Annotated in this window: 58 protein-coding genes and 1 pseudogene (2 of these 59 only partly in view); 22 read left to right on the forward strand and 37 right to left on the reverse strand. The window is 62.2% G+C overall.

The window, feature by feature from the left end:
• The 11 genes from RN01_RS34860 to RN01_RS02235 form a co-directional block, all read right to left on the reverse strand.
• Positions 1-73, reverse strand: the 5' portion of a protein-coding gene (locus RN01_RS34860) for a hypothetical protein (RefSeq protein ID WP_017510612.1). 50 nt of this gene lie to the left of the window's left edge; 73 of the gene's 123 nt are visible here — the first part of the coding sequence; its start codon is at positions 71-73; its stop codon lies off the left edge, out of view.
• Positions 73-666, reverse strand: a complete 594-nt coding sequence (locus tag RN01_RS34485; RefSeq protein ID WP_017510613.1) for a hypothetical protein — start codon at positions 664-666, stop codon at positions 73-75. The genes RN01_RS34860 and RN01_RS34485 overlap by 1 nt, the downstream gene beginning before the upstream one ends.
• An 85-nt stretch (positions 667-751) precedes the next feature.
• Positions 752-1,966 carry a zonular occludens toxin domain-containing protein gene (locus RN01_RS32420; protein WP_052261163.1) on the reverse strand — a complete coding sequence of 405 codons (1,215 nt, stop codon included), beginning with the start codon at positions 1,964-1,966 and terminating at the stop codon, positions 752-754.
• On the reverse strand, positions 1,959-2,192 hold the full coding sequence (locus RN01_RS02205; protein WP_017510615.1) for a hypothetical protein: 234 nt from the start codon (positions 2,190-2,192) through the stop codon (positions 1,959-1,961). Before RN01_RS02205 ends, RN01_RS32420 begins: the two co-directional genes overlap by 8 nt.
• Positions 2,185-2,454: a hypothetical protein gene (locus tag RN01_RS02210; protein WP_017510616.1), complete on the reverse strand. Its 270-nt coding sequence runs from the start codon at positions 2,452-2,454 to the stop codon at positions 2,185-2,187. The genes RN01_RS02205 and RN01_RS02210 overlap by 8 nt, the downstream gene beginning before the upstream one ends.
• A 2-nt stretch (positions 2,455-2,456) precedes the next feature.
• Positions 2,457-2,801, reverse strand: coding sequence for a DUF2523 family protein (locus RN01_RS02215; protein WP_017510617.1), 345 nt, complete (start codon positions 2,799-2,801; stop codon positions 2,457-2,459).
• A 9-nt stretch (positions 2,802-2,810) separates the two neighbouring features.
• A complete protein-coding gene (locus tag RN01_RS32425) occupies positions 2,811-4,259 on the reverse strand; it encodes a hypothetical protein (RefSeq protein WP_017510618.1) in 1,449 nt (482 codons plus the stop codon).
• A 108-nt stretch (positions 4,260-4,367) separates the two neighbouring features.
• A complete protein-coding gene (locus RN01_RS34865) occupies positions 4,368-4,502 on the reverse strand; it encodes a membrane protein (RefSeq protein ID WP_017510620.1) in 135 nt (44 codons plus the stop codon).
• Between the two features lie 54 nt (positions 4,503-4,556).
• Complete coding sequence (locus tag RN01_RS33715) at positions 4,557-4,715, reverse strand: hypothetical protein (protein ID WP_017510621.1); 159 nt, start codon at positions 4,713-4,715, stop codon at positions 4,557-4,559.
• A gap of 4 nt (positions 4,716-4,719) precedes the next feature.
• Positions 4,720-5,010, reverse strand: coding sequence for a hypothetical protein (locus RN01_RS02230; protein WP_128646503.1), 291 nt, complete (start codon positions 5,008-5,010; stop codon positions 4,720-4,722).
• Positions 5,007-6,119, reverse strand: a complete 1,113-nt coding sequence (locus tag RN01_RS02235; RefSeq protein ID WP_017510623.1) for a replication initiation factor domain-containing protein — start codon at positions 6,117-6,119, stop codon at positions 5,007-5,009. Before RN01_RS02235 ends, RN01_RS02230 begins: the two co-directional genes overlap by 4 nt.
• 263 nt (positions 6,120-6,382) lie before the next feature.
• Here RN01_RS02235 and RN01_RS02240 point away from each other — a divergent pair, with 263 nt between their 5' ends.
• Positions 6,383-6,679 carry a helix-turn-helix transcriptional regulator gene (locus RN01_RS02240; RefSeq protein WP_017510624.1) on the forward strand — a complete coding sequence of 99 codons (297 nt, stop codon included), beginning with the start codon at positions 6,383-6,385 and terminating at the stop codon, positions 6,677-6,679.
• Between the two features lie 209 nt (positions 6,680-6,888).
• Positions 6,889-7,152: pseudogene (locus RN01_RS34490) on the forward strand (ISNCY family transposase); the annotation flags it as partial.
• 841 nt (positions 7,153-7,993) lie between these two features.
• Here the strand turns inward: RN01_RS34490 and RN01_RS02250 are convergent.
• On the reverse strand, positions 7,994-8,464 hold the full coding sequence (locus RN01_RS02250) for a hypothetical protein (RefSeq protein ID WP_017510626.1): 471 nt from the start codon (positions 8,462-8,464) through the stop codon (positions 7,994-7,996).
• A 646-nt stretch (positions 8,465-9,110) separates the two neighbouring features.
• Between RN01_RS02250 and RN01_RS32430 the strand changes: the two genes are divergently transcribed.
• On the forward strand, positions 9,111-10,343 hold the full coding sequence (locus RN01_RS32430; protein WP_017510627.1) for a lysozyme inhibitor LprI family protein: 1,233 nt from the start codon (positions 9,111-9,113) through the stop codon (positions 10,341-10,343).
• Between the two features lie 456 nt (positions 10,344-10,799).
• Here the strand turns inward: RN01_RS32430 and RN01_RS02275 are convergent, their stop codons facing one another.
• The 3 genes from RN01_RS02275 to RN01_RS34235 all read right to left on the reverse strand — a co-directional run bounded on the left by RN01_RS02275 (position 10,800) and on the right by RN01_RS34235 (position 14,648).
• Positions 10,800-11,600, reverse strand: coding sequence for a YecA family protein (locus tag RN01_RS02275; protein ID WP_017510629.1), 801 nt, complete (start codon positions 11,598-11,600; stop codon positions 10,800-10,802).
• 519 nt (positions 11,601-12,119) lie between these two features.
• Entirely contained in the window at positions 12,120-13,502 is a 1,383-nt protein-coding gene (locus RN01_RS02280; protein WP_029700414.1) for an MATE family efflux transporter, read from the reverse strand.
• Positions 13,503-14,372: 870 nt separating this feature from the next.
• Positions 14,373-14,648 carry an autotransporter outer membrane beta-barrel domain-containing protein gene (locus RN01_RS34235; protein WP_160171261.1) on the reverse strand — a complete coding sequence of 92 codons (276 nt, stop codon included), beginning with the start codon at positions 14,646-14,648 and terminating at the stop codon, positions 14,373-14,375.
• 301 nt (positions 14,649-14,949) lie between these two features.
• Between RN01_RS34235 and RN01_RS02290 the strand changes: the two genes are divergently transcribed.
• The 6 genes from RN01_RS02290 (at position 14,950) to RN01_RS33725 (ending at position 18,573) form a co-directional block, all read left to right on the forward strand.
• The gene (locus RN01_RS02290) at positions 14,950-15,873 is read left to right on the forward strand and encodes a LysR family transcriptional regulator (protein WP_017510632.1); all 924 of its coding nucleotides are present in this window, start codon (positions 14,950-14,952) and stop codon (positions 15,871-15,873) included.
• 138 nt (positions 15,874-16,011) lie between these two features.
• Positions 16,012-16,752, forward strand: coding sequence for an SDR family NAD(P)-dependent oxidoreductase (locus RN01_RS02295; RefSeq protein WP_017510633.1), 741 nt, complete (start codon positions 16,012-16,014; stop codon positions 16,750-16,752).
• 181 nt (positions 16,753-16,933) lie between these two features.
• A complete protein-coding gene (locus tag RN01_RS02300; RefSeq protein ID WP_008649245.1) occupies positions 16,934-17,347 on the forward strand; it encodes a VOC family protein in 414 nt (137 codons plus the stop codon).
• Complete coding sequence (locus RN01_RS02305; protein ID WP_017510635.1) at positions 17,348-17,560, forward strand: hypothetical protein; 213 nt, start codon at positions 17,348-17,350, stop codon at positions 17,558-17,560.
• A 178-nt stretch (positions 17,561-17,738) separates the two neighbouring features.
• Positions 17,739-18,209, forward strand: a complete 471-nt coding sequence (locus RN01_RS02310; protein ID WP_017510636.1) for an NUDIX hydrolase — start codon at positions 17,739-17,741, stop codon at positions 18,207-18,209.
• 190 nt (positions 18,210-18,399) lie between these two features.
• Positions 18,400-18,573: a hypothetical protein gene (locus RN01_RS33725; RefSeq protein ID WP_156149773.1), complete on the forward strand. Its 174-nt coding sequence runs from the start codon at positions 18,400-18,402 to the stop codon at positions 18,571-18,573.
• Here the strand turns inward: RN01_RS33725 and RN01_RS02315 are convergent.
• The 3 genes from RN01_RS02315 to RN01_RS02320 all read right to left on the reverse strand — a co-directional run bounded on the left by RN01_RS02315 (position 18,515) and on the right by RN01_RS02320 (position 20,053).
• Positions 18,515-19,054 carry a DUF2867 domain-containing protein gene (locus RN01_RS02315; RefSeq protein ID WP_017510637.1) on the reverse strand — a complete coding sequence of 180 codons (540 nt, stop codon included), beginning with the start codon at positions 19,052-19,054 and terminating at the stop codon, positions 18,515-18,517. The genes RN01_RS33725 and RN01_RS02315 overlap by 59 nt on opposite strands.
• Before the next feature lie 41 nt (positions 19,055-19,095).
• The gene (locus RN01_RS35035) at positions 19,096-19,299 is read right to left on the reverse strand and encodes a lipocalin-like domain-containing protein (protein WP_080672872.1); all 204 of its coding nucleotides are present in this window, start codon (positions 19,297-19,299) and stop codon (positions 19,096-19,098) included.
• Between the two features lie 94 nt (positions 19,300-19,393).
• Positions 19,394-20,053: a DJ-1/PfpI family protein gene (locus RN01_RS02320; protein WP_017510638.1), complete on the reverse strand. Its 660-nt coding sequence runs from the start codon at positions 20,051-20,053 to the stop codon at positions 19,394-19,396.
• A 109-nt stretch (positions 20,054-20,162) separates the two neighbouring features.
• Between RN01_RS02320 and RN01_RS02325 the strand changes: the two genes are divergently transcribed.
• Both RN01_RS02325 and RN01_RS02330 read left to right on the forward strand, forming a co-directional pair.
• The gene (locus RN01_RS02325) at positions 20,163-20,714 is read left to right on the forward strand and encodes a TetR/AcrR family transcriptional regulator (protein ID WP_017510639.1); all 552 of its coding nucleotides are present in this window, start codon (positions 20,163-20,165) and stop codon (positions 20,712-20,714) included.
• An 852-nt stretch (positions 20,715-21,566) separates the two neighbouring features.
• Positions 21,567-22,430 (forward strand): hypothetical protein, encoded by an 864-nt coding sequence (locus RN01_RS02330; protein ID WP_017510641.1) that lies wholly within the window; start codon positions 21,567-21,569, stop codon positions 22,428-22,430.
• A 39-nt stretch (positions 22,431-22,469) separates the two neighbouring features.
• Here RN01_RS02330 and RN01_RS02335 read toward each other — a convergent pair whose 3' ends face one another.
• A complete protein-coding gene (locus RN01_RS02335) occupies positions 22,470-23,114 on the reverse strand; it encodes a dihydrofolate reductase family protein (protein ID WP_017510642.1) in 645 nt (214 codons plus the stop codon).
• Between the two features lie 104 nt (positions 23,115-23,218).
• Positions 23,219-23,644: a PaaI family thioesterase gene (locus RN01_RS02340; protein WP_017510643.1), complete on the reverse strand. Its 426-nt coding sequence runs from the start codon at positions 23,642-23,644 to the stop codon at positions 23,219-23,221.
• 75 nt (positions 23,645-23,719) lie between these two features.
• Between RN01_RS02340 and RN01_RS02345 the strand changes: the two genes are divergently transcribed.
• Positions 23,720-24,313, forward strand: coding sequence for a TetR/AcrR family transcriptional regulator (locus RN01_RS02345; protein ID WP_017510644.1), 594 nt, complete (start codon positions 23,720-23,722; stop codon positions 24,311-24,313).
• Between the two features lie 39 nt (positions 24,314-24,352).
• Here RN01_RS02345 and RN01_RS02350 read toward each other — a convergent pair whose 3' ends face one another.
• From RN01_RS02350 to RN01_RS02380, 7 genes are all read right to left on the reverse strand, one after another.
• Positions 24,353-25,846: a M81 family metallopeptidase gene (locus tag RN01_RS02350; protein WP_017510645.1), complete on the reverse strand. Its 1,494-nt coding sequence runs from the start codon at positions 25,844-25,846 to the stop codon at positions 24,353-24,355.
• Positions 25,847-25,879: 33 nt separating this feature from the next.
• A complete protein-coding gene (locus RN01_RS02355; protein ID WP_024570419.1) occupies positions 25,880-27,142 on the reverse strand; it encodes a Zn-dependent hydrolase in 1,263 nt (420 codons plus the stop codon).
• Positions 27,143-27,165: 23 nt separating this feature from the next.
• Positions 27,166-27,870 carry an ABC transporter ATP-binding protein gene (locus tag RN01_RS02360; RefSeq protein WP_017510646.1) on the reverse strand — a complete coding sequence of 235 codons (705 nt, stop codon included), beginning with the start codon at positions 27,868-27,870 and terminating at the stop codon, positions 27,166-27,168.
• Complete coding sequence (locus RN01_RS02365; protein WP_017510647.1) at positions 27,867-28,634, reverse strand: ABC transporter ATP-binding protein; 768 nt, start codon at positions 28,632-28,634, stop codon at positions 27,867-27,869. The genes RN01_RS02360 and RN01_RS02365 overlap by 4 nt, the downstream gene beginning before the upstream one ends.
• A complete protein-coding gene (locus tag RN01_RS02370; RefSeq protein WP_024570418.1) occupies positions 28,631-29,629 on the reverse strand; it encodes a branched-chain amino acid ABC transporter permease in 999 nt (332 codons plus the stop codon). The genes RN01_RS02365 and RN01_RS02370 overlap by 4 nt, the downstream gene beginning before the upstream one ends.
• Positions 29,629-30,486, reverse strand: a complete 858-nt coding sequence (locus RN01_RS02375) for a branched-chain amino acid ABC transporter permease (protein ID WP_017515595.1) — start codon at positions 30,484-30,486, stop codon at positions 29,629-29,631. Before RN01_RS02375 ends, RN01_RS02370 begins: the two co-directional genes overlap by 1 nt.
• 104 nt (positions 30,487-30,590) lie before the next feature.
• Positions 30,591-31,793 (reverse strand): ABC transporter substrate-binding protein, encoded by a 1,203-nt coding sequence (locus RN01_RS02380; protein ID WP_024570417.1) that lies wholly within the window; start codon positions 31,791-31,793, stop codon positions 30,591-30,593.
• 370 nt (positions 31,794-32,163) lie between these two features.
• On the opposite strand from RN01_RS02380, the gene RN01_RS02385 reads away from it, so the two are divergent.
• Complete coding sequence (locus tag RN01_RS02385) at positions 32,164-33,000, forward strand: FadR/GntR family transcriptional regulator (RefSeq protein WP_024570416.1); 837 nt, start codon at positions 32,164-32,166, stop codon at positions 32,998-33,000.
• Positions 33,001-33,035: 35 nt separating this feature from the next.
• Here RN01_RS02385 and RN01_RS33730 read toward each other — a convergent pair whose 3' ends face one another.
• The 3 genes from RN01_RS33730 to RN01_RS02400 form a co-directional block, all read right to left on the reverse strand.
• Complete coding sequence (locus RN01_RS33730) at positions 33,036-33,191, reverse strand: hypothetical protein (protein ID WP_156149774.1); 156 nt, start codon at positions 33,189-33,191, stop codon at positions 33,036-33,038.
• A gap of 705 nt (positions 33,192-33,896) precedes the next feature.
• A complete protein-coding gene (locus tag RN01_RS02395; RefSeq protein ID WP_017514623.1) occupies positions 33,897-34,385 on the reverse strand; it encodes an SgcJ/EcaC family oxidoreductase in 489 nt (162 codons plus the stop codon).
• Positions 34,386-34,408: 23 nt separating this feature from the next.
• The gene (locus RN01_RS02400; RefSeq protein WP_017514624.1) at positions 34,409-35,395 is read right to left on the reverse strand and encodes a zinc-binding dehydrogenase; all 987 of its coding nucleotides are present in this window, start codon (positions 35,393-35,395) and stop codon (positions 34,409-34,411) included.
• A 224-nt stretch (positions 35,396-35,619) separates the two neighbouring features.
• Between RN01_RS02400 and RN01_RS02405 the strand changes: the two genes are divergently transcribed.
• Entirely contained in the window at positions 35,620-36,510 is an 891-nt protein-coding gene (locus RN01_RS02405; protein WP_017514625.1) for a LysR family transcriptional regulator, read from the forward strand.
• A gap of 22 nt (positions 36,511-36,532) precedes the next feature.
• Here the strand turns inward: RN01_RS02405 and RN01_RS02410 are convergent, their stop codons facing one another.
• Positions 36,533-40,540 carry a transporter substrate-binding domain-containing protein gene (locus tag RN01_RS02410; RefSeq protein WP_024570413.1) on the reverse strand — a complete coding sequence of 1,336 codons (4,008 nt, stop codon included), beginning with the start codon at positions 40,538-40,540 and terminating at the stop codon, positions 36,533-36,535.
• Positions 40,541-40,951: 411 nt separating this feature from the next.
• Here RN01_RS02410 and RN01_RS02415 point away from each other — a divergent pair, with 411 nt between their 5' ends.
• Positions 40,952-42,247 (forward strand): O-acetylhomoserine aminocarboxypropyltransferase/cysteine synthase family protein, encoded by a 1,296-nt coding sequence (locus RN01_RS02415; RefSeq protein ID WP_024570412.1) that lies wholly within the window; start codon positions 40,952-40,954, stop codon positions 42,245-42,247.
• 78 nt (positions 42,248-42,325) lie between these two features.
• On the opposite strand, the gene RN01_RS02420 is transcribed toward RN01_RS02415, so the two are convergent.
• Together RN01_RS02420 and RN01_RS02425 are read right to left on the reverse strand one after the other, a co-directional pair.
• The gene (locus tag RN01_RS02420) at positions 42,326-44,461 is read right to left on the reverse strand and encodes a TonB-dependent copper receptor (RefSeq protein WP_017513437.1); all 2,136 of its coding nucleotides are present in this window, start codon (positions 44,459-44,461) and stop codon (positions 42,326-42,328) included.
• An 85-nt stretch (positions 44,462-44,546) separates the two neighbouring features.
• The gene (locus RN01_RS02425; protein ID WP_017513436.1) at positions 44,547-44,915 is read right to left on the reverse strand and encodes a DUF2946 domain-containing protein; all 369 of its coding nucleotides are present in this window, start codon (positions 44,913-44,915) and stop codon (positions 44,547-44,549) included.
• A gap of 234 nt (positions 44,916-45,149) precedes the next feature.
• On the opposite strand from RN01_RS02425, the gene RN01_RS34870 reads away from it, so the two are divergent.
• The 4 genes from RN01_RS34870 (at position 45,150) to RN01_RS02440 (ending at position 48,142) form a co-directional block, all read left to right on the forward strand.
• Complete coding sequence (locus RN01_RS34870) at positions 45,150-45,272, forward strand: hypothetical protein (protein ID WP_017513435.1); 123 nt, start codon at positions 45,150-45,152, stop codon at positions 45,270-45,272.
• Positions 45,273-45,374: 102 nt separating this feature from the next.
• Positions 45,375-46,361, forward strand: coding sequence for a tripartite tricarboxylate transporter substrate binding protein (locus tag RN01_RS02430; protein ID WP_017513434.1), 987 nt, complete (start codon positions 45,375-45,377; stop codon positions 46,359-46,361).
• Positions 46,362-46,406: 45 nt separating this feature from the next.
• On the forward strand, positions 46,407-47,762 hold the full coding sequence (locus RN01_RS02435; protein ID WP_024570411.1) for an acyclic terpene utilization AtuA family protein: 1,356 nt from the start codon (positions 46,407-46,409) through the stop codon (positions 47,760-47,762).
• Positions 47,763-47,791: 29 nt separating this feature from the next.
• A complete protein-coding gene (locus RN01_RS02440; protein ID WP_017515253.1) occupies positions 47,792-48,142 on the forward strand; it encodes a hypothetical protein in 351 nt (116 codons plus the stop codon).
• Here the strand turns inward: RN01_RS02440 and RN01_RS02445 are convergent.
• Genes RN01_RS02445 through RN01_RS02455 form a run of 3 tightly spaced genes read right to left on the reverse strand, consistent with a single transcriptional unit; the run spans position 48,052 to position 50,913 of the window.
• Positions 48,052-48,909 carry an IclR family transcriptional regulator gene (locus RN01_RS02445; protein WP_017515254.1) on the reverse strand — a complete coding sequence of 286 codons (858 nt, stop codon included), beginning with the start codon at positions 48,907-48,909 and terminating at the stop codon, positions 48,052-48,054. The genes RN01_RS02440 and RN01_RS02445 overlap by 91 nt on opposite strands.
• A gap of 43 nt (positions 48,910-48,952) precedes the next feature.
• Positions 48,953-50,146 (reverse strand): acyl-CoA dehydrogenase family protein, encoded by a 1,194-nt coding sequence (locus RN01_RS02450; RefSeq protein ID WP_024570410.1) that lies wholly within the window; start codon positions 50,144-50,146, stop codon positions 48,953-48,955.
• Between the two features lie 14 nt (positions 50,147-50,160).
• Positions 50,161-50,913 carry an SDR family NAD(P)-dependent oxidoreductase gene (locus tag RN01_RS02455; RefSeq protein ID WP_024570409.1) on the reverse strand — a complete coding sequence of 251 codons (753 nt, stop codon included), beginning with the start codon at positions 50,911-50,913 and terminating at the stop codon, positions 50,161-50,163.
• Positions 50,914-51,063: 150 nt separating this feature from the next.
• Here RN01_RS02455 and RN01_RS02460 point away from each other — a divergent pair, with 150 nt between their 5' ends.
• From RN01_RS02460 to RN01_RS02470, 3 genes are all read left to right on the forward strand, one after another.
• A complete protein-coding gene (locus RN01_RS02460; protein ID WP_017515890.1) occupies positions 51,064-51,720 on the forward strand; it encodes a GntR family transcriptional regulator in 657 nt (218 codons plus the stop codon).
• A gap of 224 nt (positions 51,721-51,944) precedes the next feature.
• Positions 51,945-52,757: a DUF3626 domain-containing protein gene (locus RN01_RS02465; protein WP_326998551.1), complete on the forward strand. Its 813-nt coding sequence runs from the start codon at positions 51,945-51,947 to the stop codon at positions 52,755-52,757.
• 326 nt (positions 52,758-53,083) lie between these two features.
• The gene (locus tag RN01_RS02470; protein ID WP_024570407.1) at positions 53,084-55,309 is read left to right on the forward strand and encodes a TonB-dependent siderophore receptor; all 2,226 of its coding nucleotides are present in this window, start codon (positions 53,084-53,086) and stop codon (positions 55,307-55,309) included.
• Between the two features lie 53 nt (positions 55,310-55,362).
• Here RN01_RS02470 and RN01_RS02475 read toward each other — a convergent pair whose 3' ends face one another.
• A protein-coding gene (locus RN01_RS02475; RefSeq protein ID WP_017512532.1) for a hypothetical protein crosses the window boundary here: on the reverse strand, positions 55,363-55,558 show its final stretch. The gene runs 200 nt beyond the window's last position; the window shows 196 of its 396 coding nt (coding positions 201-396); its start codon lies off the right edge, out of view; it ends in the stop codon at positions 55,363-55,365.

A 55,558-nucleotide genomic window follows, 5' to 3' on the forward strand; every position in this document is an offset into this window, starting at 1 on the left:
AGATCACGCCGAAGGTCACGCCGACAGTGACCAGCACATCCCACCAAGTCAAGTCCAGCCATCCCTCAGTCATCACTGAGCCCCCTTTTTCGTTACTACCTTACCCGTAACGGGATCAAGATCAGGGCCGAAGACGCAGTCGGAGAATCGTTCATACAACTCACGCTTCAGCACGAGATCAAAGGCACGCTTCCAGGCGGTGGACTTATAAAGTGCATTCCGCCCCGCAATCGTCTTGCGCTTGCAGGCAATTTCAAGAAGTTGAAGCGAAAGCTCCACAACATCGGCATCGCTTCCATTGATCGCCAGAGACTTCCCGGCACCCTTCTTTGCAGCGGCCAATGCCTCATCGCGCTCACGCTCAGCACGCAGCATTGCTTTGTGCTTGTTCTCGATTCCGATCGACAGTCCCATGATCTTTTCGCGAGCCTCGGCCAGTTCAGAACGCAGCGTCTCCACCTCGATTCGGCATTCGTCGTAGGCGTCCACGTCCTGGACAGGTGCGATCACCTTTTTCGTTACGGTAACGGCATTGTCTCGACGGCGAGCGCGGAAAGCTGCCTGACGCTGCGCATTGGTCAACGCGCCCTCTTTGCGAGGACGACCACGACCGCGCTTGACTTCCACATCCAGCTCGCCAGTCACGTTATCCGTTACGTCACGCATATTCGCCTCCCGATTCGATGATTCTATTTTATGTTACGAGTAACGGATATTCAATTACTGTTACACTTTTCTGAGTAACGAAAAATCAAACACTATCGGAAGGACCGGTGCGCTTGCCCTTATCGGTCAACACACCCTCCCCAGTCGTGATGCCAACAACCGGTGCATCGCACACAGCGACCAGCTCAATGTCCTTGAACTTGAGGCCCATGGCGCAATTGCTAATCCGCTTGACCTGGTAGCCCGCTTCCACGAGCTCCTCCGAGGTCGTCCAGAAGATCGCCTGTCCGTTCTGAGACATGGTGACGGCGTAGACCGGAGCCTTACCCGCGAAGGTCACCAGACCAGAGATATGAATCCCCAGGCCAGCGAAGGGATGCCCGTCAGTCTGATGACGACCAGGTGTCGCAGCTCCGCCCTCCTCCCTCCCGCCGTGCTCCTCCGTGCGCGCGGCTCCGGGAGGCGGGCTCCCCTGCGGACGGACAGCGCCAGGACTGACAGAGGCAAGAGAGGGGTTGGGAGCCTTTTTCTCCGGCTTGCCTGCCTTCATGGGGTTAGGGCTCGCGCCACCGATCAACATGCCGACAAAGATGATCACGCACAGCCCGAGGCCGATGAACGGCCACCGCTTCCACAGCGGCACGATGTCACTAGCGGCCAGCTCCTCCCCGGCCTGGCTGGTCTTAGTGTGGGAGCGGTAGAACTTGAAATAGCGCTTGTTGTACTGCCGGGCGGCAGTATTGACGCAATCCCCGCGCACCCCATCAAACACCTTGCGGATGTACCCCTTGTTCGTCCCGAACGCCGTTGCCTTACGGACCTTGTAGCAAACCTGCACTAGGTCGATGACGTCCTTGGACACCTTGCCATAGCTCTGTGTGATCAACAGCACGTCGGCCAGCTCGTGACGGTGCATGGAGTACCACTCCCGCACCTTGCGCCCTGTGCTGTCCCTGGGCAGACACATATGACACTCGTCAATGACATACAGCGGCCCACTACCAGTATCGGGATGCCGCCAGGTATCCCCGTAGCATTCGACCGTGGAGAAGGGACGACGAAACACCTCCTCGTCCGCATCCTCGCCCAGAGCCGCCGCCAGGCCGGTGCGCCGCTCTGCTTTGCCCTTGGCCTCCGTCCGAATATCCAGAAGGACCCGCTGTTCAGGCGGGAACTCCGTCAACACCAGGGGAAGATTGGTCACGACCTTCCGGCCCGCACTGAGCGCAGGCAGAACGTGATAGGCGACCGCCTCGTAACTCTTGCCCCCACCAGGGGCTCCCAAGAGCAAGTTAATCATGTTCAGGACTCCAGCCAGCCGCAGACATGATCGCCTCTACCCGTTCATTGATGGCGTCCTCCTTGCGCTGCAAGCTCTCCAGGCGCTCCTCAAGCTGTTCCCGTAGCTCCAGTACCGCAGGGTCGTCTCCGCCGTACAGCTCCAGTTGAAGCTCCACGGCTTCCTTGCGGGCCGCGACTGTCTGAGCGAACTCAAACAGCTGATCGATGGTGTAGTCCTCAGTCATTTTGCAGCGCCTCAATCCGATCAGAGATCAATTCCAACTTGGTCGCCAAAGAATAGACCCTCCCCCCCAGAAACTCCTCCGTATCCTCCTTGTCCATGTACTTACTGTATGGGTCTTCCCCACTGTCCTCCCAAACATCCTTCCACTCCTGATAAGCCGCGACAGAGTCCCGATATTCTTCATTCAACTCAGCGTGCAGGTCAGACAGCTTTTCCAACAGCTGAGCACGCGCACGGCGTGCACGAAACCCGAAGAAATCCATAGTCAGCTCCCAAGACGGGTGAACGGAATAAGTTGCAGGACCAGCTTGATGCCGATCGCCGCGAGGATCATGGCTAGCCCCTCGCCCACCCGCATGAGGCCAATCATGTTGACCAGCTCGGGCGGAGCCGCGCTGATGTACTGCGCCGGGTTCAATGCCGCGAAGGCATCCGTCCCAGGCAAACCATTCAGAATCACCTGCGTGAGCTTGAGGAACGACTCAAAGGCCCAGCACACCAGGTCAGTGCCAAACATCCAGGCGGCTGCAAACACCGCCACCGCCAGGGAACCGATCCAACCCGCCAACGCGGCGAACTTCGCCAAGACAGCCGTGAAGAACGCGCCCATGTCCGCTCCTTAGAAAAGAATCTTGCGAGAGGTGAAAGCCGCCGTAGCCAGGATGACCAGGCCGAGTGCCTGGAAAATCCAGCAAGGCACAGTGAGATCGCCGGAGCCGAAATTCCCAGCACCGCCGAAGTTGAAAGACATCCGCCACACAGGGCACTGACCGCCCCCGAAAGACGGGAACATCGAGCGGATACCGTTGTAGAAAGCCGTATTGCTAATGTCCGGCTTCGACGTGTTCCAGACCCCCGCAACACCCTCCGGATACTTCTGCTCGTAGAGCTTCGGCACCCCAGGCATGGCAGAGTCGCTAAAGGCGTCGTCGCTTTTGTCCGTGGTGGACGTGCTGGAATTGACCGTGTTGCCCGCGGAATCCTTCGTCACCGTGGTGGTGACGTTAGAAATGTTGTAGGTAAGCGTGTTATTTGTGACGGTGTTTCCCGCCTGACTCACCGTTGCAGTGGGGGTGGTCGTGCTGGTCGTCGTCAGAGTCTTACCGTCCGTCCCCGTGCTGGTCGTCGTAGTCGTACTAGGCTGTCCGGTAACCGTGTTGGTCGGGATATTGAAGCCAGCCGCGTTCGCAGCATCCAGGGGCACATAGCCCCCGTTGTCATAAATATTCTTCAGTACGTCAGCCGCCATGGTCGGCTTATTGGTCAACCCAGTCTGAATCGCGTTCTGAATGTCCGCATCAGATGCAGGCACGTCACCCGAAGACGACACACACTTGCTACCGTTCCAGACGTAGCCCGTCACGCAATGAGAAGAGCCCGAAAAAATAGAACCAAGCGATACCCACGAACCCCCGGCGTTCTTGGCAGAACAGGTGTACTGGTTGTAAAGACCAGTGACAGGATCTGTACCGCCGCTAGGGTCGGTCGACCGGACGCCAGGCAGCCCCGCCGCAGTAGCGAACGCCTCGCAAGCCAAAACCGGAGTGTCGTAATACGGACCGGTCTGATCAGTACCCGGCTTAAACCACGCCTTCGATCCATACTGAGGCAAAGCCGGTGATTTCCCCCACTGACCATTCGCATACGAAATGCCAGCATCTAGCAGCAACGACCCTGCAACCGTCCCGACAACACCCCACGGAGTAAGCCGAGCAGCGGTAACCATGCCCTTCCCAACCGACGCCAGCGGATAGCGCACAAATTCCTCAAGACCTAGCTTCACCGCCTTACCCATCCCAGCAGCAGCCGGAATTTCCAACGTAGCCGCCCGCGTAGCCACCACCTCCGCCCCCTGCACCGCCGCCGATTTGATCGCCCCAGCGATCCGTGCCTGGTTGTACGCCGTAATGTCCCGCGAGAGCTGCAAACGGTTAGCCTCCGAGCTGGACGCAATGATGTTGCCGTTACTGTCCCAGACCAGGTGCGTCTGAGCGTGTGCACGCTGCCCAATGAAAAACAGCGCCATAAATAGCGCCGTTAGTAACCCCGTTCCGATGTGTTTTCTCATGAGATCCGCCCCCGGAAAGCCAGAATGAAGACCAGGGCACTGATGCCACCGAGCATCGCCACGAGCGCGTAAAACAGCGCCACCAGTGCCCCCGTCACGCCAGCCCCCTTAGGCCTTGTTGACGCCGCGCTTCGCCAGGCTGATGCCCTTGAAAGCCATTGCGATGCCGATGATCAGAACGCCCATGGCGATCACGGCCGTTTGCGTACCGCTCAGATCCACTGCTGCGAAGATTTCTTGCATTTCCTACTCCCGAGAACGCCGGGTAACGGCCCGGCAACCGTTTGGGCAAATGCCCTACACCTTACGAATCGCGTCCACTATGACGCCCACTGCAAAACCGACCGCCCAGACCGCCAACACCGCCTTCATGCCCCAGGCGAACGCCAGGGCGATATCCGCAGCATTAATGCCGATGGCAGCAAGCTGTTCAGCGGTGCAGCACGTGTCGCCCATGGCGTTACTGAACCGCCCGCAGCGTGTTCGTGTACTTCACCCACACGCCCTTGTTACCGTTGATGCGCTGACGGAAGCCGCGCACGTCCACGAGCACCTGCACAACCTCGCCCTTCTGCCCGAGACGCTTGTCCGAATACACGTGAATGAAGGACGGCGACGAGAACTCATCCGGCGCAGGCATCGCAATAGCAGTGTCGAAGCCGCCGTTTTCCAACGCCGTCGATTCCTCAACGCGCCCACGAATGAGCGCCTGATTGACGCCCATTTTTTGCTGTTGTGCCGCTTCACTCATGACATTGACCCCTCGAAATAACCACTTGGAAAGAATGCGCCGTCCTTCAAAACGAAGGGCACCATGCGTTTGGGCGCACCCTCACGACGCAACACGGAAACGATTTGCTCTGCCGACCATTTGGCCCGCACAAGCTGATTGATGAAGCGGCCATAGGCCTCGCGCCCATGCTCCACAAGCTTCGCCGCCACGATTGCCGCGCCCTTAGACATCGTCTTGACCAAGCGCGGGACGGAAGCCAAGACAGTGGAAAAAAAAGGAGCCGCGCCGACGAAATAGGCGTCCGTATCGGTAATGGCGTCATACGGAATGACGCGATCACGATTGCCCCACTGGACCTCAAGACGCAACCACGGAGAATCCGGGTCCCCAAGCTGTTTGCCCTTCTCGTAGCAACGAATCAGCTTGCCGTTCTTGGCCTTGCCGATATAGAGCGTTCGCCCCCTGCCCTGATGCTCAAGCCAATCACCCGCTTGGTCATACGAAGGCCGCGCACTCTGGCGCTGAAAGAGCCCATCCTGATAGGCCTGCCAGCAATCCATGACGCCGAGCGATTCGGTATCGAAACAGATGTCCAGGCGCGTAATGGTCGCTTTGATCGACTGAAGAACAACGCGCAGATTTCCCCGCTCGTACTTGTCCTCGTTCAGGCCGAGCGCGTTGCAGCCCGTACCGCTGATTTGGAGGAAGCCCATGTTCGCCTGCTTGTCATGGCCGCCCCACGCCAGCACCGCAACGCGTTCCCATTGACCGCCGACGCAATACATCACGTCCTCGGACTCTGCGAAGCCGAACAGCCCCTTGCCCTGCCGACGCTCATACCGGAACTTGCGCTCGACACCCGGACCTTCGCAACCGAAAATCGAATCGCGCACCCATTCAATCTCGTTTTCCGGGCCGGTCAGTTCCCAAGAGGCATGCAGCCAGTCGAGCTTGGTCTTAACACCGTCGAGACCATCGGCAAGATCAAGTTCCCCCCGTGTTACAGGACGGGGGGACGAGCCTTCGGCAGATTCCAGTCCCAGCGACGCCCCAACGACCGAAGCCAGCGACACACCGCCGACTGCGCCGAGAATTTCACCCGTTTCAAGATCGACGCGCATTGCCATCACGCACCCCTACGGACGTCTTCAACCAGCGCCGAGGCGATGCGCGTAGCGGCCCACAGCCCTACCCACGCACCGATGGCAGCGGCAGCACCTACGCCTGCTGCAACAGCTAGAAACAACGCCACTTGGCCCATTCGTTTACCCCTCGCGGTTTACCGACTACACTCCGCCCTGTGTAACCCGACTTTGAGTTACACCGATCTGTGTAGGACATGGCCGAAAGCTTACACAGAACTGTGTAGCCACCCAAAGAGGAAATAACTATGAGCTATCGCGAATTGATAGATATGGCGCTACATGGCCGTAGCGTGAACAGCGTGGCGAAGGCCATCGGCATGAAGCAACAGACGCTCGACAGGTACGTCAAAGGACAGACCCTGCCCGACTACACGAGCGCGTTTTTGCTGGCGAAAGAAGCAGGCATCGACCCACGCGAAATGTTTATGGCGCTGGTCGAAGAAGAGGCAAAAAAGAAGGGAGTTTTGGAAAAAATTTCCGAGGGTTTTAATACGCTGCTGTCACTCGTCAAGCCGCGCCGGACTTACGTTCCAGCGTGGTGACAGCAGACTAAAGCTTGATTTGATGTTTTATACATTATTGCGTAATGGCTTGTAGGGGCTAAGTTGTAATGTCGTACCTGGGCTAGATTGAAATGTCGTACCTCACAGCCTGGCTGGAGCACGACATGACACGACCGGACACCATCACCATGAGCCTGCGCGAACTGGATCGCTGCAAGGTCATCGAGGCCGTCGTGCAGGACGGCCTGATGGTGTGGCGCGCCGCCGAGAAGCTGCGCGAGCGCCATGGCATCGACCTGGCCAAGGAGACGGTGCGCCCGATCATGATCGATGCCGGGTTGTGGGTGCCGAGGAAGCAACGCCCGCCCAAGGTCCATCAGCCGCGCAACCGGCGGGCCTGCCTGGGCGAGCTGGTGCAGATCGACGGTAGCGACCACGCCTGGTTCGAGGACCGCGCGCCGGCCTGCACGCTGCTGGTCTATGTCGACGACGCCACCGGCCGGCTGATCCATCGCTATATCAAGGTGGCCGGGTATCCGGACGGACGGACTGAGCTGTGGGCGGATCGCACTTCCCTGCCCTACACCACCTACGACCGGTTCCCGGAGGTCGACCAGAGCGCCATCGTTGAGAACAAGCGCTTAGGCCACGCACTGGCCATTGCGGCCGAGGTGCAGTCCCTGCGCGACAACCGCCGATTCGGCGCGCCTTCCCGCATCCTTCATGGCGAGCCGCCGCGGCCTGCAGCGGTACCGCTGAACGTCAAACGACAGCGCTTGGTGAATCGGCTCGAGCCAGATCGTGTTTTGTAATTCACGACATGGAGGAAAGCCGTCTGCCGGCGTCTTCGTATTGGCGCCACCCGGTGTCGAATCAATCAGTTCAGGTGGCAAGGGCTCCCTGTTTTCCCCGGCACCATAAACACGCTCTACTTCTCGCTTGGGTATGCAAATGAGATTGGAATCGAGCGAGAGGCTCACCACCAGTTCTTTTACACCATACCTGTTGTAGCCCGTTTCCCGCGATCCCGAGCGGATTATGCGGTCTTTCGATATGAAGCCCTGCTGTACACCACCCCGCTTATCGACCGGATTTCCGACCGTAACCAGCCGGAGATCACTGGTCTCAATGGCAAAGTCGTTCAGGTCTGCTGAGTTGATCAGCGGCTGCCCAAGCCTCTGGGTGGAGTTCTGGACCCCGAGCGGTCATCGCCTCTGATTATGCACTTCGGTTGGATGACCGCCGCTACGCTCTGACTATCACTGCGTTCCGCCCATCTTCGCTGGCGCCGCAAAAATTCTATGAGGGCGGCAGAGCTACCAGGGCAGAATTCCCGGCAGGTGACACATTTTTCTACTTGAGGAAGAAAATTGTCTCTAGTTCGTCGCTACCCGAAAAAAGAAAGTTGGTTGTCGTGACGTCGTCGAAATAATATGTGTACGTCGTGCGACCCATGAATGTGCTGGTCTTCACCGGAGCGCCGAGCAATTTGGTTAGCTTCGTCACATCGTCCCCGAGCTTCACGCCACCAATGTTGCCTTTGAACGGCGCATCGACGCGATAGGTCACGACACGCTCTTTCTCAAAGAAAATCCAGACGCCCTTCGTCTTCAGACGAAGTTGCTTTTTTCTCGTCTGGCTTGGACTCGGGACCGCAGATTCGATGATTTCTGGATCTAATGTTGTATTGAAAGCGTGCTTAACATCATCGACTGAATCGCCAAGCTTAACAGGAAGCTCGGATACGACAGGTGCTGCGGCAATAGCGGCCTGGCTAATAAGAAACGTGACGAAGATAGCTGTGACAATGCGCTTGAATAGCATAATCGCTCGCAATTTTTTGTTCGGGTTGATGTTGTGCGAAGAGACTAGCAGGGAGCGCGGTGCAAACGGCGTCCGCGAAGTGGGGTATGTTGGCAGGACGCAACGTGCCCGTAGCCTGCATTGGTCAGGGAGGGGCCTAGACCCGATGTGGGAAAGCCACCGCCCCTAGCAGAACTCCGCCGTCGGCTCACCCACGCACGGGCGTGCTGGCGCGAACGGCGGTTCTTGGCCGCTCTCTGCCCTCGGCCGATCCTGGCACAGGGCTTGCGACGTGCCAGAGGCAACTGCCGACCTAAAGCGAGCCATCGACGATACGGTACACGGTCCAGTCGGAGCCACTTGTCTGTGCCTAACCTGCCAGCAAGACGGTTAGTTCGCATCATCCTCAATTCAAATGTAATGAATATAAAACCACCAAAAGCACTGCTCAATGTCCGCTCATTCACCGCGTAGTCGAATCGCTTTCTCCATGGAGGCCAGTTAGCGCAATTCAACCAAGCGATAAAACAACAAGCGCTGAAAATCAGTCTTCATCTCTCAAGGAACAGTTGCATGCAGCCGTGGGCTGGATATGATTCCCGGCGGATGTTTAACATCCGCAGCACGTTGCCGATATCGCGCTGCAAACTTATTTTTCCGGGTCCAAATGAACAAGAAGATGCTGTACCCCTTTGTCGCGGTTCTGGCAGTCACCGGTCTCGCCGGCTGCGGCAAGGACGTTCCGAGTTGTGGCGACGTTGAGGCCACGAAGCTGTCCAGCGAAATTCTCACGGAGTTGGTGACCAAGGACACCGGCGCACTTGCCGATCAGATCAAACAGCGCATTCACTTCACGATCGAACAACCCGTGGTGGTCGCTCACGACGAAAAGCTCAAGAGCTACTCTTGCAAAGGTGTGGCGAACTACCAGGTGTCAGACACTACGATCAGCGCCCTCCAGCGCAGTCAATCCGACCCTGCCTATCAGACCGAACTCTGGAAGAACTGGCGGAAACTGATGGGCACGTATTCCGTCATGGACGTCATGGCCATGGTCAAGGAAGCGAGCGACGAGGGTGCCAGCCCCGAGCATAGGGCCGCCGCCCGTGCGGACCTGGCACAAGCCCTCAATCTTCCGGCGAGTGCCTCCGATCGAGATATCCTCGGCGCCAGCATGATGTTTGCGGCTGCGAAGAAGGACGAAGAGATCAAGAAGAACGCTACCCTTATTGAACAGGGCATGTCGTTAATGGACCCGAACACCAAGAAGGTACCGTTCGACATCACCTATACGATCGCGAAGATCGACGGCAAGGACGGCCAGTTCCAGGTGGAAGTCAAGACGGAGAAGCCGCGCTTCATTGACGCGATCCAGAACATCGAGGTCTTGCTTTCAGCCGCCGAATATACGCAGAAGGCTGTATCGAGTGCGGCGACTGGCACGGCGGCAGCGCAGGTCGCATCGCCCGCCGCACCCGATGCGTCTGCTCAGGCGGCAGCAACGCCCACACCGGCAAACGCCCAGACGGCGGCGCCCGTAGCAGAAAAGTCGCCGGCCGACTCGGCTCCGGCTTCACAGCCTCTCCCCCAGGTGTCGAGCGAAACCGGGTCACAGGTCAGCGGGCAGCAGGAGGCAGCGAATGCCATCATCGAAGCAAGCTTCGACTGCGCCAAGGCGAGCTCGAAGATCGAGAAGCTGATTTGCTCCACCCCCGAGACCGCTGCAGCCGACAAGCGCCTCGGCGCCGCATTTGCTGCCGCCAGACAGAAGGCAGCTGACCCGCAGCAACTCAAAGCCCAGCAGATGGACTGGATCAAGCAGCAACGTAATGTTTGCAGCGATGCGGCATGCGTGCTCAAGGTGACGGACGACCGCGTCCAGCAATTGTCACGGTCATAGTCTGCGGCGGCGTCGCCCCGTCCTTTTGAGGCGTGAAACCGGCCGCGAGCAAGTCGCCGGCTGGCCACTGGTCGCTCGACGTTGGGCGGCGGCGACCAGCCACACTCATGCGACTCGCTTGAGCAAGTCGGGCAGACAATTGGCAAATTCTGGCTGAATGGCACTGATCGGCCTGGTGATGGCCGGGTTGCCGGCCGGCACCGCATGGGAAATTCATCTGCGGTGCGGCGCCAACGAATGGATGGCTCCATGCACGAAAGAGTTCGTGGCACCCAACGACACGTCTTTAAGGTGCAACAGCATTTGGTGAGCGGCGAGTCTACTGCGAAAGCCGGCTGCCTTGCTCCTAAATCACCCGGCTGAGAGCGATGCGTGCCTCAATAGCGATGGCACGCCGGCACGCCAGTCGAAAAACAAGGTACAAGCAGCTATAAGCTGCGAGAAAGCGCTTTTCCCTTATCTGCCGTGGCACTTCTTGAACTTCTTGCCGCTGCCACAAGGGCACGGGTCGTTGCGGCCGGGCTGGTCGCCCTTCACCACGGCCTCCACGCGCGGACCCAGGCTTTTCCAGATCTGGCGCAGGTCGTAGACAGCCCAGATCGCCTCGCCGAAGGTTTCCACGCGCGCCTGGCTGGTGCTGGGCGGGCCATCCTCGCTGTACATGCAGACCTCGGGCTGGCCGGTGTCGTCCTCGGTCAGGGCGACGATGCTGTCGAGCGCGTCGTCCAGCCACTGGGCGGCCTCCTTGTCGCGCGGGGCGGCCCAGTCCTCGGGCCAGTTCTCCACCACGAACATGAAGCCCAGCGCCCACACCTGGCCAAACGACGGGATTTCCCGCCCATCCATCTCGGCGCGCTCTTCCTGGGGCAAGCTCAAGATGGCGCCGCGGATGTCCATGGCCTCGGGATGGAAGGTGCGTTCGTCCTCCAGCGTCTCCACGGGCTGGTCGAGCTGGTGCTCCACCTCGTTCCACCGGCGCTGCCATAGCTCCATAAAGCGGGTCTGCTGGGCCGCTTTATGGAACGCGGGCAGCAACGGCAGCGGGCTGCCCTCGGCCACATCGAGCGCCGCGCCGTCGCCCAGCAGCATGGGCAGGTAGTCGGCAGCGGGGATGCGGCGGCGCGTGCAGACCAAGGCCGTGAGAAAGCCATCGCAGAACTCCCATTGCGGGATTTCCTCAGCGCGCTGACGCAGGTCGTCCAGCAGATCGTCAAGCTCTTGGAGTTCATCGGGTGTCAGGGCGGTGGCTTCGGTCATGGAGCGGGTTCTCTCGGTGCGGGGTGGGAATGCGCTGGACGCATCGCCGCGAAGTATAGCGCCGCTCCTTTGCAGAAGTGCGTCGTACGACTTGCAAGACCGTGCTGTTTCGGCACCGCGCGCCAAGCCGGGTGGATCCCCGCGGCCGTTCGCCGGAGCGGCGGCCGCTCCCGAGTGGCTCCTGTTGGCCGCGGATTCAACCGGTAGCAGCCGGTCCCACCATGCCATACTCGAATCCGCTGCCCGGATGGGTCGATGTCCCAGAACGGCCAGACTCGGTCATTGCGTATGGATTCGCGAGCGTCCGTTGTGCAGTCACGAAGCGACGGCGACTAGGGCTGCGGCCGCTCATATACACGCCTCGACCTGAACGTGAAGGAGCACTTCCGATGAATCGGCTGACTATGGAGCGCGCCATCGAAGAATCTCCTTTGGGCAAACAACTATTTCCACAAACCGCCCCGCCCTGCGTCCGCGGCATGCCATTCGGCGCTCTCGAGTCACGAGCGATTTCGTCCGCTACACGAGCCGCTCGATGCGCTGACGACGCCAGCCCCATTTGAAGTACATCGACTGGAGCAGCAGCATGGCCCCGAATCCCACGGTGTAAGCCCACCATATCCCGGAAATTCCGATGCGACTGTGCAGCCAATAGGCGAACGGAACCTCCACTCCCAGGATCGATACCATGCCAAGCATCGCGGGCCACAAAACCGTACCGCTAGCGCGCATCGCGCCGACAACGACGTTGGCTGCACCCAGTATCACGACACTCCAGGCAACTGTGCGCAGCAAATCCTGAGCGAGGGAGGCAGTGGGGCCATCCGTCAAGAACAGCGAAATGACCGCGGGAGCCATGAAGTACACGATGGAAACTACGGCACCTGTGACCACGATGTTCAGCCAGAGGCCTGCCCGCACAATGTCGAGGACACGCTGGTTGCGACCTGCGCCGATTGCATGCGCCGACAGAACCGTAGCAGTGATGCCCAGGGACATCGCGGGCAACTGAATCCAGCTCATGACCTGGTTCACGGCACCATAGGCGGCAGTTGCGTTGTAGCCATGGCCATTGACGAGGCCAAGCAGCACGATCTCGGCCAATGCCGCCGTGAACATCTGAAGCGACGACGGAATGCCGATACGCAACATGCGCTGTACCGTGGGCAAGTCGAAGCGGATCTGGCAAAGCAGTTCGACATTTGGTGCCAGTGGATGCGAAGCGCGAAGCCAGCGGCGAGCCATCCACGCTAGCGCCAGCGCAAACGCGACCAGCGTCGAGACGGCCGCACTGGCCACCCCCAATCGAGGCAAGCCACCCCAGCCGCGAATCAGGGCTGGCGTACATATCATGGTGATGATGGCTGCCACGGCCAATGTCCACAATGGCGAGACGGCATCACCAACTCCCCGACTCATCGAAGTCATCAGCCACAGCAGAATGATGAGTGGTGAGCCAACAAACATGATGCGTGCATACAGCGTGGCCTCGGGCAGGATGTCTGGCGATGTTCCCAGCCCCTGCAGCAACGATGAAGCGAACACGCCGCCCGCGACGCTGACGACAATGCCTGTGGTCAGTGCCAATGCAATGGCGGTTCCTGCAATGGAGCGCACCTTCTCCGGGTTGCGTGCCCCCCATGCCTGGCCGATCAGCACCGTGGCACCCGTACTCAATCCTATGATGATCGCCAGGAGCATGAAGAACGCCGGAAAGAATGCCGAGACGGCCGCTATGGCCTGAACGCCGAGCATCTGCCCCAGGTAGATGCCATCTATGGTTCCGGCCGCAACCTGCAGCGTGTTTGTCAGAATCATTGGTAGCAGGATGGCCAGGTATGTACGCCACAGCGGGCGGGAGGTTGCTGGAGCAGCGGGTGCGATTGACGAACTGGAGGTCATTTTCTTTTTCTGGACAAAGGGCTCCCCGCCCGGATTGACAGCAGACCGTCCGAGAAAGGGCACTAGCGGGTTATTGGAGTGACTCGGTGTCTATGCCGACGGGCTGTCCCCGACTCCCGAAAGCGGCAGCAGCCGCGAGTTGTCGATCGCCGCCGGGCGGTGGCCTATACCCGCGAGACAAGCCTTGCGAGACACAAAGGCGGGGATCGACTCTACGATGCTCGGGCGAACAGGCCTCGTGGTAACACGGCGGTTGCCACCGGAACACGTGAGGGAGTTGGACTTGTCTGGTGACATGGTGGCGACGTGAGATTTGATTACACGAATTTTACCCGGATAAAAAGCGCTGTCAATATTACCCGGGTAAAAAATATTATTGAGAAAAGATGGACCTGGTTTGGGGCCCCTTCCTGCGGAGCCCTCCCACGACGTTCCTTTACTGCTCATCGTCCCGTACTCAGTAGTCCCAGCCGTTCTTCGATCACCGGCTTCCAAGGCACCGTTAGCACCCCAAGCTCTAATCAGAGCTAGCGCGAAGCTGACAGCGTCGGCAGCAATTGAGCCAATCGCAGTCGCTCAGGCTCGCGTCCCAAGCCCTTGCTTGGGAGGGCCGAAGGCTGAGACCGGCCAAAAAGGGACATGCGCAACGGCTACTCGATAGCGGTCGCCCGAAGCCAAGATCGCTCCGCAATGGGATGAAGGGAAGATCAATGTTCCGAGCGTTTGCTGGGCCTACCAACTCGTGGCAGGAACGAGACCGCCCTGCACTCCGGACAAACGCTGCCCGAGCAAAGGTGAATTGCAGGGGCATATGCCCGCCCACGGCCAGAAAAGGAAGGTCCTGGCGCGTTCCGCCTTATAGCCGGCCGCCTACCATGTGAATTTCACCCCCACCCGCACCGCGTACTTGTAAAAGCGCTGCGCTCCCCATGAGACCGAGACATTGGTCCAGCCGGTCCAGTGTTTGCGGAAGTCCGCATTCATGCCGAGCCTGAGCTCATGGCGAATTTCGGGGTATACGCTGCCCAGCGGCAACTCGTTGGCGCTGAAGTTGCTGCTGGCGGTGGAGTGCCACCAGTTGACGGTGAGGCAGGTCGCCGCGATGCGATTTGTTGAACCAGCCGTACTGGAGCCAGGTATCGTCATACACGTCGAGCTTGTTTTCATCGTTCCGGTACAAGGTGCTGAAGGCGCCCGCGCTCCAGCCTTCCACCTTGCCGCGGGTGTTGGCGTCGGGAGGCAGCGCTGCGGGCGGTCTGACGGGCTGTTGAGTGTTCAGGCGCAGGTCGAGCGGCGACCCCTGCGCCGGCAGATCCGCGGCTACGGCCTTCCCAGCCGCACCTCAGAGCCGTAGCATCTACCTTTCCCGCAATCTCGCGGCCCCGCGCCTTTGCCTCCTATGCCAGATCCCCGAGCGGCCTCCGCCGACTACACAGAATCTGCCCCCATGCTGCAGAGCATCGGCGCACATCTCGACGACCTGCTGCTCTTCATCTACGTGGTCGATGCCGGCGGATTCAGCGCCGCCGAGCGGCAGACCGGCATCGCCAAGTCGCGGCTGTCCCGACGGGTGGCGACACTCGAGCGCGCGCTCGGCGTACGACTGCTGCACCGGTCGGGGCAAGTTTTCGGCCTCACGCCGGTTGGCGAGGCGGTGCTGGCGCACGCGCGGGAGGCGGCCGCGCACGTCGACAAGATCGGCGCCCTCACGCGCAGCGCCGTGGCGGAGCCATCCGGCGTGATCCACCTCCATACCTCCGTGCTGATCGCCGAGACCACGCTCCCTCCGATCCTGGCCGAGTTTGCGCGCGCGCACCCGGGCGTGCAGGTGCAGTTGACGCTCTCGAATCGCTTTGTCGACCTGGCCGAGGAGCGACTGGACCTGGTCATCCGCGCGGCCGTTGTGCCGCTCGCCTCGGAGGACGTGATCGCCGTGCCGGTGGCGACGTCGGCGTCGATCGTCGTGGCCCATCCGTCGTTGCTGGAAGCCGACGGCCCGCCAGCGCACCTCGACGAGTTGGCTGGCTACCCCTGCCTCGCGCAGGGCACACTCGCAAATCCGCGGCCATGGCAGTTCGTCGACGCAGACGACAAGCCGATCGATATTGCTGTCACGCCGGGCATTGCCGTGGATAACCTGCTGGCCATCCGCGAACTCGCGCTGCGCGGCGCCGGCATGGCGCAGTTGCCGGCTTATCTTTGCCAGGACGCCATCGATGACGGCACGCTGGTGCCCGTGCTGGAAGCCGTGCGCTCCCGCCCGGCCACGCTATACGCGATGTACCCGAGTCGGCGCGGCATGACGTCCGCCGTGCGTGTGTTCCTCGAGTTGGTGCGCGCAAGGTGGCCGTCTGATCTGGCTGCCGCCTGATCCCTCGTGTCCGGCGGGCCCGTTCCACTTCCGCAACGCCTCGTTGCAAACCACCGGCTTCCCGCCGCCGGGGCGAGCCGATAACGTTCTCCGTATCGACGGGCCTCCTTCTCGCCCGCACCTTACCGGAGAACTTTCGTGTCCCTGAAAGACAAAGTCGCCGTCGTATCCGGTGCCTCCCGCGGCATAGGCCGCGCCACCGCAATCGCCCTCGCCGCTCGCGGTGCCAGCGTCGCTGTCGTCTACCGGCAGCAGCGCGAGTCGGCGCAGATCGTGGTCGATGAGATCCGGGGCGTCGGCGGCCGCGCGCATGCGTTCCAGGCGGACGTCAGCCGCGCCGACTCTGTCCGCGCACTGGCCGACGCGGTCGCGAACGAGCGTGGCCGCATAGACATCCTCGTCAACAACGCGGGCGTGTACGGCGCGCGGCCGATCGGCGAGTTGGATGCCGCATTCTTCGACGAACAGTTCCACCTCAACGCTCTCAGCGTGATGCTGATGACGCAGGCGTTCGCACCGCTGTTCGGCGCGGCGGGCGGCAGCATTGTCAATGTGTCGAGCAATCTTGCCCGTGCACCTACGGCCGAGGCCGGCGTCTACTCGGCCAGCAAGGCGGCGGTGGACGCGCTCACCCGCGCATTTGCGCTCGAACTCGGGCCGCGGAGGATCCGCGTCAACGCCGTGGCGCCCTTCATCACGCGCACCGATATGACCGCCGGCATTCCCCAAGCGCATCTGGATCAGGCGCGCGAGAGGACGCCGCTGGGCCGGCTGGCCGATCCCGAAGATATTGCCAATGTCATCGCGGCGCTGGTCTCGCCAGATATGGCCTGGGTCACCGGCCGTTCGCTGTTGACGGACGGTGGCTTCACCGACTGAGGGAGGCGCTCGGCCCATGCTCCTGCCTATCCTGCTGCTGGCCTCGGCCGCAGCGCAGGCCGAAAAAGGTCTCGTTGAATACCTTCTTTCAGTATTCGTCAGTAAGATGCCATGGCTACCTCTTCATGGCTCGCATCAACAACCGAAGTTCATATATCGCTCAAATACAGGACTCCAGATCATGAACAAGCAGATTTTCATCAACCTGCCAGTGACAGACCTGCCGCGATCCAAGGCCTTCTACGAGGCCATTGGCGCGGTCAACAACCCGGCGTTCACTGATGAGACCGCGGCATGCATGGTGATCTCCGAGACAATCTACGCCATGCTGCTTACCCACGACAAATGGCGGCAGTTCACCGGGAAGCGAATCGTCGACGCGCACGCGGAGGCACAGGTATTGCTGTGTCTGTCAGCGGGCGGACGAGTAGAGGTGTCTGACCTCGTGCAGAAGGCGACTGACGCCGGCGGCAAGGCGGACCCGACGCCTGTCCAAGATTTCGGCTTCATGTACGGACGCAGCTTCGAGGATCCGGACGGCCATATCTGGGAGGTGATGTGGATGGACCCGGAAGCCGTTCCGCCTCACGGTTAAATGTCTGACGACTCGCCCGCCGAACCCTCACGCGGGCGCGTCTTCCGGCGTCGTCTGGTATTGCTCCAGGCAAGCCATCCCATTCATCCGGCACCCGACATCAAAGTCACGCGTCAAGACGCGGCGGAGATTCAGGTGACCACGGTCGTCTATGGCCTTTCCGCGATGGGTGACCGCGTCTATGTGTTCGACATCCTTGCGGGGGCAGCATGAGGGGATGGCTCTCTGTCCGAAGGCAGACTACCACCGGACTTCCGACATTCTGCCTGCCAAGGACGGAGTCCGGCCTGGCCCGTTCCTGGCCGAGATTCACCGGCCTCTGAAGAACAAGATGAGAGTTTCCGTACTCGGCCGACATCAAGCCTATCGATAGGACACCAGCGACATCACGATGATTTCTTTCAACACCGATAGATTCCGCTTCGACTTGCGAGCCGCCGCGATCTTGATTCGCGGAGGCTATGTTCTACTACACCGTGTCGAGACTGACACTTTCTGGAGCCTTCCCGGAGGACGTGTGGAACTCGGCGAGGAGGCAACTCATGCTGTCGCCAGGGAAATGCGCGAGGAACTAGGCGTCGCTTCCGAGGTGGAGCGCCTGCTATTCGCGGTGGAGAATTTCTTCGAGAATGAAGGGAAGCCGCACCATGAGCTAGGCCTCTATTTCGCTATCTCCGTGCCGGATGACTCTCACATCGTTGACGTCAACCGGGACCACATTGGCATGGAAGATACGAAGCGCTTGGTGTTCCGCTGGTTTCGTCGTCGGGAGCTTGGCAACGTCGAGCTCTACCCGGCGTTCCTACGCGAAGCGCTGCAGGAAGACTTCCCTGGTATCAAACACATGGTCCAACGCGGTTGACGCGTTCCGCGCTTGCGATAGTTGGAGGATGGATCTCCAGCGACACCGCCCGACGTTGCCGCCAAGAGAGACGTTCTCGAACGATCGTGCCGACATTTGAAGACGGAGTGGACAGTGTCAGGGGTAAGTTGTCATGTCGTACTTGGGCTAGATTGAAATGTCGTACCGCACGGCCTGGCGGGAGCACGACATGACACGACCGGACACCATCACCATAAGCCTGCGCGAACTGGATCGCAGCAACGTCATCGAGGCCGTCGTGCGGGATGGCCTGATGGTGTGGCGCGCCGCCGAGAAGCTCGGCATTAACCAGCGGCGCCAGGTCCAGTTCGGGCAGCACGGCTTGCCGCCCGTTCCAGACTAGCCCGCGCGATTACACGGTGGAACGGTGTGATTACCGCGAGGTACGTCCGTCCCAGCAAGTTATGGCAATGCACTACGGTCACCAGGACGAGCTCCCTGCCGCCTGCCGCACCCGCGCGCAGCTGGATCGCGATCCGGAAGTCGAGATGCCGATCGTCCTCGCCCATCACCAGCTCCCCCGCACTCTTCGACCGCAGTGGAAAGAAACCGATCACCGGCCCTCGCGCCGCTGCAGCAATACCGACCGCACGAGACGATTTGACGCCGACTGTCGCCATTATCGTGTCCCGTACCCGCGTCAGCGCACGAATCCACCACGCCTGCCGCTCGAATCCAGCGCGCGCCAACACTTCGAGATCGTCGCTGGCCCCCGCCGGCAACTGAACCGCATACGCATCCAGCAGGTCCGCGCTCCTATAAAGCGGCGCCAGGATGCTGTCGGATGGCATGGGTATCGCATGAGCTTTATGGGCATCGATCATCAACCAATCTCTCCATGGTTTGGGTTGAGCGCGAGCCTGCGCTAATCATTGCTTCTCTGTGCCATCAGCACACCGCGAGCAATTCGCCCGGGGAACGATGGATGCATCTGCCACGCAGTTGTTATTGCCAGGACGCCGCGATCTACTTTGAAGAACCGAACCTGCTCGGTGCCAATCCAGGCTGGATGCCAAGCCGTGTCGACCTTGATGATGAGTTTGTCCTCGTCCTCGACACGACACGACACAAACCAGAATAAGCAATCATTGTCTCGAAAAGGGCCGTCGGATCGCTACTCAGGCGCTCTCTGGATGAGAGTATCGACGATTGGCGTCACGCCATCAGGCGCAATTCACCTTTGGGGGGTATGTGCCGATACAAGGTCTGCCGTGGGCCATCTGGCCAACGCCTTGCCGGATACTGAACCCAATCAGTGCGCCGTAAAGTTCCTGCTGTCCAGCCGGCAGCACCGGCAGCAGTGTGGCGCGTCGTTTCTCGATATCGAACAGGGATTCCACCAGCCACCCCACCAGATAGAGCGCAGCAAGGCAGCCTCCAGCCGTCGCGACGCTTCCGTGGCATACCAGGGGCTGGTCCATTAACTCCAGCCCTGGAGCTTGAAAGCCTCCGCGCGCATCCGGATGCGTTGTCGCACGACCACTAGGAAGGAGTCCAAGTCGTTCAAGGATGAAGGCGCCTGCACAGATGGAGCCAATGAACTGTCGTGTGGGATCGAGTTGGAAGGATGGTAGGAAATCCGGATGAGCAAGCGCTGCAGGTATGCCCTGCTTGCCGCTGGCAAACAACACTGCATCGGCGTGATTGGCCTCAGAGAGAGAGCCATGTGCCGAAACCGACAGTCCGTTCGCCGATCGCACGATAGAACTAGGCGCCAGGATGCGCACCTTCCAGTCCTTGGTGTTGCGGCCCAAGATGTCCCAAATTAGGAAGAGGTCGATATCGGTGAATTGGTCGAACGTGACCAGTGCGATTTTTCTCAAGGTGAACTCCCGGCGAAGCGCTGCTGTGCAAAATGCAGTGGCGGTCTATGCTATGTTCGCAGCGTATCAATCCAGATCACACCATACACAGCCTGTATGGTGCAGACATATGAGCAAACTGACTCGCAACCACTGGGTTTCGGCTGGCCTTGAGTCCCTGGACCAAGAAGGACACGCCGGCGTCTCGGCCGAAATCCTGGCTCGTCGGTTGAACGTAACCCGTGGTTCGTTCTATCACCACTTTCGCAATCGCGAAGACTTCGTGCGTACGTTGCTGACCAAGTGGGAAGAGGACTACACGGAGCGGATGCTTGCCTATGCAGCGCAGGGACGCACCGCCAGCGAAACCTTGATGCGCTATTTGAGCATTGCTGCTGAGAAACAGCCGGGCCGGGAAGTTGCCATCCGAGCGTGGGCGCTGCACGATCCGTTGGTGGCCGAGTTTCAGCAACGAGTCGACGCAACTCGACTGGCTTTCGCGGTCAGAATGTGCCGTCGATGGGCGCGCTCGCCTAGCCATGCAGAAATAATCGGCCAGGCGGCTCACTTGTGCTTAATCGGTGGTCAGCAGGCAGGACTGCGACGTGACGCCAGTCGCTTCAATAAGCTCTTGCAGGATGCGTTTACCCTCTTCAAAGACACATTTCCACCGCGCGTCTGAGACCACGTTGCCGGCTTAACGGCAAGTCCATCCAACGTGGTTAGTCATTGTGATTGACATACAGGTCAGTTGGGAGCTCGGCGGCGCACGATTCTGGATACCGTCAACCCCTGAAAGACTCCAACCTCGCACAAAAAGCACGGTCGCAGCGACATTTGGAAATGGCTGGCGCTACGGCCTTTAAAAACGGTCTGGATATTGGAGTACAGAGGCTACCCCGTACGGACAGCGCCTGAGCATCAACCGAAGCACGCCGCGAAGGCTTCGACGACTCCAGTGCGGCCATAGGCCTACATGTCGCGCGGAGTATGGTCTAATAGCGCCACACGACTCTCGGCTGGACCACGACGTTCAGACCGTGCGGCGACACTATCTCGTGGTGTATCGTCCTGTAAGACGCCAACGGCGCGTCCGTCGTGTGAGCCCCCTTTCAAACCTGGCGATCGAATGCATTCCGTACAGATCCACAGCGCCAACCGCCAACATGCCAAGCATGTTGCGAGCGCGTGTGCCTGTGCGCATCTGCGCGACTCTGCTATCCCGCAAGTGATCGCCCAACAGGCTTCCCTTCTCGCCGTGCTTCTTTTAGCCGTGCGGGAAGCCAGGGACTAAATCGCAGTCCACCTGATCTTCCTGGCACGGCATCTTGCTCTGGGGGATGCGAGCGTTCGAAGGCGGTCTGCTGCTTGATGTGCAGGCCGACAACTGGCCGCTCGCCCTCACCTCGATCAATTACCGAACCCAAGCCGGCTTCGATCCAAATCGGGTACCTGTCGCCTGTCAGATGACGAGGGCGGAATCTGCTCGCCATGCGACGGCCCGAGCACGATTGCAAGCGGCGACTTCATCGCTATGGAACTCTCTCAAAACCTTATCAAGGCCAAACGCCCCTGCGCGGATGGATACAAATGGTTTCTGCGCAATCGCGACGATGGTAGCGACTATCAACGGCTGCTTGATGCGCTGGTCCGCGCGGATCGTGTTGCCGATGCCTGCTGGCTGCTCCAGCAGTTTGGCCCGACCGATGCGGTGCTCATGCTGAATGCGCTTGACGCAAAGGCGTTGGTCTTCGCCGGCACAGTGATTGTGAAGGGAAGCGTCGATGTCGAATCAGTGATCCGGGTCGGGCACAGCATCCGTGTCGGCGCGGGCATCCGGGCGGGTACTGCGATAGTGGCCGGTACGGATATCGACTGCGGGGGGAATGTCTACAGCGGTGGCTCCATCGAAGCTGGCGACGATATCAAGGCCAGTTGGGGAGTCGAGGCCGAAACAAGGATCGATTGTGGAGGCAATCTCCGCGCCGGTTGGTATGTCACTGCCGGCGAGCGCATATCGACGCATGGCAATCTGTTCGCTGGAGACGGCATTACCGCGCAAGGCGCTATCCATTGTGGCCGTGGGATCAGGGCCGGCGAGAGCATTGACGGACAGCACGACATCATTGCCGGCTGTGGCATCGAGGCTGGCGGTGCCATTCACGCCGGTCAGCACCTGGAAGCGGGATGGGGTATCAAGGCCAAAGGCTCCATCATTGCCGAAGGGGCCATCAAGGCTGGCGAGGGAATCCAAACCGAGGAAGATATTCTGACCGGCGCAGGCTATGGCATCTACGCCGGCCTGAATGTGCGCGTCGACGCCTGGGACGATTGCGCCCGTATCATTGCCCGGCAAAAACCGACCGAGTTGATTAGCGGAAGCTGGGGCCCCGGCTGAGGCCTGGCGCCGATCAGCAGGCATGTCATCCGTGCGTCCCTAGCGCCGCAGGATGACATGCGTGGCCTTTTCTGAGGCCACGGACTCAGCGCACGTGTATCCCAACGCTCTCAAGTCGATCCCTTCGAACAGCGATTCTCCCTGGCCAAGCAGAACCGGCGAGATGGCGATGTGCAGTTCGTCGATGAGGCCTTCGCGAAGATACTGCCTGATCGTCTCCGGACCGCCGCCAATCCGCACGTCCATGCCGGCTGCGGCCTCGCGGGCGCGGTCGAGGGCCTCGCGAATGCCGCCTGTGATGAAGTGGAACGTTGTCCCGCCCTTCATCTCGACGGAGGGGCGCGGATGATGGGTCAAGACGAAGACTGGAACGTGATACGGAGGACTGTCTCCCCACCAGCCGTTCCAGTTCATGTCCGGCCAGTCCCCGCGAATGGGCCCGAACATGTTGCGCCCAAGAATCCAGGCCCCGACATTCTGAAAGCCGCGCGCGGCGAAGTCATCATCAATCCCGGTCGTGCCGTCGTCCTTGCCGAACAACGATCGCTGGAACGTCCGTGTCGGGACGAGCCACTGATGGAGCTCCGTCCCGCCAATGCCTAGCGGATTGTTAATGTCCTGATTCGGACCCGCTCCGTATCCGTCGAGCGAGATGGTGAAGCCGTTAACGCGAACGCGTGCCATCGTTTGCCTCCGTTTGCCACCGTTTGGACGCCAAGAGGAAATCCAGGGCCCAGACAACGGATGTCGACTATCAGATACCGCGCCGCGCCATCCGCCTCGCCAAGCTACCGCGACTCCTCGACCGGCACAAGGATCGTGTCGCCAATCGCCACCAGCTTGCGCGAATTGTCATTCCCCAGCGCATACAACTCGGCTTTGGTGAAGACCTGCTTTCTGCCCGCTTTTACCACTTTGCCCTGGGCGATAAACCGATGCCCAACCGCTGGCGCTAGGCAACTCACTGCGATGTGGGATGCCAGGACGCGGCCGGAAACCGTTGCGGCGGCAAAGCCGCATACGGTGTCGAGCAAGGCCGAGATCAGCCCGGCGTGCAGGAAGCCGGAATATTGCGCCATGTCTTCGGCGCGCCAGTCCATCCCCAATTCCGCTTCGCCGTCACCCGCGCGCAGGACCTCGAACCCGGCCCATCGGTTGAAAGGCGCAGTGGCGCTGATTTGCTGAATCAAGGCAAGCTTGTCCTGATGTTCCATGTACGTTCTCCTCGATATTATGTAGACCACTCTATATAATTCGATCAGGGAAAACAAGGCAAGGACCCGAACGACATGTCAGCAGCCGCCAAGCATCGTGATGCGATCGTGCAGAGTGCCGTCGCGCTTTTTCGGAAACAGGGTTATGCGGGCACCGGTCTGAGCGACATCCTTGGCGCAAGTGGCGCTCCAAAGGGGTCGCTCTACTACTACTTTCCGAACGGGAAGATCTCGATCGGCGTGGCGGCAATCGAGTTTGCTGGCAATAAGGTCGCGGCGACGCTGGAGGAGTTGGCGCGCCAATCTGACTCGCCTTCCCGCCTGATCACGCAGTATTGCGGACTGCTTGCCGGCTGGATGAAGCAATCCGAATTTCGGGACGGCTGCCCGATCACGACCACGCTTCTGGAACTCGCGCCTGAGCACGAAGACATCCGGCAGGCCGGCGAGGCAGCATTTGGCGCGTGGGCCCGCATCATCGAGCAGGCGCTGCTTCGAAGCGAAGTGGAAGCGTCGCGGGCGCACCGGCTTTCCCGCATGGCAATGGCCACGATCTCGGGAGCGCTGGTCCAGATGCGTGTGCAGAAGAGCGCCACGCCTTTGCTGGATGCCGCAGCCGAGCTCGAACTGCTATTTGAGACGGCCGTGGCGAATCGACGGCCAGGTTGAGCGCATAAGCCCCCTGCCCTGCGCCCTTCCCCGGTCAAATCAACCTGCCGACGCCGACCAGGCTGTCTCCTTGTCCAGCGGGTACACCGGCCTGGAGACATTGCGGAACGGGAACATCTCATAGCGCGAACTGGTCACGCCTTCGCTATCGCATTCGATCACTGACTTCGCGATCGGCACGAAAACCGGCCTGCAATACATGCGCGACTTCAGGATCAGGAACCGTGCAGCGTGAGGGTCCACGCCGATATGGGTGAAGATGCCAAGGTCCCAATGCTCTTGCGGCGTTTCGGTGACGATGACCTTTGCCGCACCGGTATCGAGCAGCACCGTGCGGCCCATCCGGATGCGCTGGCCCGTATACGTCGGGCCGGTGATGACGTATTCCCCGTCGCTGATCGCGGTGACCGTGCCGGATAGCGGCCTTGATTCCGGATACACGCTGAGCTGGGGCGCGGCCACCTTGTCGCCGACGTTGAGCGTGACGCTTGCTCCCACGCCTGCCGCGATCAGTTGGGCCACGGCTTCCGGGTCACACACCGGGCCGACTGCGATGCCATCCAGACCCTGGGCCAACGCCTCGTGCAGAACGGCCATGTTGTCGCAGGTGCCGCCCGACATGCAGTTGTCACCATGATCGAGGAGCAGCACGGGACGGTGCTCGGCGGTGGCGTTCGCCGCAGCCGCCGCCATGGCGATGGATGTCGGCAACGGATCTGGGCGATACGTGAAGCCTTCGCGCTCTTCCCAGATCTGCGCCGCGATGCGCTCGGCCACCTCGTCCGCCTTCCGGCGATCGCCATCGCCCACCACGATCACGCTGATGCACGGCGCCGGAATGTCGGCCAGACCAAAGCCGGCCAGGATGGATACCGCCAGCATGCCGCCCTTTTCCGCTTCCCTGGCCAGTGCCACCGCCCGTTGCATGGCCCCTTCGTCGGTACGGCTGCGCAGGGTATGGGTAACAAGCGGCGGTCTGCGCCACGCCATGACGGGACGCACGCGCCCGGCGATCATCTCCAGAAGCAGGCGGCCGGCATGTTCGCCGGTTTCGTACATGTCGATATGCGGATAGGTCTTGAAGCTGACGGCAATGTCGGCATGGTCGATCAGCGGCTGCGTGATATTGCCGTGCAGATCGAGCGCAACCGCGATCGGCGCGTCGGGCAGGACCTGGCGCAGGCGCTGGAGCAGTTCTCCCTCGCCATCGTCGCTGTTCTCCGCGACCATCGCGCCGTGCAGATCGAGCATCACCGCATCACAGCCCGCCGCCGCCGCGACGATCGTGTCTGTCAGGTGCGTATAGGCGTTAGCGGCCACACGGCCGCTTGGGTTCGCGCCAGCGATCACCGGTACCACGATTTCCGCGCCCGCCGCTTCGGCGAGGTCGATGAACGCGCCGGCTGCGGTGCGCGTGCCCTTGGCGGCCCGATACCCTTGCGCCCCGTATCGTGGACTGAAGGACTCAAGTGGTGTTGCCACCGGCGAGTACGTGTTCGTTTCGTGATTGAGCCTGGCGATCAGAATCTTCATGGGTGTCCTGAGTGATCGGAATGAAGTCGACGATTACCGATTGGCCGCATCGAGCATGGCATGGAGCAGCACGTTGGCGCCCGCCTCCAGATGCTCCGGCTTCGCATCCTCGATTTCGTTGTGGCTGATGCCGTCCTTGCAAGGCACAAAAATCATGGCGGTCGGGGCCACGCGCGCGAGATAAACCGCGTCGTGGCCAGCGCCGCTGATGACGTCCATCTCCGAATGGCCGATCCGTCCGGCACCCGCGCGAATGGCGCCGATCAGCCGCTCGTCAAATGGCTGCGGCGGGAAGTAGACAACCTGCCGGACATCGATCGAGACACCGTTACGTACCGCCAGTTCGCGCGTCTGGGCCAGGAACGTGTCGTGCATCGAGGTCAGTAGATCGTCGTCCGATGCACGAAGATCGACGGTCATGTTGACGCGTCCGGGGATGACGTTGCGGGAATCAGGATGGACCGTCAGGCAGCCTACGGTACCGCGCCCGTGCGGCGGATGGTCCAGCGCGATACGGTTGACGATGCCGACCAGCTCCGAAGCGGCAAGCAGCGCGTCCTTGCGTAGCGCCATCGGCGTCGGTCCCGCGTGGGCTTCCATGCCCGTGATGGTGACGTCGTACCAGCGCTGCCCCAGCGCGCCAGTCACGACGCCAATCACGGTGTCGTGCGCCTCCAGCACCGGCCCCTGTTCGATATGAGCCTCGAAGTACGCGCCGGGCCGGGGTTCGCCAATCGGTGCCGAGCCGGCATAGCCAATGGCCTCGAGTGCATCCTTGACGGAGATGCCCTCCCGGTCGGTTTGCACCAGCAAATCCTTGAGGACGAATTCTCCGATGAACGCGCCCGATCCCATCATCACGGGCACGAAGCGAGATCCCTCTTCGTTCGTCCAGACGGCCACTTCGAGCGGGGCCTCGGTGACAATGCCGTGGTCGTTGAGCGTCCTGAGGACCTCGATGCCGGCGAACACGCCGTAGTTCCCGTCGAACTTGCCGCCTGTCGGCTGGGTGTCGATGTGGCTTCCGGTCATGACGGCCGGCAGGCTGTCGTTGCGGCCACGTCTGCGCGCGAAGATATTGCCGATGGCGTCGACGCGGATCGCGCAGCCGGCCGCTTCCGCTTCCTTCACGAAGAAATCCCTGCCCTGGCGGTCCAGATCGGTCAATGCAAGACGGCAGACACCCCCTTTGGGGGTCGCGCCAATCTCGGCAAGCCGCATCAGCGTGTCCCACAGGCGGGAGCCGTTGATGCGCACATCATGTCCGATGCCGGCGGATGCTTGCGTGTTGCTCATGCTGTCTCCAGTGCGATGGCGGATCAGACGGTAAGACCGACGCCGAGGTACTTGTCCTTGACCGCGTCGTTGCGGCGGAACTCCTCGTTGCCGCCGGTGTAGACCACCCTTCCCTGCTCGATCACCACATGCCTGTCAGCGAGCTGCATGCAGACCTCAAGGTTCTGCTCCACCAGAAGAATGGGGACGCCCGCTGCCTTGATGACCTTGAGCTGCGCAACGATCTCTTCGACGATGACCGGTGCCAGACCCTCCACGGGCTCGTCGAGCATGAGCAGGCGCGGATGGTTCATCAGCGCCCGGCCGATCGCAAGCATCTGCTGCTCGCCCCCGGAAAGCTGCGCGCCACCATTGCGGCGCCGCTCGCGCAGCCGCGGGAAAATCTGGTAGACATCCTCGAGCTGCCATGGCGACGCCTTTCTTGCCGCCAGCTTCAGGTTTTCCTCGACGGTCAACAGCTTGAAGATGCCCCGGTGCTCCGGCACGAAGCACAGGCCTTCGCGCGCGATCCGGTGCGGGGCCATTCCCGCAATGTCCTTGCCATGAAACAGCACACGCCCGCCGCGTGGGGGCACGATGCCTGCAATCGCCTTCAAGGTTGTCGATTTGCCGGCGCCGTTGCGGCCCAGTAGCGTGACCAGTTCTCCGTCGCCAATGGCAAGGGAGACGCCTTGCAGTACATGGCTCTTGCCGTAGTAGCCATGAATATCCTGTACGTCGAGCATCATCCCTTGCCTCCGGTGATCATGTTGCCAAGGTAGGCCGCCCGGACGCGGGCGTCGCTACGCACATCGGCTGGCGCGCCCTCCATCAGCACCTTGCCCTGCTGCATCACGGTGATGGTGTCCGAAATATCCATCACGATGTCCATGTTGTGTTCGATCAGCACGACGGTATGGTCCTGGACCAATCCACGTATCAGCCGCTTCATTGCGCCCAGATCGTCCACGCCCATGCCGGAGGTCGGCTCGTCGAGGAACACGGCGCGGGGACGTGCCGCCAGCGCCATGCCGACCTCCAGCCGCCGTTGCTGGCCGTGCGAGAGCACGCCGGCAGCGGAGCCCGACACATGAGTGAGTTCAAGCCGCTCCAGCACATGGTCGACAACCTCGGCGCAGGCGAGGTCGCCGGCCGGCAGACGCCATCCATTCATCGCCTTGCGGGGCGAGGTGCCAAGCGCCGCCAGCCGCAGGTTCTCGCGCACGGACAGGTTGGGAAACAGGCTGGTCACCTGAAAGGATCGGGCGATGCCGCGCTGGACCCGCTGATAGTCGGCCTCTGCCGTGACATCCTTGCCCTCGAACACGATTCGCCCCGCGCTGACTGGCCGCGTGCCGGTCAGCATATGGAACAGGGTTGTCTTGCCGGCGCCATTGGGGCCAATGACGGAGTGAACGGTCCCGGGCATCACGCGCAGGTCGACCCCGCCCAGCGCCATGAACTTCCCGTATTGCTTGACAATGCCCGTGGCTTCAAGAATCGGCGTGCTCATGCGCGCTCCTCCTGGGTGGATGCGGTGCCCGTCACGCCTCGCAGGCGTGCCGCGATGGTCGATCCCAGGCCCCACAATCCGCGCTGCATGAACAGGCTGACCGCGATAAGCAGGAAGCCCAGAAGCATGAGCCAGCGCGGCCAGAGTGTGGACAGCCAGTCCGCCAGCAGGACGTAGAACGCCGCGCCGAGCACCGAGGCGAAGATGTTGCTGGTGCCGCCGATCACCGTCATGATCAGGATCATTTCGCTCGCGTGGTAGTCGATGTTCGCCAGCGGCGCGATACCTGTCAGCATGGCGTGCAAGGCGCCGGCAAGCCCCGTCACGGCGCCGGAGATCACGAATGCCAGCAGTTTGAAGGCCCGGACGTTGTAGCCGACGGCAAGCGCCCGTTCCTCGTTGTCGCGAATGGCCAGCAGCGTGCGGCCGAGGACGGATTCCGTGACGCGCAGAACGAGTGCGAAGACGATCAGGAACAGCACCGCCACAAATCCGTAGAATCCCCACGACGACGTCAGATCGATCAGGGCGTGCCCGCCGATGGAAATCGGGGGACGCGGGATGTCGAGCAAGCCGTTGTCACCGCCGGTGATGCCGGGCGCGGTGTAGGCGAGGAAGTAGAACATCTGCGCGAACGCCAGCGTCAGCATCACGAAGTACGTGCCGCGCTGACGGATGGAGAACCACCCTACCAGGGCCGCCGTCGCCGCGCCGATCACCACGGCACCCAGCAGGGCCACGGGCATCGGCAAGCCGCCGGCACGCGTCAGCGCCAGGCCGACCGCATAGCTTCCCAATCCAAAAAAGATCCCCTGGCCGAACGACAGCAGGCCCGTGTATCCGAGCAGAAGATTGCAGGCCATGGCAGCCATGCCATAGATCAGGACTTCGGTCGCCAGCGTGCCCGAACGCATCGTCAGCGGCAGCAGCAGCGTGACGCCCAGCGCTAGCCACCAGTATCGGTAGCGAAACAACCATTGTCTGCTTGACGCCATCATCCCCTCCCAAGCAGGCCGTGCGGACGCAGCAACAGCACCGCGGCCATGGCCACATAGATCATCAGCCGGGCACCTTCCGGCCAGAGCGTGCTCATCAGGCTTTGCACGATGCCAACAAGCAGGCCGCCTACCAGGGCGCCGGTGAAGCTGCCCATGCCGCCGATCACGACCACGATGAAGGCCACCCCCAGGGCTTCCACGCCCATGAACGGCTCGGCGCCCCGGATCGGCGCGGCGAGGACGCCCGCCATGGCGGCGGTCCCCGCGCCGAGCGCGAACATCAGGCTGAACAGTCGAAAAACATTGATGCCGAGCAGCGAGACCATTTCCGTGGATTCACTGCCAGCACGAACGGCACTGCCGATGCGGGTGCCTTCGAGTAGCCACCAGAGCGCAACGGCAAGGAGGGCCGTGAAGCCGATCACGAAGAGGCGATACTTCGGATAGACGAAATCGCCCCACATCACCACGCCTTGCAGCACATCGGGGGGCGGTACGTCGACGCCTAGCGGGCCCCACCCGACAATGATGAGTTCCTGGATCGCCAGCGCCAGGCCGACCGTGATGAGGATGTGGAATTCGTGCGGCTGCGCGTAGACATAGCGAAGCATCACCTTTTCCGTGAGCCATGCCAGCGCGCCGATGATGATGGGCGCCAGGATGAGCGCCGCCCAGAAGTCCAGGCCGAACTGGAGCGCCTGGAAGCACAGGTAGGCGCCAAGCGCGTAGAACGCACCGTGGGCAAAGTTCACGAAGCGCAAGAGACCGAAGACGATCGACAAGCCTACTGCCAGCAGGAAGTAGAGCATCCCGATGCCAACGCCATTGATGACCTGCAACAGATAGACGTTCATAAACCGTGCGAATGAGGGAGACCGCCAGACCGCGGCGGCGCGGTCCGGTGCATCGAATATGACTTGAGATGTCCGCGGTCAGAACGACCGCGGCTTCGCCCGGCTTATGCCATCTTGCACTGCGTCTGATCGAGCGGCAGGAATGCCTTGCCCACGCTCACGATCTCGGCAAAGTCATCCTTGTCTTTCATCTTGGACTTGGCTTTGCCCTTCAGCAGATAGTAGTTCTTGAGTACCTGATGGTCGCCGGCCCGGATCTCTTCGGGACCCGTCAGGCCCTCGTACTTCAGACCTTCCAGCGCGGCCACCACGGCCTTCGGGTCGGCCGAGCCTGCCTTGATCATGCCGTCCACCAGGATCTTCGTGCAGATATATGAGCCGGCAAGGCTGTAGTTCGGATTCGCCTTGAACTTCTCGTTGGCGCGCTTGACCAGATCGCGGTTCAGGGGCGTGTCCACACCGTGCCAGTACTGCGCGCCGAAGTAGACGCCTTCGCAGAGGTCGGCGCCGAGCGATTCGAACTGTTCCAGACCCGATGCCCAGGCGACGAGGATGGTGCAGTTCTTCTTCATGCCGAAGCTCACGGCCTGCCGGAGGGTGTCCGACGACTGCGAGCCGAAGTTCAGGATCAACAACACATCCGGCTTGGCGGCCATCGCATTGGTGAGGTAGCCACTGAATTCCTTCTCGGTCAGCGCGTGATAGCTGTTGCCGACGTGCTCGATGCCCTTTTCCTTGAAGATGGCCTTGGCTGCGGAAAGCAGTCCGTCGCCAAACACATACTGGGGGGTGATCGTGTACCAGCGCTTGGCCTTCGGCATCGCTTCGATCAGCGGTCGCACCGTGCGCTCGATCGCGCCGTAGGTGGGAACGGACCAGCGGAACGTGGCCCGGTTGCAGTCCTTGCCGGTGATTTCGTCGGCGCCAGCGGTCGTCACGAACACACCGCCAAGCTTCTCCGCCTCCTTGCCCATGGCAAGCGATTCCGAGGACAGGATGCCGCCGGCAAAGTAGCGCGCGGCTTTCTGCTGCGCCAACTCCTGCACCTTTCTGACCGCGGTGGCTGGCTTGCCTTCCGTATCGAGGACGCTGTACTGCAACGGGCGTCCCAGGACCTTGCCATATTGCTCCACGGCCAGTTTCATGCCGAGATCCGCGAACTTCCCGTTTGCCGCGAACGCGCCGGACATCGGCACGGGACACCCGAGTTCGATGGCCTCCCCGGCTGCCAGGACACTGCGTGAATAGGTCACTACGCCAGGGACTGCCGACACGGCGGCCAACTTCAGCAAATCACGACGGTTCACGGCTCACTCCTCGTTAGGTGGGGATCGTGTTGTGGCGAAGCTTTTGGCGCCGTATGTCCGTATGTGGCACCTTGCCCCGTCCAGCTTTATTCCGCCTCCTGGCGCGACGCAGCGAGAGGCAGGTCGATTGCATTTATCCTATTTATCATCATAAATAGAATAGAATCATCTTAGGAGGCTGGAAAACGGCTTGTCAATGAATGTGGGGTCAGGGTTTACGCAGCCCCGCTCTTTCGGCGAGGGTCCTCGTCGGACCAGCCTGGCGCGCCCTTTCGTCCGGGTGCGGCAGCCAGGCCCCAGATGGATAGAATGGCGCCCAGTGATCGACTGGGCGAGGCATGCAGGTCCAGCAAACGTGAAGGATTGCGCAATGTCGATGTTTCGCGAAGCGAAGGAAGGTGCCATTGGAATCCGCAAGCAAAAACGTGCGGACCTCGTGGCTGAAGAACTGAAGCGGCTGATTACCCAGCGCAACCTCAAGCCTGGCGACAAGCTGCCGCACGAGATCAAGCTTCAGCAGATGTTCTCAGTCAGCAAGAGCACGATTCGGGAGGCGCTGAAGTCGTTGGAAGTCCAGGGACTGATCAGTGTCAGCACCGGACCTTCGGGCGGTGCCACGATCGTTGAAGTACCGCTGGACCGCACCTTCCAGCTCATGCAGAACTATCTTTTCTTCAAGGACGTTGGCATTGCCGATGTCTACACGGTCCGCAGGCTTCTGGAGCCCGAGCTGGCCGCCGGGGCGATCCCGCATTTGACCGAGGATGATTTTCTGGCGCTCGAGCGCACGATCGACTTGTGCGACCCGGCGTCACAGGCTGCCGCCGGCACCAAGATGCTGGACCAGCGACAGGAGGACCTGACCTTCCACGACATCCTGGCCGCGGCGAACCCGAATCCGATGCTGCGTTTTTGCTGCGAACTCATCAACGAGATGATTCGCCAGCTAGTCGTGTTCGGGAACGAGACTCCGGCGTGCGAGCACGAACGCTTCGGGGCCGCCAACGTGGTGTTCCACCGGCGTATCGTGGCGGCTGCCCGCGCGCGGGATGCGGAGGCGGTGCGGTCGCTGATGTCGGCGCACATGGAAGAGTGCACGCATTACGTCACGCGCATGAACGGCCGTGTGCATGGCAGGCTGGTCCTGGATTCCGAGATGACCCGGCGGACATGGCTGAAGCCGAATGAGCCGACCGACAAGGCTTGATTAGCTTCGTCGGTCATGCACGATGCTCTGGAGTCTTACAGATAGGTGATGGTGACGATGTAGCCGGCTGGCCGGGCATCCGTCGCGCTGGCGCTGGCGCCGGCGCCGAATACCGCCGTTACGTTTAGCCGGTTGGGGCCGATGCGCGTATCGCGAGGAAGTGCGAGGATATCGCTCAGCGTTCGGGTCATCATCCTTCCGGCCTCGCTACACGTGGCCGCTATCCCTCGCGACTGGCCGACCTGGGTCATCTGGCATGAAGGTTCCGTGATCGCGCCGCGAAACTGGATGGTGCCACCCCACGCTGGTCCAGCGAAAGAGATCGAGCCCATCAAGGCGAGCAACAAAGATAGCCTTGTCCCCTGCATGATCACCCCCGAACGTGGATCGTTGTTTATCCATCAACGGCAGCCATGCTGGATACTTTAGGCAATTTCTTGCGTTCTTGCTTCATGTGAGCCTACTCCGGCGATGAGGTCAGCCTCATCGCCAGAAAATGACTATGCTGGTAGCACGAGTCTGACAAGGAGGAGGCAGGCATGGATTTTCTTCCGTTGGTCCGATGGAGCCTCGGAGCCGTTGCGGCGGGTCTGATCGCCGGGTGCAATGCCCCGCAACGCAATCACGCCATGCCCCCTGCCCCCGCGCCGCCACGCATGAACGTGCCGGCCTCCGACGTCTACGATACGCCAGCGCCCAGCCCCGCTCCGTCTGTCCAGCGAGAGGCTCCCCGGCCGCAGTAATTGCGCGGCGGCGGGGAGCGCCCTCCTACATCTTGCCCTCTTGCCCTCTCGCCATCCACGCGCAGTCGGCCAGGCGCGGTACGCGCGAGAAGCAGGAATCCTCCGGCCATCGCGATGTTCTTGATGAGCCGTTCGATCATGACAGACTTCCGCTTACCTGGCGGGATTGGTTGTCGAGAAGATATAGCGGGCGAAGCGCCACTGGCCGTCAGCTTCCCGATGGAACAGGAAAATCTCCTGATTGCCTTCGGGGGCTGCGGGCTGGCTGGATTCAAGCACCTTCACCGTGCCGCTGGAGCGGGTGCGCGCATAGGCCCAGTCTTGCGACAATGGCTGGATTTCGTCGATCGTGAAACCGATGTTTAGCCGGATCGTATCGAACACGTGCCGATACGCGTTGCGCACGGATTCGCGGCCCACCGCAGGCTGGCTATTCTGCGGCATGAACACCGCATCGGCGGCGTAGAGCTTCATGACGCCATCGACGTCGGATGCATTGAGCGCCTGCTCGTAGCGAGCCAGCTGCGTCCTGATGGCGGCCTTGGCCGGCTCGTTCGTGTAGGTTTGTCCGGCAATCGCGGCCAGTGGCGCCAGCATGGATAGCAGTGCCACCGCTCGCTTGTGCTGAAGGGGGATTCGCATGATTCAATCTCTCCAGTTGGAATTCACAGGCGTACGACGAGCTTGCCCAGCGCGCGGTTGCTTTCCATCAGGCTGTGCGCGCGACGAACATCGTCAAAGTCGAAGGTCTGCACCCGCAACGACGGCATCCGGCCGGCGGCGATTTCCTGAGCGATCCATGGCAACGGCGTGTCGTGGAGAGGCATCGCTGGCGTGCCGAACAGCCCGCTCTGGAAAAAGCTCAGGCGCGTGGCGGCCGGCAAGTCCTGCATCAGATGAAACGGCTCCAGGACCGGCGGGCCTCCGAGCAGGCCAATGACGGAAACCGCGCCAAACGGTCGTAGCGTTTTAATGGAATCGCGCAGAGTCGAGGCGCCGATAACTTCCAGAGCGGCGTCGATGCCGGCCGGGGAGATCTCGCGCACGATGTCCGCGACCTCGCCCGCGTCGATGACGACATGATTCGCGCCCAGTTGCTCAAGCCGGTTCCTGTTTTCCGGGGAGCGCGTGGTAGCGATGACGTTCAGTCCGCAGGCCTTCGCGTACGTCAAGGCCGCCAGTCCGACGGATGATGTGGCACCCCGAACTAACAGGGTCTGGCCTTGCTCGATGGACATGCCCTTGTCCAGTGCGCCCCAGACTGTGAGGAATGCCTCGGGCAGCGCGGCGAGTTCCTCCCAGGAAAGCGTGGTGCCATCCAGGTCGATGACATTGCTGCGCAGCACGGTCACCTGTTCGGCGTAGCTGCCATTGCGGCTGAACTGCAGGCCACCCATCGCGGTGGCAACGCGCTGGCCGGTACGGAAGACGCCGGCCGGGTCCCGGATGACTTCGCCGACGGCTTCGATACCCGGCACGACCTGTCCAGAGATCGGCCCCATCTTGCCGGCGCGACGATAGGTTTCGGCACGGTTGAGGCCGAACGCTCGCACGCGGATCTGTACTTCATCGGGGCCAGGCTCCGGCGACGCAATGTCACGCAACTGCAGAACATCGGGGCCACCTGCATTTTGGATCACATAGGCTTTCATGACGGTCTCCTCAGAGTTCAGGCGCGCGGCTGATGGGTGGAAAACAGGAAGCGGTGCGAATGGATCGCCGCTTGGCAGGACTTCGGGATGGATGACATGGGCATGGCGTGGCTCCGGTTGTCAGTGGCCGCTGTCTCGCAGCGGATGGACGTAGTCTGGAGTTATCGCTTATGAAATAGAATGCCCATAAATTGCAATCGGCCTATCAAAAACGAGAGGTATAGATGGACCTCAATGCTGTTCAGATGTTTGTCAGCGTCGTGCAGGCGGGCAGCCTGTCAGCGGGTGCGGAGCGAGTGGGCATCCCCCTTCCGACCTTGAGCCGACGGATTCGCGAGCTGGAACGCCAACTCAACGTGCAACTGCTGGAGCGATCGGCGCGGGGCACACGCCTGACTGATGCCGGCACGCGCCTGTACGAGCATGCAGGCCGAGGTATCGAGGCGCTGCTGGAGGCGGAGCAAGCGGTAGTGAGCGATCAGGCCAGCCTCAAGGGCCGGCTACGGCTGTCATTGCCGCCGGCGTTCGAGCCGTGGTGGGATTTGTTATCGGCCTTCCAGCAACGCTATCCGGGCGTCCTTGTCCATGTCTATACGACGGAGCGGCGCGTTGACCTGATCGAAGACGGGATTGATGTGGCATTGCGCGTGGGAACGATCACCCACGAATCCATGGTGGCACGACGCGTGCTGACCTATCGCCATGTTCTGGTGGCGAGCCCAGGACTCGTCGAGCGCCTCGGTATGCCCGAATCGGTCGACGCATTGCATCGCTATCCGTGCGCAGTGTGGACCAACGGCGCCAACGTTCGCGGCATATGGAATCTGGGCGGGCAATCGATCGAACCCGCGGCAGTGCTTGGCACGAACGACTACGCGCACCTGCGCAATCGCGCGATGGCTGGGGAAGTCGTCACCGAGTTGCCGCCGTTCCTGGCAACCGCCGGTCTGCGAGCGGGGAAGCTGGTTACGCTGCTGAAGAACTACCCCATGCCCGAGCAGCACATCAACCTGTTGTATCCCTCTCACCGCCACCCATCGGCGATCGTCAGAGCCTATCTCGACTTCTGCGACTCGCAGCTAGGAATACTGCGGGATCTGTGCGCGTCAGGGTGACGCGCGCAGATCCCAGCCACTTTCAGGCCTTGCCGGACCCCTGGCGCCCGTCGGCGTCCTGATTGTCCGGGTTCCATCTCTGGAGACACGCGCGCAAGGCATTGAGCTGTGTCGGCTTGAACATGCACTCGTCGATGCCGGCCTCTCTGCAGCGCTGGACTTCTTCGGCTTCGGTGCTGGCCGTGATCGCGACGATCGGGAGGCGATGGGCGTCCGTTCCGGCTTCAGTTTTGGCTTCGGCTTCGCGGGCGCGAAGCTGTCTTGCCAGTTCATAGCCGTTGACGTTCGGCATGTGGCAATCCGTGATCAGCATCGCGTAGGCCGTCTTCTCGGCGGCGTCGAGTGCCTGCTGCCCATCGACCACGGCATCGCAGGCATAACCGAGCAGCTTCAGCTGATGCTGCAGCAGGATGCGATTGGTTTCGTGGTCTTCCGCCACCAGGATCAACCTGCCGGATGCCAGCGCCTGTTCTCGCGTCACTGCGTGCGCGGCAGGCTTCGGCTTGGCCTGCGCTTGGGTAGCGACAGTGCGCGACCGGCCCTGCATGGCGGCGACCGTCACCGCGTTGATCGCGCGCCAGCTCAGGGCATTGCTGCTCAGGCGGACATCCGATTCTGTCAGCCGGTAGCCCGCCAGTTTGGGTTTTTCCGTGACATGCACCACGATGGGATTGGCCTGCCCGACCGGCGACGGCGGCGCATACTCGCCGTCGTTGAGGAACAGCATCTGCGGCTTGTCACGCTCGTCCTGGCTTGCAGAGATAGTCGCGCCAGCGGCAGACAGGAAGTCCGTCAGCGCTTGGCCCACCGCGCGATCCCGCAAGCGGACCCCAAACTGGATGCCCGCCAGCGGCGGCTTTGAATAGCGTCTTTCCTTGACCGGGAGGCTCAACTCGACTTCGACCTGGGTGCCGATGCCGGGCTCGCTCTTCAGTGTGATGCGCCCACCCATCAACTGCACCAGACGCCGGCAGATTGCCAGGCCCAGGCCCGTGCCGCCGAAACGGCGCGTGGTCGACGTATCGGCCTGCACGAAAGGATCGAACAGCCGGTTCTGGCTCTGCGGCTCGATGCCGATACCGGTATCGGTCACGCGCCACCGGAGGGTTTGCGCGGTCTCCGTTTCCTGTACTACCTCGGCGGACACCGACACCATGCCGCTTTCGGTGAACTTGATGGCGTTGCTGAGCAGGTTGAACAGGACCTGGCGCAGGCGCACGCTGTCGCCTAGTACCACGGCGGCAACATCCGCCCCCACATGCAGCCGCAGATGCAGGCCTTTCTCATGCGCGCGGGTCGCCAGCACACCGATGGTGCAATCGCAAAGCTCGCGGATATCCAATGGCTGGGATTCAATGTCGATGCGGCCGGCTTCAATCTTCGAGTAGTCCAGGATATCGTCGAGAATCTGGAGCAACGCGCTCGCCGAATCCCCCATCATGCCGACCGTGGCGGATTGTTCCGGTGTCAGGGACGTATGGGAAAGCAGTTCCGCAAGCCCCAGTACACCGTTCATCGGCGTCCGAATCTCATGGCTCATCATGGCCAGGAAACTATCCTTGGCACGGGATGCCGCCTCCGCGGACTCCTTGGCGCTGGCCAGTGCGGCCGCGCGTTCATGCTCGGCCTGGGTGTCACGCCAATAGCCGTTCCAGAGCACGCTGCCGTCGATCTCGATACGGGGCACGGCCTGCAAACGCGTCCAGCGAAACCCTTCCAGCTTGCGCAGGCGCACTTCGTGGTTCAGAACCTGAAGCTCCCGCCGCGCCCTGGCGATGGCACGACGCAGCGACATCCGGTCATCGGGATGCACACAAGCTTCGATTGTGGGGGGATTGACCGCCAGGGTTTCGGCGTCGACGCCAAACAGGTCCGTGGTATTGCCACTCACCCATATCGGTCCCCGGCCGAGGTGGCCCGACTGGCGGGCCTGGAACACCGTGATCGGCAGGTAGCGTGTGACATCGGCCAGCCGGCCCTGCGCCTCGCGCGCCTCGAGCTCTGCCTGCCGGATCTCCGTCACATCCACGCCGGTGTTGATCAGTCCCTCGACATTGCTTTCGCAGACGAAGGGCTTGATATAGAGAAGGAAATGCCGCTCCAGGCCTTCCTTGTCCTGCAGTTGCAACTGGAGTTGCACCAGCCTGCCTGTGTCGATGGCCCGCTGGCTCGCCTCCTCCACCCGCGCGCTGTTCGCCTCGCCCCAGAAATGTACTTCCGTGGTGGTGTGTCCTACGATGTCGGCCCATGACCGCCCCGTGATCCACTCGGAGAATGCGTTCAACCGAAGATACCGGCCGTCCTTGTTGCTGACGACAATGGGCAAAGGGATGGCATCCATCAGCGTCGACTGGAAGCGCAACTGGGTCGAAAGCTCCCGTTCGGCCTCGCGGCGAATGGAAGCCTCCTTGCGGTACAGGCGCTGGGAACGAAGCAGGATCAGGAGGATGACCATCATCCCGATCAGGATCGGACTCGCGCGCCAGAGCGCATTCAGCCACGACGTTTCCAGCACATAGCTGGTGCCGGCGTAGCGATTCTGGATATCCAGCCGGCGGTCCTCCGGCAGCACGGAGAGCGCGCGATTGATCAATGGCAGCAGTCGCCCGGCTAGCGCGGGGTTGACCGCAAAGCCGCTGTTGAGCATGTGCTCGCCCGAACCGATCACGCGCAGCTTGCCGGCAAAATTGCGTCGCAGTTCGATATCGGTCGAGACGATATCGTCGACATAGGCATCGGCTTTCCCCTGCGCCACCATGTCGAGTCCGGCGTGGACATTCGGGGCGATCACCAGCTTCACGCCCGGTACCTCGTGCCGGGTGAAATCGCCAACCCCGCCAGAGTCGGTGACGACAACTCGCTTTCCGGCGAGGTCGCGCAGGTGTGCGAGCGGCAAGGCCGAGTTTCTGCCCGCCACCACCACTGGAAACGTCGAGTACGGACGGGACACCGGCAAGCCGCGCAGCGTGGGGTCCTCCGGCACCGCTACGGCCATCAGATCGATCTTGCCCTGATGCAGCGCCTCGACGGTCTGCTGGATGTCGCTCGTCGGCTGACGTCGGAAGCGGACGCCCAGGGTCTCGCCAAGGTAACTCAGATAGTCAATCGCTATGCCGCTGGCGCGGCCACTCTCGTCCAGGTACGTGTAGGGCGCGAGCCCCGCATCGACACCGACCGTCAGGGTTGGCAACGACTTCAGGAACGCACGCTCCTCGTCGGTCAGGAAGAATTTCTGGGGCTTGTCGGGCGAGGCCACCTGCGAGGTTATCCAGCGTGCCAGCAAGGCAGCGCGGCGAGCTGGATCAATCGCCGCCAGGCCGGCATCGGTCGCGTCACGCAGTTCCTTCGCGTTGGATCGAAACGCAAAGTGAATGGCTCCTGTTGGCTCCCGGTAGCGCGAGAGGATCTTCAGCCCCGCAAACTCACGTGAAACCATTGCATACTCGGCCACGGGCTGCAGAGTAGCGTAGTAGTCGGCCCGCCCGTTCACGATGGCGCGCAATCCATCATTTGTGTCCTTGATGTGCACCATGCTCGCCTTCGGATAGCGCTGGCGCAGAATGCCCTCCATGTAGTAACCGGGCTCGATCGCGAAGCGGCCGGTTTGCATGGTCGCGAGCAGGTCCTCTTCCAACTCGGAGGAAGGACGACCGACCACCACGGCATCACCATCAAAGTATGGCTCGGAGAAGGAGAGGCACCGACGTCGTGCCGGCGTGATGGCGACGTTGAGCACCACGTCTACTTGGCCTGCGCACAACGCCGCCAGGAGGGACGTCATGTCGGGATACCCCTTCACGCTGTACGTGATCTGGTGTCCGCGCAGAGCCTCATGAAGGAAATCCATGCCGATACCTTCGGCCCGCCCGGCATTGAGCATCGTGAACGGAGCCCAGCCGTTGTCGAGCATGCCGACGGTCAGTTTCGCCGGCAGCGCCATGGCGGGCTGCATCAGGCTCAGACCGAGGATCAGGACGGCCAGCGTCCAGCGCCGGCATTGGGAGGCGGCGTGGCGAAGTGTCTCTTTCATGAGGTCATGCCCAGGAAGAGGAGTGGGTTGAAGGAATGGATTGAAAATCGTGGGTGTGCGCGACGAAGAAGCGTCGGTCCCTGGCTTTGCATTCAGCGCGTGAGAAACGATTTCGGGGTTCCCACGGATCGGGCCTGGCAAGCGGGTCCGATGGTGGCTAAATGCCTGGTGGATAAAGTCAAATTTTGCGCAGGGGCGCTGTCAATCGGGCGCAGAAATTTCCTAGTTTTGCGGTGAAAAATCCCAATATCCATTTGAATCCCGACCCACATGCTGTGCATGGCATATGCATATGAGTGATTCGTATTTCACCCTGGTACCACCTCTCCGGGTAACATGCCCCTGATCTACGGAGGCGCTATGCCACCGCGAGAAGGCTGTCTTTTGGTGAAACCTGGGAGTGCTTGATCAATGTCTGAAAACTGGAAATTCGAAACGCGTTCGGTCCACGCGGGATATAGCCCTGACCCTACGACTAAGGCAGTGGCAGTTCCGATCTACCAGACGGCGGCCTACGCCTTCGACAATGCGCAGCATGGCGCGGACCTGTTCGATCTGAAGGTGCCGGGGAATATCTACACCCGGATCATGAACCCGACGACCGACGTGCTCGAGAAGCGGGTCGCGGCGCTGGAAGGCGGTGTCGGGGCGCTGGCGGTCGCGTCCGGCCAGGCCGCGGTCACGGCGGCGATCCAGACGATCACCGAGGCCGGCGACAATATCGTCGCTTCCTCGGCGCTCTACGGCGGCACCTACAACCTGCTGGCGCATACCATGCCGCAGTTTGGCGTTACGACACGGTTTGCCGATCACCGGCGCCCGGAAAGCTTCGAGGCACTGATCGACGATCGGACCAAGGCCGTATTCCTGGAGTCGATCGGTAATCCGGCGGGCAACGTGACGGATATCGCGAAGATTGCGGCGATCGCAAAGCGGCATGGTGTGCCGGTCATCGTCGACAATACCGTCGCCACGCCCTATCTCCTTCGGCCGTTCGAGCATGGCGCGGATATCGTCGTTCACTCGCTGACGAAGTACCTCGGCGGTCATGGCACGAGCATTGGCGGAGCCATCGTCGATTCGGGCAAGTTCCCGTGGGCGAAGTACCCCTCTCGCTTTCCGAAGCTCAATACCCCGGATGCCAGCTATCACGGCGTGACATATACGGAAGCCTTCGGTCCTGCGGCGTACATCGGCCGGGCTCGCGTGGTCCCGCTGCGGAACATGGGCGCGGCGCTGTCGCCATTCAATGCCTTCCTGATCTTGCAAGGCATCGAAACGCTTGGCCTGCGCATGGATCGGATCAACGACAACACGCTCGCGGTGGCCCGGCACCTTAGCCAGCACGCCAAGGTGGGCTGGGTCAACTACGCGGGGCTCGAGGACAACCAGGACTACGCGCTCGCCAAGAAGTACATGAACGGCAAGGCTTCGGGCCTGCTCACGTTCGGTGTCAAGGCCGCCGATGGCGATGGCCGGGCGGCTGGCGCCCGGTTTCTGGATGCGCTGCAGCTGTTCACGCGCCTGGTGAACATCGGTGATGTGCGGTCGCTGGCCACGCACCCCGCTTCCACGACGCATCGCCAGCTTTCCCCGGAAGAGTTGGCGCAGACGGGCGTGGGACTGGATACGGTTCGCCTCTGCGTTGGCATCGAGCACATCGACGACCTGCTGGCTGATATCGACCAGGCGCTGCAGGCGGTATAACCGTCGGCGCTGTCGCGCGGCATGGGTGGGCGGGAAGCCACGCTTCTCCGCCCACTTTCTACGCTTGCCGCCCTGCCCTCAGATCTTGATGCGCAACCGCCCCCAGAACGTCCGCCCCGGCGACATGATTGGCGTGGAGGCGGCGTAGCCGAAGCCGGCGTTACCGGCGAGGTTCAGATGCTCGGTGTAGGCCTTGTCGAACAGGTTGTCGATGCCGATCGACAACTGCGCGCTCTTGTTGAAGTTGTACTGCGCATTCACCGAGACCACGCCAAAGCCAGCACTCGGTCCAAAATCCTGACCGACGACATTCCCCTCGTGCAGCGCATAGCGACGCTGCGGCGCCACGACACGCCACAAACCGCCGACCGACCACTCGCGCCACGTGTAATCGGCGCTCAGACGCATCTCGAGTGGCGGAATCTGCGGCAGCGGGGCCCCGCTGTCCACGTTGCGGCCCCAGGCATAGGCGACTGACCCGCCCAGCTTCCAGCTCGCGCTGGGGTACCAGAACGTGCTGATCTCACCGCCCATGATCTGCGCGTTGACATTGCTGGCCTGCGACAGGTTCGCGGTCGCGCCGGAGCCATAGGAAAACAGGATGAAGTCGTTGACGTAGCCGGCGTACGCGGAAATCGAGGCGTCGAGCGTCTTGGTGCGGTAGCGGGCGCCGATGTCGAGCTGGGTGGTCTTCTCGGGCTCAATGCCTGTGAACGCGTTTGTCGACCCAGACGGGCCACGTTTCGGCGAGAACAGCTCCCAGTAGTCAGGAAAGCGCTCGGTGTGCCCGAGTCCCGCGTACCAGGTCACCGGCGTTTCCGCGAGCGTGTGCTCGTAGCGCAGGAAGCCGCTCGGCAGCAACTGACTGCGTGTCTCATCCGCGGTGGGATTCGGCATCTTCATCATGCCCATCGACCCACTGACCGTGGCGCGCTCGTCTGTGGCGCCCGAGCGATCCAGCCGCGCCCCGGCAACCACGCGCCGTGCGTCATTGATCTCCCAGGTCAGTTCGCTGAAGAGGCCATAGTTCGAAAGCGACGCCGACGGATTCCACGGCATCGACGACGGGCTCAGCACGCCCATGGCCGAGCGTGTATCGAGGTTATTCGACTGCGCATCGAAGCCCGCCACCCATTGCACGTTCTCACTGAGGTCGAACGTCGCGGCGATGCGACCGCCTGCGGTACGGCGGCGCACGTCCGAAGCCATGGCCATGCTGCCTGGAGGTGGTGTTCGCAAGGTGTAGTTGTCCATGCGATGGTCGGCATCGCTGTAATACACCTCAGCGTCGACGCGGCGAAGGAACTCGCCGATGTTCTGCTTCTTGAAGCGCAACTGGAAACTGTCGCGCTTGAAGCGCACGCCGTCCATGCCGCGCCCGGCGTATCGGGCGTTGCCGTCACCGGTGCTGGCGGCCAGTTCGATGAGTGTGTTGGCATCGGGAGTGATGCCCACCGCCGCGTCTGCATTCCACTTGCTCCAGGCCGAAGGCACGGTATTGCCGTTGCCGTCGCGATAGTCCTGGGCGTACGACTTGTTGGCATTCAGGCGTCCGTAGACTTCGGGGGTGCCGGCGGTGACTTCGAGGTTCTCGTCATTGCGGCCATTCGACCCACCCACCAGACTCGCATCCATGTGCACGCCCGGCTTGTCGAAACGAGGCGCCTCGCGCTCGAACAGCACTGTGCCGGCCGACGCGCCCGGGCCGTAGAGCACGGTCTGCGGGCCCTTGATCACGGTGACCTTGTCGTAGCTCTCCGGGGCGATGTACGAGGTGGGCGGGTCCATCCGGCCGGGACATGCGCCCAGGCTCGGCGCACCGTTGGCCAGCATGTTGAGTCTGGACCCGAACATGCCACGCAGGACGGGGTCGCCATTGCTGCCGCCATTGCGGATGGCGGTGAACCCGGGCACGGTTTTCAGGTAATCGGCGCCGTCGCTCGCGGGCAGCGGCTGTCGCGGTGCCTTGGGGTCCGTCACGACAACGATTGGGATATTGAGGGGACTCGCGGAGACCTCGACAGTCGGCAGCACAACTTCAGCCGCGGCGTCGTTGCTGGTGTGCTCGGCATGTTCCGTGTGCTCAGCGGCACGGCTGGCAAAGGGTGCGCAAGCGAAGAGCGAGAGCAGAAGGACCGATGCGCGATGCGAATAGCGATCGCGATCGAACGGAGACAGCGCGCAGGCACGCTGGGTTTTGTTTGGGATAAGCATTTGAACAGCGCAATGACACCCACCCGCTCGTGATGACATCGCGAGCGAGGGCGTGATAAGAATCAGAAGGACGGTTTAGGCGTGTTCAGACGCTGAAAGGCGGCGCGCGCGATGGGCGGCGCAGGTAGCGCTGGTGCCGCACCCCTGCGGGCAGGCGGGGCAGCACGGCAGCGGCCGTGACGACGATTGCCGAAGCGGTGTCGATTGACGCGGTCGCCAGCGCAGGCAATTGCGCGAGCAGGCCGCAATAGCCGCAATGCTTGAAGTGCGCGGCAAACGAATCCTCGAGCGAAGCCTCATTCTGGCCACCTGTCTGGTGCCCGGCCGCGCTGCAGACCGTATCGACAGGCAGCTTTGCGCCGCTCACGAGCGTCGACGCGAGCGGCATGAGCGTGGCCAGCAGAATGGCGAGAATCCCCAGCCAGGCAGTGCGATGAGACGACTGTCGGCGCATCAGGAAAACTCGAAGCGGTGGTGTTTCGTACGACGGTGCATGTCCAGCTGCGGCGACAAGTCACCGACTACGGAGGGCGCGAGCGATATGCTCGCAAGGCTGATTGTCAGATGGCAAGGCGATGCAAACCTGAGCATCCCGTGTGCAATCAGCCGCCGACCTGAATGATGTGGAGTCGCGACTATACCGGCCTTGACCTGCATCAGTGCCACGATATCGGATGGATGCGACCCCTTGTCGCAGCCGGCGGATCTTCGGCAGATCCTCGGCAATCTGCGGGCAGACCTGACGGCGCAGGCGCTGTTCGCGATGCGCCAGACGCTTGCCATTAGTGACCGTCGAATTTTCATCCATTGAAAATTTCAGCCGATTGATTGACGCCGTTTCCGGCTGCTTCCTACCATGTGCCGCATAGAGTTTCCGTCGATGAAACCAATGCCTGCAAACAGGAGACAGCCGATGATCACCTTCCCGCGCCAGCGTCTGCTGGCCGCCGTCCTGCCGCTTCTCTGCATCGCGGCCAGCGCGCCGGCCGGCGCCACCGAAGCGTTTCCGACCAAGCCGATCCGGCTCGTGGTGCCGTTCACCCCGGGCGGCACGACCGACATCCTCGCGCGCCTGATCGCACAGAAGTCGGGCGAAGTGCTCGGGCAGTCGGTCATCGTCGATAACCGGCCCGGCGCGGGCGGCAATATCGGCGCCGAGGCGGTCGCGCGCGCAACGCCAGACGGCTACACGCTGCTAATGGGCACGCTTGGCACGCAGGTCACGAACCAGTTTATCTACGCCCGGATGCCGTATGACAGCGCGAAGGACTTCGCGCCCGTCACGCTGGTCGCCAATTCCCCGAACGTGTTGCTGGTCAACAGCACGCTGCCCGCGAACTCCGTCGGCGAGCTGATTGCGCTGGCCAAGCGAGAGCCCGGCAAGATCAACTACGCGTCGACCAGCACCGGCGGCTCCCCTCACCTTTCGGGCGAACTGCTCAACGCGATGGCCGGCACCACCATGCAGCACGTGCCTTACAAGGGTGCTGCCCCTGCGATGACCGACCTGCTCGCGGGACAGGTCAACCTGATGTTCGACAACCTGCCCTCCGCCCTTGCGCAGATCCAGGCCGGCAAGGTCAAGGCGCTCGCGGTGACCAGCATCAAGCGGGCATCTGTACTGCCCGCCGTGCCGACGGTGCGTGAATCCGGGTTGCCCGGATACGAAGTCAATTCGTGGTTCGGCCTGCTGGCGCCAGCGGGCACGCCGCCGGAGCGCGTGCGCCAGATCCAGCAGGCGGTCGACAAAGCGCTGGCGATGCCTGACGTGCGCAAGCGCATCGAGCAGCTTGGTGCCGAACCGGGCGGCGAAGGCTCCGCCGCGTTTGCCGCCGAAATCAAGGCCGATACCGACAAATGGTCGCGCGTGATCAAGAGCGCCGGCATCAAGGCGCAATGAGCGGTACGCCCCTCGCGCCATCGTCAAACCAGGACACTTGAAGTCATGACCCAGAAGACTACGCTTCGCATCGGCTCCGGATCCGGCTGGTGGGGAGACCGCGTCGAGCCAGCGGAACGGTCCGCGCGTCTCGGCAAGCTCGACTACCTCTGCTTTGAAACCATGGCCGAGGCAACGGTATCGGCCGCGCAGGTGCGCAAGCGGCGCGATCCCGCGTTTGGCGGCTACGACACGTATCTGGACGACCGGATGCGTGCGGTGTTGCCCCACTGCATTGCCAATGGCACACGCATTATCAGCAACCAGGGCTGGATTCACCCGCTTGGCGCGGCCAGGCGCGTCGCGGAACTGTGCGAGGAACTCGGCCTGCCCGGCGTGAAGATTGCCGCCGTCACCACGACCGATCTCACGGGCAGCATCTGCGAACTCGACCTCACGCTGTTCGAAACCGGCGCCCCTGTCTCGACACTGCGGGAAACGTTGATCAGCGCGGAGCCGTACGAGGGCGCGGGCCCGATCGTCGAGGCACTGCGAGCTGGCGCGCAAATCGTAATCACCGGGCGGGTTGCCGATCCGTCATTGTTCCTGGCGCCGATGATCCATCATTTCGGCTGGCAGGCGGACGACGTCGCCCTGCTGGCGCGGGGCAGCGCCATCGGCCATCTGCTCGAATGCGGCGCACAGGTGACCGGCGGGTACTTCGGCGATCCGGGCTACAAGGACGTGCCCGAGCCGTGGAACCTCGCATTTCCGATCGCCGAGGTGGAGGCCGATGGCAGCGCCGTGATCGCGAAGGTGGCGGGCAGCGGTGGCCGCATCGACCTGCAGACGGTCAAGGAGCAGATGTTCTATGAAGTTCACGATCCGCGGCGCTATATCACGCCGGATGTGATCGTGGATTTCTCGACAGCCGTGCTGGAGCAGGTTGGCCCCGACCGCGTGCGCATCAGCGGCGTGAGCGGCCTGCCGCGTACCGATACGCTCAAGGTGTCGCTGGGCTGCACCGAAGGGCATATCGGCGAGGACATGTTCTTCTATGCCGGCCCGGGATGCCTGGAGAAGGCGAAGCTGGCAAAGCGCATTCTCGAGGAGCGGTTTGCCATGGCGAATTTGCGGGCCGACGAATTGCGTATCGACTTCCTCGGCGTCAATGCCGTGCACGGCGTGGCCTCGCCAGAACCGGCGTGCGAGCCTAACGAGATCGCGGTACGTGTGGCGGCCCGTACCCGCACGAAGGAAGAAGCGGCCAAGGTGGGGCGGGAAATCGACAGCATGGCTGTTTGCGGACTGGCCTCCACTGGCAAGCGCGTGCCCCATCAGGACCGCACGCGCGAGATTATCGGCGTGTGGTCGGCCCTGGTGCCGCGTGCGCTGATCCAGTCGCGGGTCCAGTTCGTCTGACCCTGCCAACCTGATCGGGAGACATCATCATGCGCGTTCCGCTGCGCCGCATCGCCCACAGCCGCTCCGGCGACAAGGGCAATACCTCGAACACGGCCGTCATTGCCTACGCGCCGGAGTTCTATCCGCATATCAAGCAGCAACTGACGGCCGACGCGTTCAAGGCGCACTACGGCACGTTGATCACGGGGCCGGTCACACGGTTTGACGTGGATGGCCTGCAGGTCCTCAACTTCGTGGCTGAGGGCGCGCTCGGTGGTGGGGTGTCCCGCAGCCTGGCAATCGACAACTACGGCAAGGCTTTGGCCAGTGCGGTGCTCCGCTTCGAAGTGGAGATTCCGGATGCGCTGGCCCCCCTGCTTCGCGGGCCGGCACGCTGAGTGCCCCCTGCGGGCACTACGGCGCGCGTCCATGCGCTGGTGATGCGGCGCGCTTCCTGCCGTAGCAGCCGCGCCATGGCGACCTCACGGCTACGGATGCGGGTACTCAGGGCGGCCACGCTTAACGCGCCGATGGGCCAGCCGTCGTAGTCGAGAATCGGCACGGCGATGCCGCCCATTCCCTCCACCACCCAATCCAGAAACAGCACGTAGCCACGCGCGCACGCGGCGTCCGCCTCGGCAGCAATGGATGCCGCATCGAGCTGCGGGTAGTTGGTCAGCTTGCGGGCCGTTTGCTGCAGGCGCCGGGCGCGCTCGGCCGGTGGCAGCCACGCCAGCACCGCCAGACTGCCCGCGCCAACCCCGAGCGGACGCCGAGTGCCCACCGTCACGTAGTTGGCGTGAACGGGATACGTGCCCGTGATTACCTCCGAACACACCGCTTCGCCCCGGCTGGTTTCCGTCAGCACTGCGGTATCGCCGAAGGCGTCCTGGAGCCGTTCCAGAGCGGGTCGCGCAAGCTGGCGCAGGTCCACACGCCGCTGCCCGACATCCGCAAGCTGGAACACCTCCGGGCCGATGCCATAGTGACGTCTGGCATCGCGTGTGGCAAAGCCTTCCTGCACCAGCAGGTCGAGCAGGCGCGACGTGGTGGCCGGGTCCAGGCCCGTGGCGCGTGCCACGTCGCTCATGCGTCGCACTTCGGGGTCGGAGAGCGCCCGCAGCACGGCAAGCGCGCGCTGGACCGGGGAGGATCGCGTCGCCATGTTGCGATGGGCCTAGCGGGCGGCCATGGCGTCACCCATGCGCTCAGGCATGGTGCGAGGACTGCAGCGTGTCGCGCTTGATCTTCTTCGCCAGCGACCACTTGTGGACTTCGGTCGGGCCGTCGTAGATCCGGAACGCACGCAACTCGCGGAAGGCCTGGTCGACGATGGTGTCGCGCGAAACGCCATTGCCGCCCAGAATCTGCACGCAGCGGTCCGCCACACGGAACAGCGCCTCGGAGACGGCCACCTTCGCCATCGAGCTTTCCGTCGTGCCCGCCGAGCCGGTGTCGAGCACGCCCGCGCACCAGTCGATCATCAGCGCCGCCTGCTGCAGGTCGATCAGGTTTTCGGCCAGCATGAAGCCCACGCCCTCATGGTCGATCAGCAGCTTGCCGAACGCCTTGCGCGTGGTGGCATAGGCGCGCGCGATCTCGTCCGCGCGCGTGACCGTGCCGAACCAGCGCATGCAGTGAGAAAGCCGGGCCGGTGACAGCCGTACCTGCGCATAGCGGAACCCTTCGTTGACCTCGCCCAGCACCTGATCGGCCGGCAGGCGCAATCCATCGATGAGCACTTGCGCGTGGCCACCGGGCATCGAACTGTCGATCGTGTCGATCACGCGCTCGGTGCGGATGGCGGGATGTGGAAGGTCGACCAGAAACATGGTGGCTTGCGCGCGCTCGCCGTCGCCAGTACGCGCCATCACGATGCCCACCCGGGCACCCTCGGCGCCAGTGATGAACTTCTTGCGGCCGTTGAGTACCCAGTCGTTGCCGTCGCGTACCGCCGTGGTGCTCAGCATCGAGGGGTCCGATCCCGCCCCGCCCTCTTCCGCCGGTTCGGTCATGAAGAACGCCGAGCGTGCCTCGCCGCGCACCAGCGGTTCAAGAAACCGCGCCTTCTGCGCGGCGGTGGCTACCTTGCCCAGCAGGAACATGTTGCCCTCGTCGGGCGCCATGGTGTTGACGGCGACCGGACCAAGCGGCGACAGGCCCGAGCGCTTGAGCACGGCGGCGGTCTCGAGCTGGCTCAGGTGCCCGCCATCGGGCAGGATGTGGGGCGTCATGACGCCAGCGGCACGTGCCTTGGCGCGAAGCTCCAGCACCAGCTCCTCGGTGGGGCCGTGAGCGGTGCAGCGCGGATCTTGTTCGTACGGCGCGACCACGTCGCGCACGAAGCGCTCGACGCGATCCGCGATGTCGCGGCTGCGTTCGGTGGGACAGGGTGTGAACATGAATGCCATTCCTCTCAAAGTGTATTGACCAGATGCCCGCCGTCGACCGGCAGCACAGCGCCCGTCATGTAGCGCGAGGCATCGGATGCCAGCAGCAACAGCGGGCCGTCGAGATCCTCGGGCTGCCCCAGCCGGCGCTGCGGAATGCGTTGGATGAGCGCCTTGCCGGCATCGGTCTGCCAGAAGTCGTGGTTGATTTCAGTATCGATGTATCCGGGCGCGAGGGCATTCACGCGAATGCCGTGGCGCGCCCATTCCAGCGCCAGTGTCCGCGTCAGTTGCACGACGCCTGCCTTGGACACGGCATAGGACACTACCCCGCCCGCCTGCCGCAGCCCCAGAATCGACGCCACGTTGATGATGCTCCCGCCGCCGCGTTCGCGCATCCCTGAGGCCAGCGCCTGCGCCATGAAGAACATGCCCTTGAGGTTGGTGTCCAGCACCACATCCCAGTCTTCTTCGGAATGCTTGAGGGCCGCGCCCTCGCGAACCAGCCCGGCGTTGTTGACCAGGATGTCGATGGGGCCCGCTTCTTCCACCATCGCCGCGCGCGACGATGCGCTGGTGACGTCGAGCGCGACGCAACGGGCGCGGCCATACGGTTCAAGCTGTTTCGCCACCGATTGCAGCGCATCCACTCGCCGTGCCGCAAGCACCACTTCCGCGCCATGCGCGGCCAGCCGCTGCGCGAAATGCGCGCCAAGCCCGCTCGAGGCGCCGGTGACCAGCGCCCGCTTGCCGGCCAGTCCGAGCAGTGTCTCCTTCATCCCCTGTCTCCTTCCGATTGCATAGTAGCGGCAAATTGTAGGATGATTTCATCCTATGTCAATGGATGGGGCGGCTCTCCTGCCGGTATTGCCACAACCTTTCCGCTAGAATCGCGCCCTGTGCCACATTCGACCTTTCCACCCCACGCCATGTCGATCGATTCGCCCGTCACCGCAGGCCCAGCAAGCCGCAGCGCATCGGACTCGGTGTTCTTCGGGATCATGAATGGCCTGGAACTTGGCACGTTTGTGCCTGGCCAGCGGCTGGTGGAAACCGATCTCGTCGAGCAATTCGGCGTGGGGCGGAATTCCGTGCGCGAAGCGCTGCAGCGGCTGGCTGCGGAGGGCATTGTCGACCTGCCGCGCCATCGCGGCGCGATCATCCGGCGCCTGAGCCTGCAGGAGACACTCGACGTGCTCGATGTGGCGGAACGCATGACTGGCCTGCTCGCGCGCGCCGCCACGCGGGGAAGCAGTGACCGGACACTGGCGCAGGCGCTGCGCGCATCGGTGCAGGCGCTCGTGGCCGCCGAAAAGGCCCACGACGGCGACGCGTTCTCCACCGCGAGGCGTCATTTCTATCGCGCGCTGCTGGATATGGGCGATAACCGCGAATTGCGCCGGCTCTTTCCCACTATCCAGATGCCGATCGTCCATGCGCAGCATCGGCTGGCGTCATTGCGGCAGATGCGGCTGGATGACTACAAACGTATCGCCACGGCCGTGCAGGCGGGCGAGCCCGACGCCGCCGAAGCTGCCGGCACCGCGCACGTGCAGAACGTGCGTGGCGCGATCCTGGGCCAGTAGCACTGGCGGCTCCAGACGATTCGCCCAATGAAGACGTCGCAGATCGATCGGAGCGACCGGATCGACCGACTGGACTGGGACCACAAATCACGCTGTCGGTGACGCTGAACTCAGCCCGGCGACAAAGGGGTTGCGTGACAGGGCTACGCTAGAATCGAATCCCCCCTGCCCGGCCGCCAGCCTCGCTCCATATGCCTTCCGAAAGCTCGCCCGCAGATCGTGCATTGGCCCATGTCGCCGGGCAATGCGGCGGCAGTCCCATCGATCCGACCTGGCGGGTCACGCTGAATTTCCATCCGGACCGGATGTTTGGGGGGCGACCACTGCTGGCGGCAATGGCTGATGATGGCGTCTATCGATCCCAGTTCGAAACCGGCACGAGTAATGGCGGCTTGACCGCGCATCCCGGCGGGGACCGTTGGCATTGGGAGAGCCGGATCTTCGGACGGGCCTATGACACGGCCTCGCCGTCTGACCGGCCACGCTATGGCGCGCTCAATATCGACCACGCCGGAGCAGGCGCCGCGCCGCGTTTTGGCTCGGCGCACCTGCGGCTTGCCGCCGGGGTGCTGGCCCGCGCCACGTTCTGTCACCCGGACAGCGTCTACGAGCCGACGCATTTTGGGGTGGCCGATCGCTTTGCGCTGGCGGAACGGCTGGCATCCGTCGCGGGCCAAGATGATCCGCTCGACCATTACGTGGAAGCACATGTTCATGGCCCCGTGCTGCTCGCACAGGACGTCGAGGCTATCGTGCTCGATCCCTCGTATCGCAATACCGAGGTCGAGGCCCTCGCGCTCGCATTGCCCTGTCGCGTCGAATGGCATGCCGGATTTCGCGCGGATGCGGATCAACTGAGCCGTGACACCGCGTACCGCGGCGAGGCCGTAGCCGAATTCGCGGCATCACTGGCGGGCAATGGCATCTTGACGCCTGAGCGAATTGGCGAAGCGGCGCGCGCGGGTCGGCACGATCCGCAGATGCTCAAGAAAGCCTGGCACTGCCTGGCGCGTTTCGGCAACCGCAATCGACCGTAAGCCATAAGCCATAAGCCATAAGCCCGTGAAGGCGCCGGGCAGGCGGTGGCTGTCCCTCCGGGGAATAGGGTCTGAAGATCACGAAGGCTCCCTTCGGCAAGCTGCCTTTTCGGCACGGCTGATACCCGTTGACGGTCCGGTGAGACATCGCCGAGAGCCCATGCGCGGCATGTGGAGTTTTTAGCGAACGTTTACAAATTGTGACATCCCCAATACAATCCGCCTGTAAACAATAATGATTCGCACTTAATACCCCGGTTTGTCGTGTATTAGACACCTCATCGGGGGCAAGCCGCCTCTTGTTTTTCCTCTTCCCTCCCATCGTCATGTCAGCCCACGCCACATCGCGTGTACGCCTGGTCGCGTACGCGTGTGCCCTTTGCTGCTCCGGATTCGCAGCCTCCCAGTCCGCATCTGCCCAAACCACGGATAACCCGCCGTCCGCGAAACCCACGGAGGCGACGTTGCCGACCGCCGTGGTCACGGCCGATTCGCCGATGCAGACCAAGGAGCTGCCGTCGTACAAGTTCGTGGCGCCGTTGCTGGACACGCCGCGCTCGGTGACGGTCATCCCCGAGGAGGTCATCAAGCAGACCAACGCGACAACGTTCGCCGAAGCACTGAAGACGGTGCCCGGCGTCACGTTCCTGGGTGGCGATGCCGCGGCGAATCCGTCCGCGGATCGCCCCGTGATCCGTGGCTTCGAATCGCGCAACTCGATCTTCGTCGATGGCATGCGCGACTCTGGCGTGCAGAACCGTGAGACGTTCGCCGTCGAGCAGATCAGCGTGGTCAAGGGGCCAGACTCGGTGTACGCGGGCCGTGGCGCGGTGGGCGGTAGCATCGACATCGTGACCAAGATGCCCCGTCTCGACGATTTCACGAATGCCAGCCTTGGCCTGGGCACCGAAGCCTACAAGCGCGCGACCGTGGATATGAACCGCAAGATCAATGACGAGACCGCGGTACGTCTGAACGTGATGGGATACGACGCCAACCAGCCCGGCCGCAACAACGTCTACAGCAAGCGCTGGGGCGTGTCGCCGTCGGTGGCGTTCGGCCTGAATTCGCCCACCACGGTGTACGTCAGCTACTACCACCTGAACAGCTACGACATGCCGGACTTCAGCGTGCCGTTCCGATCGACCGGCGGCACGCCTGGCGCGAACAGCGGCATCGATCGCTCGCAGTTCTATGGCCTGAGCAACCGGGACTACCGCCGGGGCCAGACCGATACGGGCGAGATCCGCGTCGAACATCGCCTCGACGAGAACTGGAAGCTGCGCAATACCACCATGTTCGGCCGCTCGACGCTGGACTATGTGGCCACCAATCCGCAGTTCCTCAGCAGCAATCCGAACATCCTGCAACTGCAGGCCAAGAGCGGCAAGTACGCCACCAACAGCGTGGCGAATCAGACCGAGGTTTCAGGCAAGGCCACGCTGTTTGGCATGGAACACAGTCTGTCCGCCGGGATGGAATTCAGTTGGGAACGCAGCACGTACGAGGGCTACCTCGTGAGCGACAGCGCCGGCAACAATATTCGCTCGGGCGGGCCATGCACGGTCGCCTACAACTGCACGCCCATTGGCGGATGGGACTCCAACGCACCGTGGACCGGCAGCATCGTGCTGAATGGCGACAAGGGATTCCCGGGCGCGCCGACCTACACGCATACCAACGTGGCATCGGCCTATCTGTTCGACAGCATCAAGCTCAGCGAGCGCTGGCTGTTCAATGCCGGCACGCGATTCGACCGCTTCGATGTCTCGTCCACGCAGGCTGGCGCGCCAGACCTGAACAATATCTCGAACCTGTTCAGCTACCAGCTTGGCCTGGTGTTCAAGCCGGTGCAGACGGTCAGCCTGTACGCTTCGTATGGCACGTCGGCCAATCCGCCGGGCGCGAATAGCGGTCTGGGTGGCGGCACCGACCAGATCACCGCGACCAACCAGAACCTGTCGCCGGAACGCAGCCGCAATATCGAAGTGGGTGCCAAGTGGGATGTGCTGGACCGCCGCCTCTCGCTGACTTCCGCGTTGTTCCAGACCGACAAGACCAACGCGCGCGTCAGCGATGGCCTGGGTGGCATGGTCAACGCTGGCAGCCAGCGCGTGCGCGGCGCCGAACTTGGTTTTGCGGGCAACCTGACCAACCAGTGGCGCGTGTTCGGCGGCTACTCGTACCTGGACGCGATCACCACCGACGCCGGCCCGGCGAACCCAACCGCCTCGGGCCTGCCGATGGTGATGGTGCCCAAGCACAACTTCGTGCTATGGACCTACTACGACGTGCTGCCCAAGCTGTCGATCGGTGGTGGCGCCACGTTCTCGAGCCTGACCTACGCGTCCGTCACGGCAACCACGCGCAAGTGGACGCCGGGGTACGCCCGCTTCGATGCCGTTGCGACGTATCGCCTCGACAAGACCATGGACCTGCAGTTGAACTTGCAGAACATCTTCGACAAGAAGTACTACTCGTCGGCCTACCCGATCTACGCCACGTGGGCACCGGGGCGCTCGGCAGTGCTGACCCTCAACGTCCACATGTAAGCTGCCCTTCACGGCTTACTTCGCCAGTCGTCTCCGCCTGACCCGCAATGGTTTCAGGCGGAGACCCTGGCTTCGAGGCGCGCGGCATAGAACGCGCAGGCCAGGAAGAACGCCGCGCACAGGCCATAGCCGAGGGGAAAGCTGGTCAGGTTCCACACGTTGACGCGCCAGTTCACGAAGCTCAGCCGGCCCTGCGACAAGCGAACGGCCGTCATGATGTACATCGCCGGCACGATGCATAGCGGCAGC

Source organism: Cupriavidus sp. SHE, from assembly GCF_000812445.1.
GTDB classification, from domain to species: domain Bacteria; phylum Pseudomonadota; class Gammaproteobacteria; order Burkholderiales; family Burkholderiaceae; genus Cupriavidus; species Cupriavidus metallidurans.

Bases quoted from the DNA above. Each gene is read 5' to 3' on its own strand.
- RN01_RS02460 (WP_017515890.1), top strand. From the start codon at position 51,064: ATGTCGATCGATTCGCCCGTCACCGCAGGCCCAGCAAGCCGCAGCGCA.
- RN01_RS02325 (WP_017510639.1), top strand. From the start codon at position 20,163: ATGAGCAAACTGACTCGCAACCACTGGGTTTCGGCTGGCCTTGAGTCC.
- RN01_RS02310 (WP_017510636.1), top strand. From the start codon at position 17,739: ATGATTTCTTTCAACACCGATAGATTCCGCTTCGACTTGCGAGCCGCC.
- RN01_RS02240 (WP_017510624.1), top strand. From the start codon at position 6,383: ATGAGCTATCGCGAATTGATAGATATGGCGCTACATGGCCGTAGCGTG.
- RN01_RS02365 (WP_017510647.1), bottom strand. From the start codon at position 28,634: ATGAGCACGCCGATTCTTGAAGCCACGGGCATTGTCAAGCAATACGGG.
- RN01_RS02440 (WP_017515253.1), top strand. From the start codon at position 47,792: ATGCGCGTTCCGCTGCGCCGCATCGCCCACAGCCGCTCCGGCGACAAG.
- RN01_RS02470 (WP_024570407.1), top strand. From the start codon at position 53,084: ATGTCAGCCCACGCCACATCGCGTGTACGCCTGGTCGCGTACGCGTGT.
- RN01_RS33715 (WP_017510621.1), bottom strand. From the start codon at position 4,715: ATGGGCGACACGTGCTGCACCGCTGAACAGCTTGCTGCCATCGGCATT.
- RN01_RS02395 (WP_017514623.1), bottom strand. From the start codon at position 34,385: ATGCGAATCCCCCTTCAGCACAAGCGAGCGGTGGCACTGCTATCCATG.
- RN01_RS02230 (WP_128646503.1), bottom strand. From the start codon at position 5,010: ATGAGTGAAGCGGCACAACAGCAAAAAATGGGCGTCAATCAGGCGCTC.
- RN01_RS02335 (WP_017510642.1), bottom strand. From the start codon at position 23,114: ATGGCACGCGTTCGCGTTAACGGCTTCACCATCTCGCTCGACGGATAC.
- RN01_RS34865 (WP_017510620.1), bottom strand. From the start codon at position 4,502: ATGCAAGAAATCTTCGCAGCAGTGGATCTGAGCGGTACGCAAACGGCC.
- RN01_RS34235 (WP_160171261.1), bottom strand. From the start codon at position 14,648: ATGACGATACCTGGCTCCAGTACGGCTGGTTCAACAAATCGCATCGCG.
- RN01_RS02355 (WP_024570419.1), bottom strand. From the start codon at position 27,142: ATGAGCAACACGCAAGCATCCGCCGGCATCGGACATGATGTGCGCATC.
- RN01_RS02435 (WP_024570411.1), top strand. From the start codon at position 46,407: ATGACCCAGAAGACTACGCTTCGCATCGGCTCCGGATCCGGCTGGTGG.
- RN01_RS02275 (WP_017510629.1), bottom strand. From the start codon at position 11,600: ATGACCGAAGCCACCGCCCTGACACCCGATGAACTCCAAGAGCTTGAC.
- RN01_RS02410 (WP_024570413.1), bottom strand. From the start codon at position 40,540: ATGAAAGAGACACTTCGCCACGCCGCCTCCCAATGCCGGCGCTGGACG.
- RN01_RS02305 (WP_017510635.1), top strand. From the start codon at position 17,348: ATGTCTGACGACTCGCCCGCCGAACCCTCACGCGGGCGCGTCTTCCGG.
- RN01_RS02300 (WP_008649245.1), top strand. From the start codon at position 16,934: ATGAACAAGCAGATTTTCATCAACCTGCCAGTGACAGACCTGCCGCGA.
- RN01_RS02315 (WP_017510637.1), bottom strand. From the start codon at position 19,054: ATGATCGATGCCCATAAAGCTCATGCGATACCCATGCCATCCGACAGC.
- RN01_RS02420 (WP_017513437.1), bottom strand. From the start codon at position 44,461: ATGCTTATCCCAAACAAAACCCAGCGTGCCTGCGCGCTGTCTCCGTTC.
- RN01_RS02370 (WP_024570418.1), bottom strand. From the start codon at position 29,629: ATGGCGTCAAGCAGACAATGGTTGTTTCGCTACCGATACTGGTGGCTA.
- RN01_RS02210 (WP_017510616.1), bottom strand. From the start codon at position 2,454: ATGGATTTCTTCGGGTTTCGTGCACGCCGTGCGCGTGCTCAGCTGTTG.
- RN01_RS32430 (WP_017510627.1), top strand. From the start codon at position 9,111: ATGAACAAGAAGATGCTGTACCCCTTTGTCGCGGTTCTGGCAGTCACC.
- RN01_RS02235 (WP_017510623.1), bottom strand. From the start codon at position 6,119: ATGGCAATGCGCGTCGATCTTGAAACGGGTGAAATTCTCGGCGCAGTC.
- RN01_RS02280 (WP_029700414.1), bottom strand. From the start codon at position 13,502: ATGACCTCCAGTTCGTCAATCGCACCCGCTGCTCCAGCAACCTCCCGC.
- RN01_RS02330 (WP_017510641.1), top strand. From the start codon at position 21,567: ATGGAACTCTCTCAAAACCTTATCAAGGCCAAACGCCCCTGCGCGGAT.
- RN01_RS33730 (WP_156149774.1), bottom strand. From the start codon at position 33,191: ATGACCCGAACGCTGAGCGATATCCTCGCACTTCCTCGCGATACGCGC.
- RN01_RS02425 (WP_017513436.1), bottom strand. From the start codon at position 44,915: ATGCGCCGACAGTCGTCTCATCGCACTGCCTGGCTGGGGATTCTCGCC.
- RN01_RS33725 (WP_156149773.1), top strand. From the start codon at position 18,400: ATGACACGACCGGACACCATCACCATAAGCCTGCGCGAACTGGATCGC.
- RN01_RS02360 (WP_017510646.1), bottom strand. From the start codon at position 27,870: ATGATGCTCGACGTACAGGATATTCATGGCTACTACGGCAAGAGCCAT.
- RN01_RS02215 (WP_017510617.1), bottom strand. From the start codon at position 2,801: ATGGGCGCGTTCTTCACGGCTGTCTTGGCGAAGTTCGCCGCGTTGGCG.
- RN01_RS34485 (WP_017510613.1), bottom strand. From the start codon at position 666: ATGCGTGACGTAACGGATAACGTGACTGGCGAGCTGGATGTGGAAGTC.
- RN01_RS02405 (WP_017514625.1), top strand. From the start codon at position 35,620: ATGGACCTCAATGCTGTTCAGATGTTTGTCAGCGTCGTGCAGGCGGGC.
- RN01_RS02345 (WP_017510644.1), top strand. From the start codon at position 23,720: ATGTCAGCAGCCGCCAAGCATCGTGATGCGATCGTGCAGAGTGCCGTC.
- RN01_RS02400 (WP_017514624.1), bottom strand. From the start codon at position 35,395: ATGAAAGCCTATGTGATCCAAAATGCAGGTGGCCCCGATGTTCTGCAG.
- RN01_RS02385 (WP_024570416.1), top strand. From the start codon at position 32,164: ATGTCGATGTTTCGCGAAGCGAAGGAAGGTGCCATTGGAATCCGCAAG.
- RN01_RS02430 (WP_017513434.1), top strand. From the start codon at position 45,375: ATGATCACCTTCCCGCGCCAGCGTCTGCTGGCCGCCGTCCTGCCGCTT.
- RN01_RS02250 (WP_017510626.1), bottom strand. From the start codon at position 8,464: ATGCTATTCAAGCGCATTGTCACAGCTATCTTCGTCACGTTTCTTATT.
- RN01_RS02350 (WP_017510645.1), bottom strand. From the start codon at position 25,846: ATGAAGATTCTGATCGCCAGGCTCAATCACGAAACGAACACGTACTCG.
- RN01_RS02450 (WP_024570410.1), bottom strand. From the start codon at position 50,146: ATGTTCACACCCTGTCCCACCGAACGCAGCCGCGACATCGCGGATCGC.
- RN01_RS02205 (WP_017510615.1), bottom strand. From the start codon at position 2,192: ATGACTGAGGACTACACCATCGATCAGCTGTTTGAGTTCGCTCAGACA.
- RN01_RS32420 (WP_052261163.1), bottom strand. From the start codon at position 1,966: ATGATTAACTTGCTCTTGGGAGCCCCTGGTGGGGGCAAGAGTTACGAG.
- RN01_RS02415 (WP_024570412.1), top strand. From the start codon at position 40,952: ATGTCTGAAAACTGGAAATTCGAAACGCGTTCGGTCCACGCGGGATAT.
- RN01_RS32425 (WP_017510618.1), bottom strand. From the start codon at position 4,259: ATGAGAAAACACATCGGAACGGGGTTACTAACGGCGCTATTTATGGCG.
- RN01_RS02340 (WP_017510643.1), bottom strand. From the start codon at position 23,644: ATGGAACATCAGGACAAGCTTGCCTTGATTCAGCAAATCAGCGCCACT.
- RN01_RS02290 (WP_017510632.1), top strand. From the start codon at position 14,950: ATGCTGCAGAGCATCGGCGCACATCTCGACGACCTGCTGCTCTTCATC.
- RN01_RS02455 (WP_024570409.1), bottom strand. From the start codon at position 50,913: ATGAAGGAGACACTGCTCGGACTGGCCGGCAAGCGGGCGCTGGTCACC.
- RN01_RS02375 (WP_017515595.1), bottom strand. From the start codon at position 30,486: ATGAACGTCTATCTGTTGCAGGTCATCAATGGCGTTGGCATCGGGATG.
- RN01_RS02445 (WP_017515254.1), bottom strand. From the start codon at position 48,909: ATGGCGACGCGATCCTCCCCGGTCCAGCGCGCGCTTGCCGTGCTGCGG.